General features: G+C 72.6%; 57 protein-coding genes and 1 riboswitch (2 of these 58 cut by a window edge). Of the genes, 40 read left to right on the forward strand and 17 right to left on the reverse strand.

The window, feature by feature from the left end; translation table 11 throughout:
* Positions 1–184 carry the final stretch of a response regulator transcription factor gene (locus AB0A74_RS13890; protein ID WP_358249259.1) on the forward strand. It extends 467 nt beyond the left edge of the window, so the window shows 184 of its 651 coding nt (coding positions 468–651); the start codon falls outside the window, past its left edge; the stop codon is at positions 182–184.
* A 2-nt stretch (positions 185–186) separates the two neighbouring features.
* Here the strand turns inward: AB0A74_RS13890 and AB0A74_RS13895 are convergent, their stop codons facing one another.
* Both AB0A74_RS13895 and AB0A74_RS13900 read right to left on the reverse strand, forming a co-directional pair.
* Complete coding sequence (locus AB0A74_RS13895; RefSeq protein ID WP_358249261.1) at positions 187–534, reverse strand: hypothetical protein; 348 nt, start codon at positions 532–534, stop codon at positions 187–189.
* 117 nt (positions 535–651) lie between these two features.
* A complete protein-coding gene (locus AB0A74_RS13900; protein ID WP_121226543.1) occupies positions 652–918 on the reverse strand; it encodes a GlsB/YeaQ/YmgE family stress response membrane protein in 267 nt (88 codons plus the stop codon).
* 158 nt (positions 919–1076) lie between these two features.
* Between AB0A74_RS13900 and dxr the strand changes: the two genes are divergently transcribed.
* From dxr to map, 8 genes are read left to right on the forward strand one after another with little or no spacing between them, the layout of a single operon-like run.
* Positions 1077–2297: a 1-deoxy-D-xylulose-5-phosphate reductoisomerase gene (gene dxr / locus AB0A74_RS13905; protein ID WP_358249263.1), complete on the forward strand. Its 1221-nt coding sequence runs from the start codon at positions 1077–1079 to the stop codon at positions 2295–2297.
* A gap of 2 nt (positions 2298–2299) precedes the next feature.
* Positions 2300–3493, forward strand: a complete 1194-nt coding sequence (locus AB0A74_RS13910; RefSeq protein ID WP_358249265.1) for a site-2 protease family protein — start codon at positions 2300–2302, stop codon at positions 3491–3493.
* Between the two features lie 46 nt (positions 3494–3539).
* Positions 3540–4673 (forward strand): flavodoxin-dependent (E)-4-hydroxy-3-methylbut-2-enyl-diphosphate synthase, encoded by a 1134-nt coding sequence (gene ispG / locus AB0A74_RS13915; protein WP_358249373.1) that lies wholly within the window; start codon positions 3540–3542, stop codon positions 4671–4673.
* Between the two features lie 49 nt (positions 4674–4722).
* A complete protein-coding gene (locus AB0A74_RS13920) occupies positions 4723–5577 on the forward strand; it encodes a GNAT family N-acetyltransferase (RefSeq protein ID WP_358249267.1) in 855 nt (284 codons plus the stop codon).
* Between the two features lie 33 nt (positions 5578–5610).
* Complete coding sequence (locus AB0A74_RS13925; RefSeq protein WP_358249269.1) at positions 5611–7404, forward strand: penicillin-binding transpeptidase domain-containing protein; 1794 nt, start codon at positions 5611–5613, stop codon at positions 7402–7404.
* A 27-nt stretch (positions 7405–7431) separates the two neighbouring features.
* The gene (locus AB0A74_RS13930) at positions 7432–7704 is read left to right on the forward strand and encodes a type II toxin-antitoxin system prevent-host-death family antitoxin (RefSeq protein WP_358249271.1); all 273 of its coding nucleotides are present in this window, start codon (positions 7432–7434) and stop codon (positions 7702–7704) included.
* On the forward strand, positions 7701–8093 hold the full coding sequence (locus tag AB0A74_RS13935; protein WP_358249272.1) for a type II toxin-antitoxin system VapC family toxin: 393 nt from the start codon (positions 7701–7703) through the stop codon (positions 8091–8093). Before AB0A74_RS13930 ends, AB0A74_RS13935 begins: the two co-directional genes overlap by 4 nt.
* Positions 8094–8150: 57 nt before the next feature.
* The gene (map, locus tag AB0A74_RS13940) at positions 8151–9008 is read left to right on the forward strand and encodes a type I methionyl aminopeptidase (protein ID WP_358249274.1); all 858 of its coding nucleotides are present in this window, start codon (positions 8151–8153) and stop codon (positions 9006–9008) included.
* On the opposite strand, the gene AB0A74_RS13945 is transcribed toward map, so the two are convergent.
* Positions 8995–9702 carry a hypothetical protein gene (locus AB0A74_RS13945; RefSeq protein WP_358249276.1) on the reverse strand — a complete coding sequence of 236 codons (708 nt, stop codon included), beginning with the start codon at positions 9700–9702 and terminating at the stop codon, positions 8995–8997. The genes map and AB0A74_RS13945 overlap by 14 nt on opposite strands.
* A gap of 7 nt (positions 9703–9709) precedes the next feature.
* Here AB0A74_RS13945 and AB0A74_RS13950 point away from each other — a divergent pair, with 7 nt between their 5' ends.
* Positions 9710–11275, forward strand: a complete 1566-nt coding sequence (locus tag AB0A74_RS13950) for a cobyric acid synthase (RefSeq protein ID WP_358249277.1) — start codon at positions 9710–9712, stop codon at positions 11273–11275.
* Positions 11276–11634: 359 nt separating this feature from the next.
* Here AB0A74_RS13950 and AB0A74_RS13955 read toward each other — a convergent pair whose 3' ends face one another.
* Positions 11635–12561 carry a pentapeptide repeat-containing protein gene (locus tag AB0A74_RS13955; RefSeq protein WP_358249279.1) on the reverse strand — a complete coding sequence of 309 codons (927 nt, stop codon included), beginning with the start codon at positions 12559–12561 and terminating at the stop codon, positions 11635–11637.
* Between the two features lie 15 nt (positions 12562–12576).
* Positions 12577–13485 carry an EamA family transporter gene (locus AB0A74_RS13960; RefSeq protein ID WP_358249281.1) on the reverse strand — a complete coding sequence of 303 codons (909 nt, stop codon included), beginning with the start codon at positions 13483–13485 and terminating at the stop codon, positions 12577–12579.
* A 73-nt stretch (positions 13486–13558) separates the two neighbouring features.
* Here AB0A74_RS13960 and AB0A74_RS13965 point away from each other — a divergent pair, with 73 nt between their 5' ends.
* A complete protein-coding gene (locus AB0A74_RS13965) occupies positions 13559–14467 on the forward strand; it encodes a LysR family transcriptional regulator (protein ID WP_358249283.1) in 909 nt (302 codons plus the stop codon).
* Between the two features lie 132 nt (positions 14468–14599).
* Here the strand turns inward: AB0A74_RS13965 and AB0A74_RS13970 are convergent, their stop codons facing one another.
* Positions 14600–15271, reverse strand: a complete 672-nt coding sequence (locus AB0A74_RS13970) for a FadR/GntR family transcriptional regulator (RefSeq protein ID WP_358249284.1) — start codon at positions 15269–15271, stop codon at positions 14600–14602.
* A gap of 203 nt (positions 15272–15474) precedes the next feature.
* On the opposite strand from AB0A74_RS13970, the gene AB0A74_RS13975 reads away from it, so the two are divergent.
* On the forward strand, positions 15475–16614 hold the full coding sequence (locus AB0A74_RS13975) for an MFS transporter (RefSeq protein ID WP_358249286.1): 1140 nt from the start codon (positions 15475–15477) through the stop codon (positions 16612–16614).
* 30 nt (positions 16615–16644) lie between these two features.
* On the opposite strand, the gene AB0A74_RS13980 is transcribed toward AB0A74_RS13975, so the two are convergent.
* Entirely contained in the window at positions 16645–18021 is a 1377-nt protein-coding gene (locus tag AB0A74_RS13980; protein ID WP_358249288.1) for a mycothione reductase, read from the reverse strand.
* A gap of 42 nt (positions 18022–18063) precedes the next feature.
* A complete protein-coding gene (locus tag AB0A74_RS13985; protein ID WP_358249290.1) occupies positions 18064–18591 on the reverse strand; it encodes a YbhB/YbcL family Raf kinase inhibitor-like protein in 528 nt (175 codons plus the stop codon).
* 174 nt (positions 18592–18765) lie between these two features.
* Between AB0A74_RS13985 and AB0A74_RS13990 the strand changes: the two genes are divergently transcribed.
* The 3 genes from AB0A74_RS13990 (at position 18766) to AB0A74_RS14000 (ending at position 21898) form a co-directional block, all read left to right on the forward strand.
* Positions 18766–19587, forward strand: coding sequence for a polysaccharide deacetylase family protein (locus AB0A74_RS13990; protein WP_358249292.1), 822 nt, complete (start codon positions 18766–18768; stop codon positions 19585–19587).
* Between the two features lie 82 nt (positions 19588–19669).
* Positions 19670–20149 carry a hypothetical protein gene (locus AB0A74_RS13995; RefSeq protein ID WP_358249294.1) on the forward strand — a complete coding sequence of 160 codons (480 nt, stop codon included), beginning with the start codon at positions 19670–19672 and terminating at the stop codon, positions 20147–20149.
* A 117-nt stretch (positions 20150–20266) separates the two neighbouring features.
* Positions 20267–21898 carry a substrate-binding domain-containing protein gene (locus AB0A74_RS14000; protein ID WP_358249296.1) on the forward strand — a complete coding sequence of 544 codons (1632 nt, stop codon included), beginning with the start codon at positions 20267–20269 and terminating at the stop codon, positions 21896–21898.
* A gap of 7 nt (positions 21899–21905) precedes the next feature.
* Here the strand turns inward: AB0A74_RS14000 and lon are convergent, their stop codons facing one another.
* A complete protein-coding gene (gene lon / locus AB0A74_RS14005; RefSeq protein WP_358249298.1) occupies positions 21906–24257 on the reverse strand; it encodes an endopeptidase La in 2352 nt (783 codons plus the stop codon).
* 211 nt (positions 24258–24468) lie between these two features.
* Between lon and AB0A74_RS14010 the strand changes: the two genes are divergently transcribed.
* The 3 genes from AB0A74_RS14010 to AB0A74_RS14020 all read left to right on the forward strand — a co-directional run bounded on the left by AB0A74_RS14010 (position 24469) and on the right by AB0A74_RS14020 (position 27087).
* Positions 24469–25080, forward strand: a complete 612-nt coding sequence (locus AB0A74_RS14010; protein ID WP_358249375.1) for a TetR family transcriptional regulator — start codon at positions 24469–24471, stop codon at positions 25078–25080.
* A 97-nt stretch (positions 25081–25177) separates the two neighbouring features.
* Positions 25178–26206, forward strand: coding sequence for a hypothetical protein (locus AB0A74_RS14015; RefSeq protein WP_358249299.1), 1029 nt, complete (start codon positions 25178–25180; stop codon positions 26204–26206).
* 74 nt (positions 26207–26280) lie between these two features.
* Complete coding sequence (locus AB0A74_RS14020) at positions 26281–27087, forward strand: SAM-dependent methyltransferase (protein ID WP_358249301.1); 807 nt, start codon at positions 26281–26283, stop codon at positions 27085–27087.
* On the opposite strand, the gene AB0A74_RS14025 is transcribed toward AB0A74_RS14020, so the two are convergent.
* Positions 27071–29005: a patatin gene (locus AB0A74_RS14025; RefSeq protein WP_358249303.1), complete on the reverse strand. Its 1935-nt coding sequence runs from the start codon at positions 29003–29005 to the stop codon at positions 27071–27073. The two genes, AB0A74_RS14020 and AB0A74_RS14025, sit on opposite strands and share 17 nt — an antisense overlap.
* A gap of 349 nt (positions 29006–29354) precedes the next feature.
* On the opposite strand from AB0A74_RS14025, the gene AB0A74_RS14030 reads away from it, so the two are divergent.
* On the forward strand, positions 29355–30098 hold the full coding sequence (locus AB0A74_RS14030; RefSeq protein ID WP_358249305.1) for a hypothetical protein: 744 nt from the start codon (positions 29355–29357) through the stop codon (positions 30096–30098).
* A gap of 9 nt (positions 30099–30107) precedes the next feature.
* On the opposite strand, the gene AB0A74_RS14035 is transcribed toward AB0A74_RS14030, so the two are convergent.
* On the reverse strand, positions 30108–30770 hold the full coding sequence (locus tag AB0A74_RS14035) for a CatB-related O-acetyltransferase (RefSeq protein WP_358249307.1): 663 nt from the start codon (positions 30768–30770) through the stop codon (positions 30108–30110).
* An 87-nt stretch (positions 30771–30857) separates the two neighbouring features.
* On the opposite strand from AB0A74_RS14035, the gene AB0A74_RS14040 reads away from it, so the two are divergent.
* On the forward strand, positions 30858–31439 hold the full coding sequence (locus tag AB0A74_RS14040) for a TetR/AcrR family transcriptional regulator (protein ID WP_358249309.1): 582 nt from the start codon (positions 30858–30860) through the stop codon (positions 31437–31439).
* Here AB0A74_RS14040 and AB0A74_RS14045 read toward each other — a convergent pair.
* Positions 31436–32359, reverse strand: a complete 924-nt coding sequence (locus AB0A74_RS14045) for an MBL fold metallo-hydrolase (RefSeq protein WP_358249311.1) — start codon at positions 32357–32359, stop codon at positions 31436–31438. The two genes, AB0A74_RS14040 and AB0A74_RS14045, sit on opposite strands and share 4 nt — an antisense overlap.
* Before the next feature lie 92 nt (positions 32360–32451).
* Here AB0A74_RS14045 and AB0A74_RS14050 point away from each other — a divergent pair, with 92 nt between their 5' ends.
* On the forward strand, positions 32452–33393 hold the full coding sequence (locus tag AB0A74_RS14050) for a LysR substrate-binding domain-containing protein (protein ID WP_358249312.1): 942 nt from the start codon (positions 32452–32454) through the stop codon (positions 33391–33393).
* Positions 33390–34229 carry a serine hydrolase gene (locus tag AB0A74_RS14055; RefSeq protein ID WP_358249314.1) on the forward strand — a complete coding sequence of 280 codons (840 nt, stop codon included), beginning with the start codon at positions 33390–33392 and terminating at the stop codon, positions 34227–34229. The genes AB0A74_RS14050 and AB0A74_RS14055 overlap by 4 nt, the downstream gene beginning before the upstream one ends.
* A gap of 7 nt (positions 34230–34236) precedes the next feature.
* Here the strand turns inward: AB0A74_RS14055 and AB0A74_RS14060 are convergent, their stop codons facing one another.
* Positions 34237–35169, reverse strand: coding sequence for an alpha/beta hydrolase (locus tag AB0A74_RS14060; protein ID WP_358249315.1), 933 nt, complete (start codon positions 35167–35169; stop codon positions 34237–34239).
* Between the two features lie 69 nt (positions 35170–35238).
* Here AB0A74_RS14060 and AB0A74_RS14065 point away from each other — a divergent pair, with 69 nt between their 5' ends.
* The 3 genes from AB0A74_RS14065 (at position 35239) to AB0A74_RS14075 (ending at position 37919) form a co-directional block, all read left to right on the forward strand.
* Positions 35239–36279 carry a M48 family metallopeptidase gene (locus tag AB0A74_RS14065; protein ID WP_358249317.1) on the forward strand — a complete coding sequence of 347 codons (1041 nt, stop codon included), beginning with the start codon at positions 35239–35241 and terminating at the stop codon, positions 36277–36279.
* Between the two features lie 98 nt (positions 36280–36377).
* On the forward strand, positions 36378–37139 hold the full coding sequence (locus tag AB0A74_RS14070; protein ID WP_358249319.1) for a serine protease: 762 nt from the start codon (positions 36378–36380) through the stop codon (positions 37137–37139).
* A 42-nt stretch (positions 37140–37181) separates the two neighbouring features.
* Positions 37182–37919 (forward strand): serine protease, encoded by a 738-nt coding sequence (locus tag AB0A74_RS14075; RefSeq protein WP_358249321.1) that lies wholly within the window; start codon positions 37182–37184, stop codon positions 37917–37919.
* On the opposite strand, the gene AB0A74_RS14080 is transcribed toward AB0A74_RS14075, so the two are convergent.
* Complete coding sequence (locus AB0A74_RS14080) at positions 37920–38531, reverse strand: LysE family translocator (protein WP_358249323.1); 612 nt, start codon at positions 38529–38531, stop codon at positions 37920–37922.
* Positions 38532–38697: 166 nt separating this feature from the next.
* Between AB0A74_RS14080 and AB0A74_RS14085 the strand changes: the two genes are divergently transcribed.
* Complete coding sequence (locus AB0A74_RS14085; RefSeq protein WP_358249325.1) at positions 38698–39417, forward strand: serine protease; 720 nt, start codon at positions 38698–38700, stop codon at positions 39415–39417.
* Positions 39418–39437: 20 nt separating this feature from the next.
* Positions 39438–39890 carry a GNAT family N-acetyltransferase gene (locus AB0A74_RS14090; protein ID WP_343934597.1) on the forward strand — a complete coding sequence of 151 codons (453 nt, stop codon included), beginning with the start codon at positions 39438–39440 and terminating at the stop codon, positions 39888–39890.
* Here the strand turns inward: AB0A74_RS14090 and AB0A74_RS14095 are convergent.
* Positions 39844–41034, reverse strand: a complete 1191-nt coding sequence (locus tag AB0A74_RS14095; RefSeq protein WP_358249327.1) for an 8-amino-7-oxononanoate synthase — start codon at positions 41032–41034, stop codon at positions 39844–39846. The two genes, AB0A74_RS14090 and AB0A74_RS14095, sit on opposite strands and share 47 nt — an antisense overlap.
* Before the next feature lie 36 nt (positions 41035–41070).
* Here AB0A74_RS14095 and AB0A74_RS14100 point away from each other — a divergent pair, with 36 nt between their 5' ends.
* Complete coding sequence (locus tag AB0A74_RS14100; RefSeq protein WP_358249329.1) at positions 41071–42432, forward strand: cytochrome P450; 1362 nt, start codon at positions 41071–41073, stop codon at positions 42430–42432.
* Here AB0A74_RS14100 and AB0A74_RS14105 read toward each other — a convergent pair.
* The gene (locus AB0A74_RS14105) at positions 42352–43257 is read right to left on the reverse strand and encodes a zinc-binding dehydrogenase (protein ID WP_358249331.1); all 906 of its coding nucleotides are present in this window, start codon (positions 43255–43257) and stop codon (positions 42352–42354) included. The genes AB0A74_RS14100 and AB0A74_RS14105 overlap by 81 nt on opposite strands.
* Positions 43258–43353: 96 nt before the next feature.
* Between AB0A74_RS14105 and AB0A74_RS14110 the strand changes: the two genes are divergently transcribed.
* From AB0A74_RS14110 to cobA, 11 genes are all read left to right on the forward strand, one after another.
* The gene (locus tag AB0A74_RS14110) at positions 43354–43956 is read left to right on the forward strand and encodes a TetR/AcrR family transcriptional regulator (protein ID WP_358249333.1); all 603 of its coding nucleotides are present in this window, start codon (positions 43354–43356) and stop codon (positions 43954–43956) included.
* Positions 43926–44057: riboswitch (cobalamin riboswitch) on the forward strand. (Overlaps the previous gene by 31 nt.)
* Before the next feature lie 38 nt (positions 44058–44095).
* Positions 44096–46222, forward strand: a complete 2127-nt coding sequence (locus tag AB0A74_RS14115) for a magnesium chelatase subunit D family protein (protein ID WP_358249335.1) — start codon at positions 44096–44098, stop codon at positions 46220–46222.
* Between the two features lie 11 nt (positions 46223–46233).
* The gene (gene cobO, locus AB0A74_RS14120; RefSeq protein ID WP_358249337.1) at positions 46234–46848 is read left to right on the forward strand and encodes a cob(I)yrinic acid a,c-diamide adenosyltransferase; all 615 of its coding nucleotides are present in this window, start codon (positions 46234–46236) and stop codon (positions 46846–46848) included.
* Entirely contained in the window at positions 46845–48218 is a 1374-nt protein-coding gene (locus AB0A74_RS14125; RefSeq protein WP_358249339.1) for a cobyrinate a,c-diamide synthase, read from the forward strand. The genes cobO and AB0A74_RS14125 overlap by 4 nt, the downstream gene beginning before the upstream one ends.
* A gap of 65 nt (positions 48219–48283) precedes the next feature.
* Positions 48284–49321 carry a cobalt-precorrin-4/precorrin-4 C(11)-methyltransferase gene (locus tag AB0A74_RS14130; protein ID WP_358249341.1) on the forward strand — a complete coding sequence of 346 codons (1038 nt, stop codon included), beginning with the start codon at positions 48284–48286 and terminating at the stop codon, positions 49319–49321.
* A gap of 1 nt (position 49322) precedes the next feature.
* On the forward strand, positions 49323–50165 hold the full coding sequence (locus tag AB0A74_RS14135) for a hypothetical protein (RefSeq protein WP_358249343.1): 843 nt from the start codon (positions 49323–49325) through the stop codon (positions 50163–50165).
* Positions 50162–51424, forward strand: a complete 1263-nt coding sequence (locus AB0A74_RS14140; protein ID WP_358249345.1) for a cobalamin biosynthesis protein — start codon at positions 50162–50164, stop codon at positions 51422–51424. Before AB0A74_RS14135 ends, AB0A74_RS14140 begins: the two co-directional genes overlap by 4 nt.
* Before the next feature lie 243 nt (positions 51425–51667).
* Positions 51668–52450, forward strand: coding sequence for a serine protease (locus AB0A74_RS14145; protein ID WP_358249347.1), 783 nt, complete (start codon positions 51668–51670; stop codon positions 52448–52450).
* A 68-nt stretch (positions 52451–52518) separates the two neighbouring features.
* Positions 52519–52791: a hypothetical protein gene (locus AB0A74_RS14150; protein WP_358249348.1), complete on the forward strand. Its 273-nt coding sequence runs from the start codon at positions 52519–52521 to the stop codon at positions 52789–52791.
* A 10-nt stretch (positions 52792–52801) separates the two neighbouring features.
* On the forward strand, positions 52802–53518 hold the full coding sequence (locus AB0A74_RS14155) for a PIG-L deacetylase family protein (RefSeq protein WP_358249350.1): 717 nt from the start codon (positions 52802–52804) through the stop codon (positions 53516–53518).
* A gap of 115 nt (positions 53519–53633) precedes the next feature.
* On the forward strand, positions 53634–54854 hold the full coding sequence (cobA, locus tag AB0A74_RS14160) for a uroporphyrinogen-III C-methyltransferase (protein WP_358249351.1): 1221 nt from the start codon (positions 53634–53636) through the stop codon (positions 54852–54854).
* Here the strand turns inward: cobA and AB0A74_RS14165 are convergent.
* Positions 54796–55749 (reverse strand): hypothetical protein, encoded by a 954-nt coding sequence (locus tag AB0A74_RS14165; RefSeq protein WP_358249353.1) that lies wholly within the window; start codon positions 55747–55749, stop codon positions 54796–54798. The genes cobA and AB0A74_RS14165 overlap by 59 nt on opposite strands.
* A 96-nt stretch (positions 55750–55845) precedes the next feature.
* On the opposite strand from AB0A74_RS14165, the gene AB0A74_RS14170 reads away from it, so the two are divergent.
* Positions 55846–55937 carry the 5' portion of a DUF5937 family protein gene (locus AB0A74_RS14170; protein WP_358249355.1) on the forward strand. The gene runs 781 nt beyond the window's last position, so 92 of the gene's 873 nt are visible here — the first part of the coding sequence; it begins with the start codon at positions 55846–55848; its stop codon lies off the right edge, out of view.

Consider the following 55937-nt stretch of genomic DNA (forward strand, 5'->3'; position numbering starts at 1 on the left):
CGAGCGTGAGGTGGAGGTGCTGGCGCTGTTGGGGCTGGGGATGTCGAACGCGGACGTCGGGCAGCGGCTGCACATGAGCGAGGCGACGGTGAAGACGTACGTGAGCCGGTTGCTGGCGAAGCTGGGGCTGACGAACCGGGTGCAGGCGGCGTTGCTGGCCCGGGACGCGGGCCTGGCGGGCTGAGTTCAGCCCTTCCCGTCCAGCAGCGCCCGCAGTCGCCTCACCTCGGCGACCAGGCGCGGGACGGCGTCTCGGGCCATGGCGATGAAGAGGGCGTTCTCGTCCCAGCGCTCGTCGGCGACGTCCACGTAGCGCGGGTGCTGGACCAGCGTGGCGGCGATGATCTCACCGTGGTCGAACGCGGGGAACCGCTCGTTGCGGCCGGTGTCGGGGACGGTGCTCACCGCGGTGAGGCACATCGCGTAGTCGTCGTCCAGCGCACGGGTGTACCAGGGGCCGGGGGTGGTCGCCTCGTCCAACTCCTCAAGGGTGTCCAGCAGTTCGTCGAGGTCGTCCACTTCGTCATCGCTCACGGGGCAGGTCTACCACCGGCGCATGAAGCAGCCCCCTGCCGACCGGGGGGATGGTCGACAGGGGGCTGTGGGTCGCGGCGCGCGAGGGGGTGCGCGCTCCGCGAAGTGTGGTGCGGGTTATGCGCGTGCGCGGTTGCCCGTCACCAGGCGGTAGATGCCCAGCACGACCAGCGAGCCGAGGATGGCCAGCAGCCACGTGCTCAGGTCGAAGAAGGTGTTGATGTCGGTGCCGAACAGGGCCTGGCCGATGAACCCGCCGATGATGGCCCCGACGATGCCGAGCAGCATCGTGATGATGATGCCACCCGGGTCGCGACCAGGCATGATCGCCTTGGCGATGGCGCCTGCGATCAACCCGAGTACGATCCAACCCAAGATGCCCACGGGGGCTCTCCCTTCCTGCCGGCCTCGACGGGCGGAATCCGTCGTGGCGCTTGATCAGGGGTTGCCCACGTTCGAGTGAGCCCACTCCTCCGTTATCATCTCGTGACCTGAGTACCGCTGTGCGGTCCATCAGCTCGGCTCCGGAACAATGGGCGGTGATGAGCACTCCACGCACGGTCCTGGTCCTCGGGTCCACCGGCTCGGTCGGCACCCAGGCCCTCGACGTCATCGCCGCCAACCGCGACCGCTTCTCCGTCGTCGGGCTCGCCGCCGGCGGCTCCGACCCGGCCGCGCTGGCGGCCCAGGCCGTCGAGCACGGCGTCGAGGCCGTCGCCGTCGCCAAGACCACCGCCGTCGAGGACGTCACGCTCGCCCTCTACGCCGAGGCGCAGAAGCGGGGGTACGCGAAGGGCGGGTTCACGCTGCCGCGCGTCCTCGCCGGGCCGACCGCCATGGTCGACCTCATCGACTCGACCCCCGCGGACGTCGTCCTCAACGGCATCACCGGGTCCATCGGCTTGGAGCCGACTCTCCGGGCGCTCGACTCCGGCTCGACGCTCGCGCTGGCCAACAAGGAGTCGTTGATCGCCGGCGGGCCCCTGGTGCTCAAGGCCGCCAAGCCCGGTCAGATCGTGCCCGTGGACTCCGAGCACTCCGCCCTCGCCCAGTGCCTGCGCGGCGGCACGGACGCCGAGGTCGCCAAGCTCGTGCTGACCGCGTCCGGCGGCCCGTTCCGCGGTCGCAAGCGGTCCGAGCTGGAGGGCATCACCGCAGCTCAGGCGCTCGCCCACCCCACCTGGTCGATGGGGCCGGTGATCACCGTCAACTCCGCCACCCTGGTCAACAAGGGGCTGGAGCTGATCGAGGCGCAGCTGCTGTTCGGCGTCCCCTACGACCGCATCGACGTGGTCGTGCACCCCCAGTCGATCATCCACTCGATGGTCACCTTCACCGACGGCTCGACCCTCGCGCAGGCGTCCCCGCCGGACATGCGGCTGCCCATCGCGCTCGCCCTGGGCTGGCCCGAGCGCGTCCCCGGCGCCGCCGCCGCGTGTACCTTCGAATCACCGACCGCCTGGACGTTCGAGCCGCTGGACGACGAGGTCTTCCCGGCGGTCCGGCTGGCCAGGCAGGCGGGTTCCGGCGGGGGCTGCCTGCCGGCGGTCTACAACGCCGCCAACGAGGAAGCGGTCGCGACCTTCCTGGCCGGCGGCACGTCGTTCACGTCCATCGTGGACACGGTGGAACGGGTGCTGACGGAGGCGGACGGCTGGGCGCACGAGCCCGCCGACGTCGCCGAGGTGCTCGCCGCCGAGGATTGGGCCCGCACGCGGGCGCGGGAACTCGTGGCCACTTCGGTGGGGTCTGGAAGGGACTGAGAGTGGTCTTCTTTTTGGGCATCTTGCTGTTCGCCCTGCTGATCGGCATCTCGATCGCCCTGCACGAGCTGGGCCACTTGGCCACCGCGAAGATGTTCGGGATGAAGGTGACCCGGTACTTCATCGGGTTCGGGCCGAAGATCTGGTCCTTCCGCCGCGGTGAGACCGAGTACGGCCTGAAGGTCATCCCGGCCGGCGGGTTCTGCGAGATCACCGGCATGACCGCGCTGGAGGAGGTCCGGCCGGAGGACCAGCACCGCGCCTTCTACAAGCAGAAGACCTGGAAGCGGGTCGTGGTGCTCAGCGCGGGCTCCATCACCCACTTCATCCTCGGCTTCTTCATCCTCTACCTGATGGCCGCGATCATCGGCATCCCCAACCTGCGCAACACGCCGCTGGTGGCCGAGGTCGCGCCGTGCGTCACCAGCGTCACGGTCACCGAGTGCAAGCCCGGCGACACCTCGCCCGCGGGCAAGGCCGGGTTCCAGGCGGGCGACGAGATCGTCGCCGTGGCCGGCACCCCCACGCCGACCTGGACCGACGTGCTCAAGGTCACCCGCGACCGGTTCGGCGCCACCGATTTCAAGGTCAAGCGCGGCGAGCGGGAACTGGTGCTCAGCGTGGACGTGACCCGGGTCGACCGGGAGTACGTGCGCAAGGACGGCTCGACCTACAAGAAGGAAGTCGGCGCGATCGGCATCCTCCACCAGACCGAGTTCAACTACAACGCGCTCACGGCCTTCGGCGGGGCCGCCAAGTACACCGGCGACATGTTCGTCAACACCTGGCACGGCCTGCTCAAGTTCCCGGAGAAGATCCCGGCGGTGGTCAAGGCCATCGGCGGCGGCGAGCGCGACCTGGACACCCCGGTCAGCGTCGTCGGCGCGTCCCGGCTGGGCGGCGAGGCGGTCGAGCAGGGCCTGTGGCCGTTCTTCTGGCTGATGCTGGCCGGCCTGAACTTCTTCGTCGGCGTGTTCAACCTCCTGCCGCTGCTGCCGCTTGACGGTGGTCACATCGCCGTCAACCTGTACGAACGGGTGCGAAACTGGATCCGGAAGCTGCGCGGTCTGCCCGCGGGCGCGCCGGTCAACTACCTGCGGCTGCTGCCGCTGACCTACTTCGTGATCTTCGTGGGCGGTGCGGTGACGTTGCTGACCGTGACCGCGGACATCGTCAACCCCATCCGGCTCCAGTGATCGTTGTGAGAGGTGTTTGTCCATGAGTGACGGCGTGCTGCTCGGGATGCCGGCGTTGCCGCCCCCGGTGCTGTCCGAGCGCCGCAAGACCCGCCAGTTGATGGTCGGGTCCGTCGGTGTGGGCAGTGAGTTCCCGGTGTCGGTGCAGTCGATGACCACGACGGTCACGGCGGACGTGAACGCGACGTTGCAGCAGATCGCGGAGCTGACCGCGGCCGGCTGCGACATCGTGCGGGTGGCGTGCCCGTCGCAGGACGACGCGGACGCGTTGTCGGCGATCGCGCGCAAGTCGCAGATCCCGGTGATCGCGGACATCCACTTCCAGCCCAAGTACGTGTTCGCGGCGATCGAGGCCGGGTGCGCGGCGGTGCGGGTGAACCCGGGCAACATCAAGAAGTTCGACGACAAGGTCCGCGAGATCGCCCAGGCCGCCAAGGACCACAACACCCCGATCCGGATCGGCGTGAACGCCGGGTCGCTGGACCCGCGGCTGATGGCCAAGTACGGCAAGGCCACCCCGGAGGCGCTGGCCGAGTCGGCGCTGTGGGAGGCCTCGCTGTTCGCCGAGCACGACTTCCACGACCTGAAGATCAGCGTCAAGCACAACGACCCGGTGATCATGATCCGGGCCTACGAGATCCTCGCCGAGCAGTGCGACTACCCGCTCCACCTGGGTGTCACGGAGGCGGGTCCGGCGTTCCAGGGCACGATCAAGTCCGCCGTCGCGTTCGGCGCGCTGCTGCGCCAGGGCATCGGCGACACCATCCGGGTGTCGCTGTCCGCGCCGCCGGTGGAGGAGGTCAAGGTCGGCCACCAGATCCTCCAGTCGCTCAACCTGCGGCCCCGCAAGCTGGAGATCGTCTCCTGCCCCTCCTGCGGTCGGGCCCAGGTGGACGTCTACACGCTGGCCGAGCAGGTCACCGCCGGTCTGGAGGGCATGGAGGTGCCGCTGCGCGTGGCCGTCATGGGCTGCGTGGTCAACGGGCCGGGCGAGGCGCGTGAGGCCGACCTGGGCGTCGCCTCGGGCAACGGCAAGGGCCAGATCTTCGTCAAGGGCAAGGTCATCAAGACCGTCCCCGAGCACCAGATCGTGGAGACCCTGATCGAGGAGGCCATGCGCATCGCCGAGGAGATGGGCGAGACCGCGGGTGACGGCGAACCGGTCGTGACGGTCGGCTGAGCGGGTGGCGGACGCGCGTGGAATGCGGTCCATCTGGCAGGCTTGAAGCGTGCTGAGGCTTGCCGGCGCGCGCGTCCTGGACGAGCGGGACCTCAACGAGGTCCTCGCGGTGCTGTCGGGCGACCCGGTGGCCGCCTGCATGGTGGCCGCCCGGGTCGAGGTCGCCGGGCTGGACCCGTGGCGACTGGGCGGCGAGGTGTGGGCCTACGACCACCGGTCGCTGCGCGGCGCCCGGCTGGACGCCCTGTGCTTCGCCGGGCCCAACCTCATCCCGCTGTGCGGCAACGCGTCCGCCATCCGCAGCTTCGCCGACCGCGCGCGGCGGCGGGGCCGCATGTGCTCGTCCCTGGTCGGGCCCGCCGAGCAGGTGCTGGCGCTGTGGGAGGAGTTGGCCCCGGACTGGGGCCCGGCCCGCGAGGTGCGCGGCGACCAGCCGCTGATGGCGCTGGGCCGCACGCCGTCGGTCACCCCGGACCCGCTGGTGCGGCCGGTGCGCCCGGACGAGCTGGACCGGTACCTGCCGGCGGCGGTGGCCATGTTCATCGAGGAGGTCGGCGTCGATCCGTGCGCCGACGACGGCGGCGCGTCCTACCGGGCGCGGGTGGCCGAGCTGATCTCCAGCGGTCGCGCGTTCGCCCGGTTCGAGGGCCGGGACGTGGTGTTCAAGGCCGAGATCGGGGCCATGTCGAACAAGGTCGGCCAGATCCAGGGCGTGTGGGTGCGGCCGGACCGGCGCGGGCAGGGCATCGGCACCGCCGGGACCGCCGCGGTCGCCGAACGCCTGGTGCGCGGCCTGGGCCGGACCGCCTCGCTGTACGTGAACAGCTACAACGACGTCGCCCGCGCGGCCTACCGCCGCATCGGGTTCACCCAGGTCGGCCAGTACGCGACGGTGCTGTTCTAGGGCGGTTCCCGCCACCGGGCATACTCACCTCCCGTGACCCTCCGGACTGCCCTGGCCGTGGTGGCTCTCCTGGTGCTCAGCGGATGCGGCCTGTTCTCCTCCAAACCCGGTCCCGACCAGGTCGCCGGGGACTTCCTGGCCAAGCTGGCCTCCGGTGACGTCGACGGCGCCGTCGCGATGACCGACGACCCCGGCGGGGCGAAGGAGCTGCTGGAGAAGGTCCGCGGCGCGCTCAAGCCGACCGCCGTGCGGGCCTCTGCCGAACAGGTGCGCTCGGCGGGCGAGTCGTCGTCGGCCGACGCCACCGCGAAGCTGGAGTGGGAGCTGGAGCACGGCCGGGTGTGGTCGTACCAGACGAAGTTCGACCTGCGCCGCGAAGAGGACGCGTGGAAGGTGCACTGGGCGCCGACCGTGCTGCACCCGAAGCTGAGCGCGCAGCAGTCGATCGGGGCGTCCGAGGTGAAGCCCGCGCTGGCCCCCGTCCTGGACCGCGAGGGCACGCCCCTGCTGTCACCCGAACAGGTGATCTCGATCCTGTTGGACCCGGCGCAGGCCGGTGACGTGGGCGCGGTGGCCGGCGCGCTGGGCGCGGCGCTGGCCCGGATCGACCCGAAGATCACGGCGGCGTCGATCACCGAGGGCGTGGGCAAGGTGCCCGCCGGGCAGGTGTACCAGGTGGCGGCGTTGCGCGACGCCGACTACCAGAGCGTGAAGCCGGAGATCTACGAGCTGCCCGGGGTGCGGTTCACCAGCCAGACGAGCCTGCTCGCGCCGGCGCGGGACTTCGGGTCGCAGGTGCTGCCCGCGGTGCGCAAGGCCGTGGAGGAGGAGATCGCCGGGCGGGCCGGGTTGCGGATCTTCACCGTCAACGCGGCCGGCGCCGAGGTCGAGGACCTGCACGAGGTGGCGCCCGAGCCCGCCGAGGCGGTGTCCACCGGCATGAGCCGGGCCGTGCAGACCGCGGCCGAGGACGCGCTGGAGCCGATCGCCGAGCCCGCGATGCTGGTGGCGCTGTCCGCGTCGACCGGCGACATCCTCGCCGTGGCCCAGAACAAGCCCGCCGACGACCAGGGCGCCATCGCGCTGACCGGCCGGTTCCCGCCCGGGTCCACGTTCAAGATGATCACCGCGGCGGCGGCCGTGGAGGCGGGTGTGTCCGCGGACTCGCCGCAGCCGTGCCCGGGCAAGATGACCATCGACGGGCGGCGGATCGTGCCCAACGACAAGGAGTTCGACAAGGGGACGATCCCGCTGCACTCGGCGTTCGCGTTCTCGTGCAACACGACGTTCGCCAAGATCGCCTCGGAACTGCCGGCGGACGCGCTGACCAAGCAGGCGGAGAAGTTCGGCCTGGGCGTCGACTTCGAGATCCCGGCCATCACCACCATCACCGGCTCGGTCCCGCCCGCGACGGACGTCGTGGAACGCGCGGAGGACGGCTTCGGCCAGGGCAAGCTGCTGGCGAGCCCGTTCGGCATGGCGCTGGCGGCGGCCACGGCGGCCCACGGCTCGATGCCCACGCCGGCGCTGCTGAAGGGCCGCGAGACGAAGGCGAACCTGAAGCCGACCGCGCCGTCGCCCACGGTCCTGGAGCCGCTGCGGGCGATGATGCGCGAGGTGGTCGAGTCGGGCACGGCCCCGCAGCTGCGGCCGTACGGGGACGTGCGGGGCAAGACGGGGACGGCTCAGTTCGGTGACGGGACCAACTCGCACGGCTGGTTCGTGGGGTACCGGGGCGACGTGGCGTTCGCGACGTTGCTGCTGGGCACCAACACCTCCGCTCCGGCCGTCGACGCCTCGGCCCGGTTCCTGCGCGCGCTGGGCTGAACGGAGCACCGTGCTACCGTGTAGCACATGGAGTCGATAGGCGTCCGCGAACTGCGTCAGAACGCCAGCGTCTACCTGCGGCGCGTGGCAGCGGGGGAGTCGATCACGGTCACGGACCACGGTGTGCCGGTCGCGGTGCTCAACCCGCCGCCGCGGGACGCGACGCTCCGGGACCGCCTTCGTCTCAGCGGTGAACTCCTGCGTGCTGACGCCGGCCGTGACGTGCTCCTGGAGGACCCCGTCGAGTCCGACCTCGACGTCTCGGCCGAACTGCAGGCGAACCGGGAGGACCGGCTTTGATCTACCTCGACTCCTCCGCGCTCGTCAAGCTCGTGCGGAAGGAAGCCGAAAGTGCCGAACTCCGCGACTGGCTCCGGGTCCACACCGAGCCGGTCACCAGCAGCGCGATCGCCCGCACCGAGGTCGTTCTGGCCGTGCGGCGGGATGCCGAGCGGCTCGGGGAGCGGGCGCGCCGAGTGCTCTCCGGCGTCGAATTCGTCCCGATGACCTTCAACCTGCTCGACCGGGCCGGGGACCTCGCGGTCGAGCTGCGCAGCCTGGACGCCATCCACCTCGCCTCGGCGTTGCTGCTGCGCGGCGATCTGGACGCGTTCGTCGCCTACGACAAGCGGTTGCTGGCGGCGGCGGACGAGTTGGGGTTGCCGGTCGCCTCGCCAGGGGGCTCCTGACCGCATTGCGGGTATACGGCGCACAGAGCGTCACGGGCACGCCGTACTGTGGAGGGCATGTCCGTGCGTGCCCCTCTTGAGCCCGGTGTGCTCTCCCCGCGTCGTCCGGTGCCCGCTGAGATCGAGCGGCCCGAGTACGTGGATCGCAAGGAGCCCAAGCGCAACACCGACCCGTGGGTGCAGCCGCCCGAGGTGATCGAGGCGATGCGCGTCGCCGGGCGGTTGGCCGCGCAGGCGTTGCAGGAGGCCGGGAAGGTCATCGTGCCCGGTGTCACCACCGACGAGATCGACGCCGTCGTGCACGAGTTCCTCTGCGACAACGGCGCCTACCCCTCGACGCTGGGCTACCGCGGCTTCCCCAAGTCGTGCTGCACCTCGTTGAACGAGGTCATCTGCCACGGCATCCCCGACTCGACCGTCGTCCAGGACGGCGACATCGTCAACGTCGACGTCACCGCCTACATCGGCGGCGTGCACGGCGACACCAACGCCACCTTCCTCGCGGGCGAGGTCAGCGACGAGGTCAAGCTGCTGGTCGAGCGCACCCACGAGGCCACCATGCGGGCGATCAAGGCGGTCAAGCCCGGTCGTCAGCTCAACGTGGTCGGCCGGGTCATCGAGTCCTACGCCAACCGGTTCGGCTACGGCGTGGTGCGCGACTTCACCGGGCACGGCATCGGCCGCACGTTCCACAGCGGCCTGGTCGTGCTGCACTACGACGCCCCGCACGTGCCCACGGTCATCGAGACGGGCATGACGTTCACCATCGAGCCCATGATCACGCTCGGCGGCATCGACCACGACATGTGGGCCGACGGCTGGACGGTCACCACCCGCGACAAGAGCTGGACCGCCCAGTTCGAGCACACGATCGTGGTCACCGAGGACGGGGCCGAGATCCTCACCGTCTGCTGAGGTCGGCCACCAGGCCGGCCACGGCGGCGGCGACCGGTTCGGGCGTGGCCGCGGCGGCCAGGTGGTGCGCGTCCAGCGACCGCACCGGCCAGCCCAGCGCGCGGGCCCCGGCGGCGGCGTCCGCGTAGGCCTCGCTGAGCTGGAGGTAGCCGCACGGCCCGGTCCAGGACACCGTCGGGCGGGGCTCCTTGAGGAACGCCAGCGGCACCTCGGGGGCCTCGCCGACGATCTCCTCCAGCAACCGCACGTCCGGCACCATCGCCGAGAGCACCTCGGGTGCGAACCACGTGTCCCACCGGGGCATCAGGCCGTCGCGGGAGATCGCCTTGAGGTGGGCCATGCGCTCGGCCGGGGCGTCGTCGCGCCAGCTTCGGCCGGGCGTGGGCAGTTCGGCGTCCAGGAACACCAGGCCCGCCACCGGGGTCTCCAGGGCGTCGGCGAAGGCCGGCAGGAGGGGACCGGCGCCGCTGTGCCCGACCAGCACCAGCTCGCCCTCCACCAGCGAGTCCTCCACGGCGTCGGCGAAGACCCCGATGATCCGCTGGTGCACGGGGGCCGCGTTCACGGTGACCCGCAGGTCGAGCAGGAGCGTCGGGTGGCCGTGCGCGGCCAGCGCGTCGGCCAGGGGGCGCAGGCTCGCCGGACCGAGGTAGGGGCTGTGCACCAGGACGGTGGTGGCGGGCACGTCGACCATGACGTGGATGATGTCAGCCGGGACCGACAACGGAGGGACTTCGAGGACTGTGGGCGGTGCGCTGCTGGTCGCGGGCACGACCTCGGACGCGGGCAAGAGCGTCCTGGCGGCCGGGTTGTGCCGCTGGCTGACCCGGCTGGGGGTGCGGACCGCGCCGTTCAAGGCCCAGAACATGTCCAACAACTCCGTGGTCACGGTCGAGGGCGGCGAGATCGGCCGGGCCCAGGCGCTCCAGGCGGCGGCGTGCGGGCTGGAGCCCAGCGTGCGGTTCAACCCCGTGCTGCTCAAGCCCGGCGGTGACCGCTCCTCGCAGGTGGTGGTGCTGGGCAAGGCGGTCGGCGAGGTGTCGGCCCTGTCCTACCGCGAGCGCAAGGCCGGGCTGATGCGGACCGTCCTGTCCACCCTGGATGGTCTGCGCCGGGACTTCGACGCCGTGGTCTGCGAGGGCGCGGGTTCCCCGACCGAGATCAACCTGCGGGCGAACGACATCGCCAACATGGGCCTGGCGCGCGCGGCGGACCTGCCCGTCATCGTCGTCGGCGACATCGACCGCGGCGGGATCTTCGCGCACCTGTTCGGCACCCTCGCCCTGCTCGACCCCGCCGACCAGGCCCTGGTCAGCGGGTTCGTGGTGAACAAGTTCCGCGGCGACCCCGCCCTGCTCGACCCCGGCCTGCGCCAGCTCGACGCCCTCACCGGGCGGCCCGTGCTGGGCGTGCTGCCGTGGCGCGAGGAGCTGTGGCTCGACGCCGAGGACTCCCTGTCCTACACCGCCGACGGCGTGATCGGCCGCCCCGCGCCCCCGCACGGCGACCAGTGGCTGCGGGTGGCCGTGGTGCGGTTGCCGCGCATCTCCAACGCCACCGACGTGGAGGCGCTGGCGTGCGAGCCGGGCGTGTCGGTGCGGTTCGTCACCGAGCCGTCCCGGCTGGCCGACGCGGACCTCGTCGTCGTGCCGGGCTCCAAGGCCACGGTCAGCGACCTGCACTGGCTGCGGACCACCGGGCTGGCCGACGCGATCGCCCGCCACGACGGCCCGGTCCTGGGCGTCTGCGGCGGCTTCCAGATGCTCGGCCGCGCCATCGAGGACGCCGTCGAGTCGCGCGCGGGCGCCGTCGAGGGCCTGGGCCTGCTCGACGTGGACATCCGGTTCGAGCCGGAGAAGACCCTGCACCGCCCGCACGGCGCAGCGCTGGGCGAACCGGTCACCGGGTACGAGATCCACCACGGCCGCGTGGTCCGCTCGACCGGACCGGGCCTGATCACCCTGCCCGACGGCACGCCGGAGGGCGTCCTGGCCGGCCGGGTCGCCGGCACGCACTGGCACGGCCTGCTGGAGAACGACGGCTTCCGCCGCGCGTTCCTGCGGTGGGCGGCGGGCCACGCGGGCCGCGACGGGTTCACCCCCGCCCCGGACACGGACTTCGCCGGCCGCCGTGCGGCGCAGCTGGACCTGCTGGGCGACCTGGTCGCCGACCACCTCGACACGGACGCGGTGCTCGCGTTGCTCGAACACGGTGCTCCGGCCGGACTTCGAGTCGTCCCACCCGCGGGCGCCCCGCCGATCGCCTGAGCGGTGTCGGGGTCGTGCGCGACCACCAAGTCGCGCCGGGTGCCACCAACGGCGTGCTCTCGGGCGGGTTGTCACCGGGGTGCGGCGGAGCGGGGCCTGATCGGCCACCAAGCCGGGGCTTCCACTCGCCGGGTCACCGGTGGTCCGCGCGGGCCGGGCCGCGGTGCGGAACCACTGCGAAGTCGAGAAGGGGCCTTACTTCTCCGGCACCGAGGTGCGGTTCAGGCCCGAGGAGGTCCCGCGTGCTTGACGCGCGTCGCATCGCATGGCAGGCGTCCCCCTTTCCAGCGCGAGTGGCTGTATAGGGAAAGTACCGGTGACGCCCTCCGGAATACGTGGCCCGATCGGGGGAAGAGCCGCTACTTCTCGTGACGGAGAACGGCCCAACCGCTGTCCGAGGGCGCTTCCGTCCACCCTTCCGGCCACTTCCGCCGCGCGTCGCCGAGTTTCGTGCGCGCTCCGTCAAGGGCGGCCGCGGTGTGGACGCCGAAGTCGGTCTCGCCCTCGAACCGCGCGCCGCGGAACACGGCCTCGGCGAACGTGACCCGGCGGAAGTCCGCGAGCCCGCGGAACCGGGCCTCGCGGAAGTCGGCCGGGCCGGTGAACCGCGTGCCCCGGAACGTCGCCGGGCCCACGAACGTCGTCCCCGTGAACGACGCCGACCGCACCCGCGCGTGGGTGAGCGTGAGCTTCACGAGGGTGGCGTGGGACAGGTCGAGGTCCACGTCCGACCAGAACGCCTCCGGGCGGTCCGGCCGCAGGTGGCCGACGAGCAGGTCGGTGGCGGTCTGCCGGACCTCCTGCTCCTGGAACTTGCCGGTGTCGCGCGGGCCGATGCGGTCGCGGGTGTCCGGCGGGAGGCTGAACGGCATCCGCAGGTAGGCGCACACCAGGTTGACGATGGTCTGCCGGTGCGCGGGGTTGCCCTGGGCGAGCCGTTCGAGGGCGTAGAGGCCGGCCAGCCGCACCGGGGCCTTGTCGCTGCCCAACTGGTCCGCGGCCTTGCCGTACAGCTCGGTGACGCGGCGCTCGGTGGCGTCGTGGTCCTTCTGCGCGAGGTCCAGCTCGGTGGACCGCTGGCGGCGGGCGGTCAGCAGCAGCGCCGCCGCGCCGCCCGCGCCGAGCACGATGCTGGACGCCGTCCGGATCACGTCCAGCCGCACGCCGTCGCGCGCGTCACCGGACCCCAGCGTCACCAGCAGGACCACCACGGCCGCCGCCGCCAGGACGACCAGCCCGACGCCCCAGGCGGTGATCGTCCTGGCCGACAGCACCCGGTGCTCCACGCACCCAGGTAATCGTCACCCGCTGCGAGCGTCAACCACCTCTCTGTGCACGATCGGGGGTGTCGCCGGTTTCGACCACCGGACGGTCGTGGCCGCCATGCCCGCGATCACCAGGGCGGCGGCCCCGATCCGCACCGGCGACACGGCCTCGTCCAGCAGCAACCAGCCGGAGAACATGCCCGCCACCGGGACCAGCAGCGCGAACGGCACCACGGTCGAGGCGTCGTACTCGCGCAGCAGGAACCCCCAGACGCCGAACCCGAACAGCGTCGAGACCCAGGCGATGAACAGCAACGCGCTCACGCCGGTCCAGCGCAGGTCGCTCAGCGCGGCCCACCCGGCGGCCGGGCCCTCGAACACCAGCGACAGCCCGAGCAGCGGCAGGACCGCGACGGCGCTGACCCAGACGATGAAGCTCAACGCGTCCGGCGGCTTGGCGTAGCGGGTGGCGACGTTGGACAGCCCCCACGCGACCGCGCCCAGCACGACCAGCAGCAACGCGGCGATCGGGCTGCCGACGCCGTAGTCCAGCGCGATGAGCATGATCCCGACGGCGGCCACGGCCATGCCGGCCAGTTGCACCGGGCGTGGGCGCTCGCGGAGCAGGACGGCGGCGAAGACCACCGTGAAGATGACCTGGCTCTGCAGGACCAGCGACGACAGCCCGGCCGGCATGCCCGCGCCCATGCCGAGGAAGAGCAGCCCGAACTTGGCCACGCCGAGCAGGAACCCGACCGCGAGCACCCACTTCCACGCCACCCGCGGCCGGCCGACGAACCACAGCGCGGGCACGGCGGCGGCCAGGAAGCGCAGCGCGGAGAACAGCAGCGGCGGGAACTCGGCGAGACCGACCTTGATGACGACGAAGTTGACGCCCCAGATGCTCGTGACGAGGACCGCCAGGGCGACGTGGCGAGGTTTCACCCCGCCGAGTCTTCGCGGACGCACTGTTTAGCACCAGCGAATACTGCTTAGGTTTTGGGTTTAGTATCGCTACATGCTCGATCTCGGGAGGTTGCGGGCGCTGCACGCCGTCGCCACGCACGGGTCGGTGGGCGCGGCGGCCACCGCGCTGGGGTACACGCCGTCGGCGGTGTCCCAGCAGATCGCCAAGCTGGAGCGCGAGACCCGCACGACGCTGTTGGAACGGCGCGGGCGCGGCGTGGCGTTGACCGACGCCGGGTTCCTGTTGGCGACCACGGCCGGGCAGGTGCTGAAGCTGGTCGAGGAAGCCGAGGTCACGCTGGAGGAGCAGCGCGGGGCGGCGGTCGGGGAGCTGCGCATCGGCGCGTTCGCCACGGCTGCGCGCGGTTTGCTGCCGGCGACGCTCGTGGCGCTCGCGCGGGACCACCCGGCGCTGGACGTGCGGCTGGTGGAGATGGACCCGCCGGAGGGCCTGGAGGCGGTGGCGCGGGGCGAGCTGGACATGGCGGTCACGCACGACTGGGTCAACACGCCGTTGGCCGTGCCGGACGCGGTGTCGCGGGTCCGGTTGGGCGAAGACGTCGCGGACGTGCTGTTGCCGGTGTCGCACCGGTTGGCGGCGCGCGAGGTCGTGGTGCCGGAGGACCTGGCGGGGGAGCGGTGGATCTGCCAGCCGGAGGGCACCATCTGCCACGACTGGCTGGTCAACACCTTCCGCGGTGCGGGCCTGGAACCCGACCTCGCCTACCGGATCGCCGAGTACGAGACCCAGTTGGCGTTGCTGTCCAAGGGGATCGGGGTCGCGTTGCTGCCCCGGCTCGGGCGCGGCGAACTGCCCGCCGCGGTCCGGGCGGTGCCGTTCACGCCGACGCCCACGCGCCGGGTGTTCGCGGTGTGGCGGACGCAGGCCACCCGGCGGCCCGCCGTGGCGGCCACCCTGGCGGCGCTGCACGGCTGTTGGGGTGAACGTTCGACCGCCTGAGTAACGATCGCGCAACCCGGGCCAGCGGCGCGGCGCGCGCCGACGACCCTGGTTGCGGGCACCCGGAAGCCACCACCCAGGGGACCTCCCAAGGATTCATCCGCCGCCGTGGGAGGTCCCCGCCCGGCTCGTTCAGTCCTTGTGGCGTTCCAACAGCTCCTCCAGGAACCCGCCCGCCTCCGCGGCGGCCCGCGCCGGGTCGCGGTCGCGGACCGCGTCCAGGAGGCCTGCGTGGGACACGTGGTCGTCCTCGTGGTCGGTCTCGACCGTCGCCGTGATGCTCGCCCGGACCGCCTCCGTCAAGCCCTGGTAGAGCTGGTACAGCAGGTTGTTGTGCGAGCACTGCACGAGCATCAGGTGGAACGCGGCGTCGCGCTCGACCAGGCGGTCCCAGTCCTTGGCGGCCAGGGCGGCGTCGCGTTCCGCGAGGAGCGCGGCCAGGCGGGTCAGCTCCTCGTCGGTGCGTTCGGTCGCGGCCAGCCGAGCCCCCTCGACTTCCAGCGTCCGTCGCACCTGGAGCACTTCGCGCAGCTCGCTGCCGCACAGCCGGCGCACCGCGCCGGACAGTTCGCTGGTGGCGCGCACGAACGTGCCGTCGCCCTGTCTGACCTCCAGCAGCCCCGCGTGGGACAGCGCACGCACCGCCTCCCGCACGGTGTTGCGGCCCACGCCGAGGGCGTTGACCAATTCGGGTTCCGGCGGGATCCGCCGGCCCACCGGCCATTCACCGCCGGCGATCGCGCCCCGCATCTGGTCGATCACCTGGTCGACGAGTCCGGCCCGTCGGGTAGTGGCCAACGGCACAGCGTCGTCCTTTCATCCGAACATCCCATGTCTGCGATAGTAGTCCGGTGACGATCCAGCAGACCCAGCCAGACCGGACACCGTCGAAGGTTCACATTGCCACTGATGCCGGTGCCAATGCGACGATCGCGGTCCATCCTTCTGGTACGGCCGCCGGGTCCGCGGCAACGAATCGCCAAGTTGCCCTGGTCGGCAGCACCCTGTTGGCGATCGGCGTAGCGCTGGCCGCCGCCAACCTGCGGCCGGCCGTCACGAGCCTCGCCTCCGTGCTCGGCGACGTGCGCGGCTCGCTCGGCGTCTCGACGGCCTGGACGTCCCTGCTCACCGCCGTGCCGACGCTGTGCTTCGGCTTCGCGGCCTTCCTGGCCCCCTGGTTGGGGCGTCGGCTGGGGATGGCGCGGGCGGTCGGCTTGTCGCTCCTGGTGCTGACCGCCGGTCTGGTGCTGCGGGTGGTCGACGGTCCGGCGGTGGTGCTGGGCGGCACGTTCATCGCGTGCGCCGGGATCGCCGTGTGCAACGTCCTGATCCCCGTGGTCGTCAAGGACTCCTTCCCCGGGCGGGTCGGCCTGATCACCGGTGTCTACACGGCGGCCCTCGCGGCCGGCGCCGCGCTGGGCGCGGCTTTCACGCCCGGTCTGGAGTCGTGGCTGGGCTCGTGGCGGCTCGCGGTGGGGGCGTGGGCGTTCCTGTCGCTGGCGGCGTTGGTGGTGTGGCTGGCGGGTGCTCGGCACGGCACGCCGGTGCGCACGTCCTCGTCACGTGGCGCCGCTCGAAAGCGTTCGTTGGTGCGCAGCCCGTTGGCTTGGGTGATCACGGTGTTCTTCGGCTTGCAGTCGCTGCTGGCCTACACGGTCATGGGGTGGCTGCCGCAGATCCTCGGTGACGCGGGCGTGGACCGGACGACCGCCGGGCTGCTGCTGGCCATCACGATGGTGCTGGGCGTTCCGGTGAGCCTGATCGTCCCGCCGCTGGCGGCCCGGCGTCCCAGCCAGTCCGGTCTGGTGCTGGGTCTGGGGCTGCTGTCGATGGCCGGTGTCGCCGGGTTGGCGCTGGCTCCGGCGGCGGCTCCGGGCCTGTGGGTCGTGCTGGTGGGCCTGGGCATGGGCATGTTCCCGCTGGCCCTGGTGATGATCTCGCTCCGCACGTCCTCGACGGCGGACACCGCCCGGCTGTCGGCGATGGCGCAGTCGATCGGCTACCTGATCTCGGCGACCGGACCCTTCGCGTTCGGCGTGCTGCGGGGCGCGACGGGCACGTGGACCGTGTCGATGCTCCTGCTGGTCGGCCTCCTGGCGCTGCTGACGACCCTGGGCTGGATCGCCGGCCGCCCGCGCACGGTGTGACGCGGGCGGCCCGCGGGTCGGTCCAGCGGGTCAGTCCAGGGGCAGGTTGAGCAGGGCGTTCTCGATCACCTCGGGCATCGCCGGGTGGATCCAGTACTGGCCCCTCGCCATGGTGCGCGCGTCCAGGCCGAAGCTCATCGCCTGGATGATCGGCTGGATCACCGACGACGCCTGCGGGCCGATGACGTGCGCCCCCAGGATCCGCCCCGTCGCCGGGTCGGCCAGGACCTTCGCGAAGCCCGTCGTGTCCTCCATCGCCCAGCCGTAGGCGATGGACGCGTACGCCTGCGACGCCGCCACGTACCGGACGCCCCGCGCGCCCGCCTGCTCCTCCGTCAAGCCGACCGACGCCACCTGCGGGGACGAGAAGACCGCCGCCGGGACGAAGCGGTGGTCCGCGGCGATCGGGGACTCCGGGTGGAGCAGGTTGTGCTGCACGACCCGCGCCTCGTGGTTGGCCACGTGCTTGAGCTGGTACTCCGAGCTGATGTCGCCCATCGCCCAGATGCCCTCGACGGAGGTCCGCTGGAACTCGTCCACCACGATCCGGCCGTCCGGGTGCACCTCGACGCCCGTCGCGGCCAGGTCCAGCAGGTCGGAGTTCGGCTTGCGGCCCACCGCCACCAGCAGCTCGTCCGACTCGACGACCTCGGCGCCGGCCGGGCCCTCCAGGTGCAGGCGGACCGTGCCGTCGGCGGCGCGTTCCGCCCGCACGGCCTTGCGGCTCAGGCGCACGTCCCACTTCTCCGCCGCCAGCGCCGTGAAGCGCTCGGCGACCTCGCGGTCCTCGTGGCGCAGGAGGAGGTCCGAGCGGGCGATCACGGTGACCTCGACGCCGAACGACGAGAACACGTGCGCGAACTCCGCCGCCACGAAACCCGAGCCCAGGATGGTCAGCCGCCGGGGCAGCTCCTCCAGGCGCATGACGGTGTCGCTGGTGTGGTAGCCGACCGACGCCAGGTCCGCGACCTCCGGCACCACCGGGCGCGAGCCGGCCGCGATCACGAAGCGGTCCGCCGTGATCACCTCGCCGGTGCCGGTGTCCAGGGTCTTCGGGCCGACGAACCGGGCCGTCCCCGTGTACACGGTGACGTTGGCGTTCTCCTCCGCCCGCCACCGCCTGCCGCCCTCGGAGATGGGGTCGATGCGGCCGAAGATCCGGTCCCGCACGTCGGCCCAGCGCACGCCCTCCAGCGCCAGGTCCACGCCCAGCCGGCCACCGGCCCGGGGTGTGGCGGCGACGTCGGCGGTGTGCACGAACATCTTCGTGGGGATGCACCCGACGTTCAGGCACGTGCCGCCGAACACGCCCTTCTCGACGATCGCGATGTCCCAGTCCGCGAATCGCTCGTCCGCGATGGAGTTGCCGGAGCCGGTGCCGATGATGACCAGGTCGAAGTGCCTCACGTCGTGCTCCAACCCACGACGTGAGGCGCTCATTCCCCCACCTCAGGCCGCGTAGGTCGCGACCAGCACGGCGCGCGCCAGCGTGTGGAAGGCCAGGTTGAAGCTGACCACCGCCGGCGACGAGTCCGGCGTGACGTCCAACGCGTCCACGTCCACCGCGTGCACCACGAAGTAGTACCGGTGCGCCCGGTCGCCGGGCGGCGGCGCGGCGCCGCCGAACGAGCGGGTGCCGTAGTCGTTGCGCACGTGGAACGCGTCGCCGGGCAGGCCGTCGTCGGACTTGCCCGCGCCGGTCTCCAGCGAGGTCGCCGACACCGGCAGGTTCACCGCCACCCAGTGCCAGAAGCCCGACGGCGTCGGCGCGTCCGGGTCGAAGCACGTGACCACGAAGCTCTTGGTCTCGGCGGGGAAGCCCGACCAGCTCAGCTGGGGCGAGGTGTCGCCCTCCGCGTGCACGTGCGCGTCGGGCAGCGTCGCGCCGTCGCGCACGTCGGTCGAGGTGACGTCGAACGACGCCACGGCCGGGAGCAGGGAGTAGGGGTCGGGAGCGACGGGGCGCTCAAGGCTCATCTGTGGTCCTCCACCCAAGCGGTTCTCGCTCGACCTTATCGGTCGGGTGAACATTGGTTGCGAATCCATCACCGCGCAACCCGAGCGGCGCTCGGACCGTCTCCAATACCAGGGGCCGCCGCGCCGGCGGCGGATCTTTCAGGGGCGGATCTTTACTTGGGGGGACTCCCGACAATGCGAAGAATCGGCGTGGCGGTCGCCGCTGCCCTGGCCGTCGTCACCGTCGCCTGCGCGCCCGAGCCCGCGGCCCAGCGCACCTCCTCGGCGGCGACCACCACCACGACCACCACCGTCACCACGACCACCCCGCCCACGGCGGTGCCCGGTCCCGGCGGCACGACGGTGCCGGTGTTCCAGCACCCCTACGAGTACGGCACCCCGCAGGCCAAGGTCCCCGCGAGCCAGGACGGCCTGTTGCCGGTGGTCCGGCGCATCCAGACCGACAAGCCGTACGTGTTCATCACCATCGACGACGGCGCGGTCCGGCACCCGGCGGCGCTGGAGCTGATGAAGAAGTCGGGCACGCGGCCGTCGCTGTTCCTCAACACCAAGCACGTGGTGGAGCAGCCCGCGTTCTTCAAGGCGTTCCAGGACGACGCCAAGGCCGCCGTCCACTCGCACACCGCGAACCACCCGAACCTGATGGGCAAGGGCTACGAGTTCCAGAAGCAGGAGATCTGCGGCAACGCCGACTACCTCCAGCAGCAGACCGGGGTCCGGCCGACGCTGTTCCGCCCGCCGTTCGGCAACCACGACGCCACCACCCGCAAGGCGGCCACCGACTGCGGCTTCAAGGCGCTGGTCATGTGGACCGCGGCGGTCAACGACGGGGTCGTGCAGTTCCAGGCCGGCACCAAGCTCGTCCCGGGCGACATCGTCCTCATGCACTTCCGGCACACGTTCGTCGAGGACTTCCTGGCGTTCCTGGAGCACTGCAAGGCCCACGGCCTGACCCCGGTGCCCCTGGAGGACTTCCTGTCCACGACACAACCCTGACGGCGCAACCGTGTGACCCGTGACACGTCTTAGGGGGTGACTCCCGGCAGCCAGCCGGGCCCCGCCCCAGGAGGGCAGCCACATGACCAGCCGCCTCAGAAAACTCGTCGTCCTCGCCCTGGCCCTGCTCGCCGTCGGCGTCGCGGTGCCCGCCGCGGCGACCGCCGGCCCCACCACCCCGGAGCTGACCGGCATCCGGGTGGGGCGGCACGACACGTTCGACCGGGTCGTGCTCGACCTGGACGGGCCGCGCCCGGAGTTCTTCATCCGGTGCGTGGACCAGCTCCGCTACGACGGCAGCGGCGCGCCGGTGTCGTTGCCGGGCAGCACCTTCCTGGAGGTGCGGTCCTTCCCCGCCGCCGCGCACGACGACAGCGGCGACCCCACCTACACCGGTCCCCGGCAGTTCACCACGCCGTCCCTGGTCAACGTCCAGGCCGTGGCGATCACCGGCGACTTCGAGGCCAACCTGACCGTCGGGCTGGGGATGCGCCGCGAGTCGTGGCACCGCGTGTTCCTGCTGAGCGGCCCGACCCGCGTGGTCATCGACGTCGGTCACTGACGTCCTGCGAGGGCAAGGGGGTCCCGTCCGTCCGGGACCCCCTTGCCGACAGGTGAAGTCCGGGTGAACGTCCCGCCATCGGCCGGGCCGGGGTGAGCCGGCGACGCAGAATTCGGTGTGCAGATCCTGCGGTCCGCGCTGGACTTCCTCGGCGGCCCCGGCCCGGTGGCGCTGGCCATCGGCCTGCTCTTCGCGACGCCGCTCATCGACCGGTTGTTCGTGCGCCGCAAGCGACTGGGCTTCCGCGTGCTCTACAACTCCAAGATCGGCCTGGGTCCCGACCAGCTGCACGACGGCACCGACTCCCAGGCGCCCCAACTGCGCGAGCTGGTGCACCAGTTGGAGCGGATGAGCATCGTGGTGGTCCGCGTCCGCAACAGCGGCAACTACGACATCGACCCGGACGACTTCGACAAGCCGTTGACCTTCACCTTCGGCGACCGGGTCGTGTGGAACGCGCGGGTGTCCGAGGCCGGGTCGGAACAGCTGCGCGAGGAGGTGCGCCGCAGCCTCCAGTTCTTCGGCCGCGACGAGCTGCGCGTCCCCCTGCCGACCGTGCGCGACCGGGTGGCCCAAAGCCTGACCCGCCTGTTCCGCAACGGCGGCGACCGACCGCGCGCGGTCGTGGAACCGGTGTGGCACGGCGTCCGCCTGGAGTCGTTGACGTTGCGCCGCAAGCAGAAGTTCAAGCTGCTGGTGGTCCTGCGCGAGCCCGACACCAACCCCGCAGGCGAGATCGGCAAGGAGGTCAAGATCACCGGCAGCCTCGGCGGGGCCGGGGTCCTGCACGACGAGAAGCAGGAGCGCGTGCTCACCCTGCCCCGCCTGACCGGTGGCCTGGCCGCGGTCCTGGCGGGGGTGCTCGTGGTGACCCTGGCGTGGGCGCCGCCGTCGTCCGACGCGTCGGTGGCCTGCGGGAGCGGGTCGTTGCGCGTCGAGGGGTCGAGCGTGTTCATGCCGACCATGGCGAAGATCGCCGAGCAGTACCGGAGGGCGTGCCCGGACGCGGACGTGGTGACCGACCCGAACGGCAGCATCGCCGGCGTCCGCTCGGTGGCGGCGGGGACCGCGGCGATCGCCCTGTCGGACGGCAAGCAGGACGTGCCGGACGTGGTGGCCCAACAGGCGGCGATCGTGGTGTACCACGTGGTCGTGCACAGCTCGGTGGGCCTGGACACGATCAGCCTGGACCAGTTGAAGGGCATCTACTCCGGCGCGTACACCGACTGGAGCCAGCTGCGCGGCGGGGACCCGTTGCCCATCCGGATAGTCGGGCGCGGCGGCGAGTCCGGCACGCGCGAGCTGTTCGAACAACGCGTCCTGGGCACCGGTGAGGGCGCGCTGACCTCGGACGACTGCCGGACCAGGGACCGGGCCCCGCAAGCGCCGGTGATCAGGTGCGAACGCGACAAGAACGCCGACGTGGTGCGGGAGATCGGGGCCGTCGAGGGCGCTATCGGGTACGCCGACGCGCCTTCGGTGGCGGAGGCCCGCAAGACCGACCGGATGACCGCGCTGTCGTTGGACGGCAAGGTGTTCGACGCCTCGGTGGGCGTGGAGGCGGGCTACCCGTTCTGGACGGTGGAGTACCTCTACACCAAGGGGACGCCGGACGGGGGCGCGTTGCCGGGCCGGTTCCTCCGGTACGTGCTGGAACACGACGAAGCCCGCGTCCGGATGAAGGACGCGGGCTACCTGCCGTGCCGAACCCCCGAAGGGACCCCGCTCGAACTCTGCAACCTCCGCTAGGACCGGGTCAGGCGGCGACCGCCGCGGCCGCTTCCCGTTCCAGCGCCAGGTCCAGCACCTCCCGGACGTCGGCCACCAGGTGCACGGTCAGCGCTTCCCGCACCGACTCCGGCACGTCGTCCAGGTCCGGCTCGTTGCGCTGGGGCAGCAGCACCGTCGTGATCCCGGCCCGGTGCGCGGCGAGCAGCTTCTGCTTCACCCCGCCGATCGGCAGCACCCGACCCGTCAACGACACCTCGCCGGTCATCGCCACGTCCGAGCGCACCGGCCGGCCCGACAGCAGCGACGCCAGGGCCGTGGTCATCGTCACGCCCGCCGACGGCCCGTCCTTGGGCACCGCGCCCGCCGGGACGTGGATGTGCACGCCGCGTTCGGCCAGCGCCGCCGCCCGCTTGTCGTGGGACTTCAAGTACGACAGGGCGATCTGCGCGGACTCCTTCATGACCTCGCCGAGCTGGCCGGTCAGCGTGACGCCGGCCGAGCCGGTGCCCTCCGACGCCAGCGACGCCTCCACGAACAGGACGTCCCCGCCCGCGCCGGTCACCGCCAGGCCGGTCGCGACGCCCGGCACCGCCGTGCGCTCCGCGGACTCCGGCGTGAACTTCGGCGAACCCAGGTAGCCCTTGAGGTCCGGGACGTCCACCGCGACCGGCAGGGACGCCTCGTCCAGGGCCACGCGGGCGGTGACCTTGCGCAGCACCCGGGCCAGCGAGCGCTCCAACTGGCGGACGCCCGCCTCGCGGGTGTACTCGCCGGCCAGCTTGCGCAGCGCGTCCTCGGAGACCGTCACGTCCTCGGGCGTCAGCCCGGCCCGCTCGACCTGCCGCGGGAGCAGGTGGTCACGGGCGATGGTGACCTTCTCGTCCTCGGTGTACCCGTCGAGCTGCACCAGTTCCATGCGGTCCAGCAACGGGCCGGGGATGGACTCCAGGACGTTGGCCGTGGCCAGGAACACCACGTCCGACAGGTCCAGCTCGACCTCCAGGTAGTGGTCCCGGAAGGTGTGGTTCTGGGCCGGGTCCAGGACCTCCAGCAGCGCCGCGGTCGGGTCGCCGCGGTAGTCCGCGCCGACCTTGTCGATCTCGTCGAGCAGGACGACCGGGTTCATCGAGCCCGCCTCGGAGATGGCCCGCACGATCCGGCCGGGCAGCGCGCCGACGTACGTGCGGCGGTGGCCGCGGATCTCGGCCTCGTCGCGCACGCCGCCCAGCGCCACGCGGACGAACTTGCGGCCCATCGCCTTGGCCACCGACTCGCCCAGCGACGTCTTGCCGACACCGGGCGGGCCGACCAGCGCGAGCACCGCGCCGCTGCGCCGACCGCCGACGACGCCCAGGCCGCGGTCGGCCCGGCGCCGCCGCACCGCCAGGTACTCGGTGATGCGCTCCTTCACGTCGTCCAGGCCCGCGTGGTCGGCGTCGAGCACCGCGCGTGCGCCGGCGATGTCGTAGGTCTCCTCGGTGCGCTCGTTCCACGGCAGGTCGAGGACGGTGTCCAGCCAGGTGCGGATCCACCCGGTCTCGGGGGACTGGTCGGACGTGCGCTCCAACTTGTCCACTTCGGACAGGGCGGCCTTCCGAACGTGCTCGGGCAGGTCCGCGCCCTCGACGCGGGCCCGGTAGTCCTGCTCCTCGGTGGCGGGCTTGCCGTCCAGCTCGGCCAACTCCTTGCGGATGGCGGCGAGCTGTTGGCGCAGGAGGAACTCGCGCTGCTGGCGTTCCACGCCCTCCTTGACGTCCTTGCGGATCGTCTCGGCCACGTCCAGCTCGGTCAGGTGCTCGCGGCCCCATTCGAGCAGCTTCTCCAGCCGCTGCGCGACGTCGCTGGTCTCCAGGAGCCAGATCTTCTGCTCGTCGGTCAGGTAGGAGGCGTAGCCCGCGAGGTCGGCCAGCGCGGACGGCTCGTCCACCTGCTGCACCGAGTCCACGACCTGCCACGCGCCGCGCTGCTGGAGGATGGTGGTGACCAGCGCGCGGTACTCGCGGGCCAGTTCGCGGGTGCGGTCGTCCGCGGGCGGCTCGTCGGCCACCGTCGCCTCGACCCACAGCGCCGCGCCCGGCCCGGTGGTGCCGGTCCCGATCCGCACCCGCTCGGTGCCGCGCACGACGGCCGCGCGCTCGCCGCCGGACAGCCGCCCGACCTGCTCCACGACGGCCAGCGTGCCGACCTTGGCGTACTTGCCGTCCAACCGGGGCACCAGCAACACCCGGGTCTCGCCGTCCGCCGCGGAGGCGGCTTCGACGGCGGCGCGCGCCTCGGCCGCGGCGTCCGAGCCGGTGAGCCGGATCGGGACGACCATGCCGGGGAGCACGACCACGTCGTCCAGCGGCAGCACCGGAAGCGCCAACGTCTCACCCATGTCGATCCTCCAAAGTTGAGTCTGTACGGCTCAACCAACGTGAGCGGAGGATTGTTTCCCCAGGGCGTTCGCTCTCAGCGATGCGGGCGGAGGCCTCGGAAGGCCGCCTTCCCGTCAACGGATCGCGCGCGGAATCCGTGCCAGGCCATAGCAAAAACTTCGGCTGTAGTACTTTGTCTGGAGTGGTTCACGGGTGAGTGGAGTGGTGGCTGTGGTGCGGCGCAATCCGGAGCGGAGGGCGGCGTTGCTCGACGCCGCGATCGAGGTGTTGGCCGGGGAAGGCGCGCGTGGCCTGACGTTCCGCGCCGTCGACCAGCAGGCCGAGGTGCCCGCGGGCACCGCCTCGAACTACTTCGCCAACCGCGACGACCTGCTCAAGCAGGCCGGCGAGCGCGTGTACGAGCGGTTGGTGGACGAGGACGTCATCGCGGGCGGGTTGACCGGGGCCCGGGACCGCGAGCGGGTCACCGAGCTGATGCACGAACTCGTGGACCGCGTGGCCGCGTTCCCGACCGGGTTCCTCGCCCTGCTCGAACTGCGCCTGGAGGCCACCCGCCGCCCGGAGTTGCGCGAGGTCCTGACCCGCCGCATCCGCCAGGACGTGGAGTTCAACGTCGAGTACCACGAGAAGTCCGGCCTCCCCGGCGACGGCACCACGGTCGTCCTGCTCTGGCTGGCGCTGAACTGGCTGATCATGGACCGCCTGACCCTGCCCGACCTGCTCACCGAAGACCAACGCCGAGACCTGGTCACGGCCCTGGTGGACCGCCTCCTGCTCGGCCAACCGGATGAACCGACCACCCCGTTCCGGGCTGGCCCGTAATCCTTCCGGGTGAACGACTCGTATCGACCCCCGCCGTGCCGGCTCCTCCTCGCGAACGCGGCCCACGGGCCGCGCGAACCCGATCAGAGGAGTCGAAGTGCGAATCCCGTTCATCCGCACCACCCTGGCCGCCGCGGCCGTCCTCGCCGCGGTGGTCACCCCGGCCCAGGGCACCACCGGGAAGACCGAGCAGACCCTGCCCCACGACAGCGCCTACTACGAGCGCGCCCTGGCGGAAGAAGCCGCGAACGCGCCCGTGCTCGAAGAGCGCCCGGAGGTCACCGCGGCCAACGAGGCCGTCCGGGCGCGCGTCCACGAGCAGCTGGCCGCGGGTTCCCGCCACAGCTTCACGACCTTCACCGACCCGACGATCGGCAAGGCCGTGCTGCTCACGGACGCGCCGCGCGACGTGGTCGCGACGCTCGTCGGCGAGCACGCCGACCACGTGACCGTCATCGCGGACCCCGTGCTCAACACCGCCGCCAGCCGCAAGTACGACTCCGCGCCCTTCTACGGCGGCGCGGGCATCCAGTACTACAACGACCCGCCCTGCACCACCGGGTACGCGGTGAAGAACGCGATGGCCAAGAAGTTCCTGGTGACCGCGGGCCACTGCTACGACAACGGGCAGAGCGTCTGGGTCGAGAACAGCCCCAACAACACCCAGAACACCCCCGAGCACCTGGGCAGCGTGAGCCTCGACGGCTACCCGGCCCACGACATGGCCCTCATCGGTGGCAAGACCTACTCCGGCAACATCTACGTCGGCGGGACCAACAGCACCACCTCGGCCCCGGTGGCGACGGCCTCCAACCCGATCAAGTACGTCTACACCTACTGCCACAGCGGCCGGAGCACCGGCGAGCAGTGCGGCCACGGCGTGGTCAGCCTGGACGCCGAGGTGTGCAACTACGGCGAGACGTGCCGGAAGCCGGTCGCGGCCTTCAAGGGCGGCGTCCTCAACACCGGCGGCGACTCGGGAGCCCCGTTCTACACGAAGTTCCAGGACTCCAGCGTCGCCATCCGCGGTCACGTGATCGCCGCGAACAGCACGTACGGTTTCGCCGAGACGTGGGGCCGGGTGCAGGCCAAGTACAACGTCTCCATCGTCACGCCCGGCGCGTAGCCCGTTCAGGGGTTGTGCCCGGTTTGCCCCTCCGCGACGATCACGCGGTTCGCGCAACGTCGAGGGGAAGTGGCATGGAGCAGGCAAGCTGGGTGCCGGCGTCGGTGGACCTGGGGCGCCCGAGCGCGGCCCGCATGTACGACTACTACCTGGGCGGGTCGCACAACTTCGCCGTGGACCGCGAGGCCGCCCAGTCGGTCGAGCGGATCTACCCGGGCATGTCCGGCGCCGCCCGCGCCAACCGGTCGTTCCTGCGCCGCGCCGTGCGCTACCTGGTGGAGCAGGGCGTGGACCAGTTCCTCGACCTCGGCTCGGGCATCCCGACCGTCGGCAACGTGCACGAGATCGCCCAGCAGGCCAACCCGTCGGCGCGCGTGCTGTACGTGGACGTCGAACCCGTCGCCGTCGCGCACAGCACCGCGCTGTTGGCCGACAACCCGGGCGCGACGGCGGTCCAGTCCGACCTGCGCGAGGTGGACACCGTCCTGGAAGCCGCCCGGGACGTGCTCGACTTCGACCGGCCGATCGCGTTGCTGATGGTGGCGGTGCTGCACTTCGTGCCGGACTCGGACGAGCCGGGCAAGGCCGTGGCGCGCTACCGCGACGCGCTGCCGGCGGGCAGTTGGCTCGCCCTGTCGCACGGCAGCCTGGAGGGCGTCCCGCGGGACGGCATCCAGGACACCGAGCGGATCAAGGCGATCTACCGCCGCACCGACAGCCCGCTGGCGTTGCGGTCGCACGAGGAGATCGCGGCGTTCTTCACCGGGTTCGACGTGGTCGAGCCGGGCGTGGTGGCGCTGCCGGAGTGGCGGCCGGACTCCGACGACGCCTACATCAGCGCGTACGTCGGCGTGGGCCGCAAGCCTATTCCGGGGGCGTGAGGCGCAGGTCCGGGTCCACCGGCGGCTCGCCGTCGAACGGGCCCGGCCGCAGTCCCGCCAGGCCGTCCAGGGTGAGGATGACGTCGGGCCCGTGCGGGTCGGCGCCGGCGGGCGGCGTGTCGAACCACTCGTGCAGGTCCTCGGGGATCGGGTAGTCCTCGGCGAGGTCCTTGTAGAGGTCGGCGCGCTGCCGGGCCTGGTCGGCGAGTTGCTGGTACTCGCGCATCGCCAGCCGCATCCGGATCCAGCGGTAGCGGTCGGTCTTCTCGGCGTCGTCGGCGGTGAACCGGTCGCGCAGCAGCGCGCCCGCGAGCCGGCCGCGTTCGGCGAGGGCCAGGATGGTGTCGGGCGGCATGAACAGGTTCGTGCCGCCCTCGCCGTCGGCCAGCCGGATGTGCGCGATGCGGCCTCGGTAGCCGGGCAGCGCGGACTGCATGGTGTCGCGCCAGTCCAGCATGGTGTCCAGGATCGCGGTGGCGAACCGGAGCGGCCGGTCGAGGTCGCGGTGGGGCGTGCCGGCGGTGGAGGAGTCCTGTTCGGGCAGCCACACCGGGTCCTTGGAGCCGCGGAACCCGCCGAGCGTCAGGCCGAACGTGGGCCAGCGCGGCAGCAGGCTGTCGAAGAAGTGGATCGGGAAGTTGCTCGTGATGCCGCCGTCGGAGAACCAGTGCACGCGCGGCTCGGGTTCCGCGCGGCACAGCGGGACGGCGGCGATCAGGCCGGGCATCGGCATGCTCATCCGGACGGCCAGCGCCACCGGCAGGTCGTGCGGCAGGGTGCGCAGGGGTGTGCCGTCCAACGGGCAGGCGTGCGGGGTCTCGGCGCCGTTGAGCGCGTCGGTGATCCGTTGGGGGACAACGTTGTTGAGGCACCGCGTGCAGTAGAGCCACTCGGGTTGCGGCTCGCTGAACGGCAGGCGGTAGGGGCGGCTTTCGGACAGGTCGGTCGTCATCAGGACGAGGTTCGTGGTGAGGTCGGAGAACTTCAGGTTCTCCGTGCCGGCGAGGTCGTCCAGGCGGTCGGCGAACCAGTCGCTCATCGGCGGCACGCCCGTGGAGCGCGGGACGCCGCAGCGCCGGTCCCAGAAGTTCGCGGTGAACGCGCCGGTGCCCGGGACCAGTCCGAAGTGGATCGTCTGCGCCTTGCCGGTGAGGAACCGCTGGGCGCCGAGGAGGTAGGTCGTCGCCACCGCGCTGACGAAGGCGAACCCGAGCACCAGCCACCAGGCCGTGGCGGTGGCGGCGGAGGCGAGGCTGGGGGTGGTCCAGCGGGTGGCGAGGTAGATCGGGATGAGCGGCAGGACGAGCAGGACGGCCGTGCCCAGGCGGCGCAGCCACGTGAGGGCGGTGTTCTTGCGGGTCCTGCGTTTCGGGCGGACGCGGAGGAGCACGCCTGGCACGACGACGAGCACGGTGACGACGAGGGCGATGAGCACCCAGGACGGCGTGGTGCCCCAGTCCACGGCGAGGAACCAGGCCGTCGGGCCGACCAGCCACAGCGCGAGCACGAGCGCGAGCGCGATCTTGGCCCGGAACCCGATCGCGCCGAGGAGGGCGAGGACCAGGCACGTGGTGGCGCTGCGGCCGGTGGTGTCGCGGGACTGCATGGAGGCGGCGACGATCCGGTAGAGCTTGCGGGTGTGCTCGCTGGGCTGGAAGAGCTGGGCGAGCCGCCAGTCCGGGTGGGCGAACCACCGGATGACGTCCGCCAACTTCCCGAACCCGCCCGCGTCGCGCCCCTTCTCGGCGGCGGCGGTGAAGGCGGCGGCGATGGCCCCGGCGGAAGCGCCCCCCAACGACCGGAACCGGTAATGCCGAGCCAGTTCCACCACGGCCCACGGGTAGACGACCCCACTGGCCGCCCCACCCCGCATGGTGACGTCGCAGTACCGGTTGAACTCCTCGCGGTCATCGCCCATGGCGACCTCCTCGGTACGGCTCAATGATCGCGCCACCGAGCCGGGGCGTCGCTAGACCAATAGGCTGGCCGACCGACGACCGGCGCGCCTCGGTGCGCGCGTTCAACCGATCGGGTGGTTGGCGGACGGGCCCATAACGCCGAGCGCGTGCGCCGCGAAGGAGGTGACAACCGGCCACCGAACGGCGGTGCCGAGGAACACGGGTGTCGCCATGACTCAACCACCACCGGGGTACTCGTACCCGCCGCCCGGAGACGGGCCGCAGTACGCACCGCACGGCCCGCAGCACTCGCAGCAAGGGCCGCAGTCGCCGCCGTGGGGACCGCCACCTCCGCCGCCCCAGGGTTTCATGCCGCCCCAGGGCTTCATGCCGCCCCAGCCCGTGCCGCCGCGGAAGAAGTCGCCCAAGTGGCCGTGGGTGGTGGGCGGGATCGTCGTCCTCATGGTCGCCGCGGCTGCCGTCACGCCGCCGTCGAGCACCAAGACCGCGCAACCGGCGGCCTCGTCGGCGCCGGCGTCCCAAGAGCCGGTGGTGGCGGCGGAACCCACGACGACGACCACCACCACCACCACCACGACACCGCCCCCGTCCGTCTACACCGGATCCGGGGACGACGTGATCACGCTGGACCGCCCGGCCGGCGTCAAGATCGTCAAGTTCGAGTGCCCGGCCTGCACCGGCAACACCGTCCTCAAGTCCAACGGCTTCGAATCCCTGCTGGTCAACGAGATCGGCGCGTACACCGGCGTGCGGTGGATGGACGTCCGGGACGGCAGCCGCTCGACCACCTTGACGGTCACCGCGACCGGCGCGTGGACCATCACGGTGGGCGGCTTCGACATGGCCGGCACGTCGGACGGCCCGATGTCCGGAGCCGGCGACTCCGTGCACATCTTCACCGGCAACTCCACCAAGGCGCGGATCACCAACAACGGCGAGGGCAACTTCGTCGTCCACGTCATCTCGGTGAAGTCCTCGCGGATCGCGTTGGCGGTCAACCACATCGGCGGTTACGAGGGCACGGTGCCGTTCGACGGGCCCGCGCTCGTGGAGATCACCTCCACCGGTGACTGGACGATCACGCCGTCCTGACCGCGCGCCTCACAAGTCCTTCAGCAGGCCGTGGTCGTCGGCGATCTTCTCGATCTCCGACGGCGTCCCGGACATGATCGTGCGCACGTGCTGGGTCACCAACGCGATCGGCCAGTCCCACCAAGCGGCGCGCAGCAAGCGGTTCACGTCGTCGGGCGCATAGCGTTGTTTCACCGCCTTCGCCGGGTTGCCGCCGACCACCGTGTACGGCGGCACATCGGTCGTCACCACCGCGCCGGACGCGATGATCGCCCCGTCGCCGATCCGCACACCCGGCATGACCAGGGACCCGTAGCCGAACCACACGTCGTTGCCCACCACGGTGTCCCCGCGTGACTCCATGCCCGTGACCAGGTCCAGCGTCTCGGTCTGCCAGGCCCCGCCGAACATCGTGAACGGGAACGTCGACACGCCCGACGTCAGGTGGTTGCCGCCGGCCATGATGAAGCGCGTCCCCGTCGCCAGGGCGCAGAACTTCCCGATGACCAGCTTCTCCGTCCCGTACGCGTACAGCACGTTCCGCGTCTGGAACTCCGCCGCGTGCTCCGGGTCGTCGTAGTACGTGTACTCGCCCACCTCGATGGTCGGCGCGTCCACCAACGGCTTCAGCAGCACGACGCGCGGGTGGTCGGGCAGCGGGTGGACGGTGGTCGGGTCGGGGATGAACGTCAAGGCGGCTCCTTAAAGCAACTCAGGTTGCGTTAAGCATGCCGTCAACCCGTCACAAAAGCAACCTGAGTTGCGTTTAGGATCGACGCCGTGACCACGAGACCCGGTGGGCGTTCCGCCCGCGTCCGCGACGCCGTCCTCGCCGCGACCTACGCCGAGCTGGTCGAGCGCGGCTACCTCGGGCTCACCGTGGAGAACGTCGCCACCCGCGCCGGCGTGCACAAGACCACCGTCTACCGGCGTTGGGCCACCATCGACGTCCTCATCGCCGACGCCCTCGACCACGCCCGCGACACCGATTGGCCGATCCCCGACACCGGCACCCTCGAAGGCGACCTGATCGCCATCGCCGACGAAGTGGTGGACGCCTTCACCGACCCGGCTCTGCGCGCGATGCCCGAGGCGATCGTCACCGCCGCCCTGCACTCCGAACGCGCCCGCGCGGCCAAGCGCGACTTCTACGCCGCCCGCCAAGCCCAGGCCGCCGAGGTCGTGCGCCGCGCCCAGCGCCGCGGTGAGCTGCCCGAGGAGGTCGACGCCGTCGAGCTCGTCCGGCTCACCTGCGCCCCGCTGTACTACCGGATCTTCGTCACCGGCGAACCGCTCGACCACGACACCGCTCGCCGGTCGGCCCGCGCAGCACTGGCCGCCGCACGGGCCGGGGTGCTCTAGAACTCGTACCAGCGCAGGATCTCCGGGTCGAGGACGCGCGTCGCCAACCCGATCCGCCGGGCCGTGTCCGCCAGCTCGGCGGCCGCCGCCGGGTTGCCGCGCGGCGGGAGCTTCGGGTCGTCGAGCTGGGTCACCATGTCGTCGTGGTGGCTGGGCACGACCACCCGCGGCCGGGTCGCGCGCAACGCCCTCGCCGTGTAGTCGAAGACGTTCGCGTGCCCGCTCATCCCCAGCACCAGCACGTCCGGCCGCAACCCGGCGACCTCGCGCTCGATGAAGTTCGCCGTGCCGGACAGGAACAGCACCGAGAACCCGCCGACGTCCACCAGGTAGGCCAGCGTCCCGCCCTCGACCAGGTCCGCGATCGTCTCGGGACGCCGCGGCACGGCGGTCAGGGTGCCGGGCGCGAACGTGCCGTAGTTGCCGAACACCGAGTGCAGGCCGCGGAACGCCTGCACGGTGAACCCGTGGAAGTCCAGGTGCTCCCCACCGGACGCGAGCGTGATGTTCGCCGCCGGAACCCCTTGTGCCAACAGGAGGTTGCGGTGGGTCTCGGTCCCGATCACGCGGGAACCGTGCTTCTCCACCAGGTACGGCGCCTCCAGCATGTGGTCGTAGTGCCCGTGCGACACCAGCACCAGCTCGGGCTTCTCGGCCAGGTGCCGGTCGACCAGGTCCTTCCGCACGGTCAGCGGGTAGTCCTCGATGAACCCGCCGTCCGCGCCGAACACCGGCAACCGGGTCAGGTACGGGTCGATCACCACGCGCCGCCCGGCGAAGGTCAGCTCCCACCCGGCGACGCCCAGCCACCGCAGCCACACCCCGCTGCGCCCCTCGGCGAAGGCCGGCACCGCCGATCCCGCGACCGCCGCACCCGCCAACGCCGCCGCGGACCCGACCAACACCTGTCGTCTGTTCAAGCACATGAGCCCAGGACACCAGCGCGCGCGAGCACGTGTCCAAGTCCAATATCGCGCGGACAGCGATATCCGAACCACTATCATCGCTGCTCGTGGACCTCCTGCGGCACCTCCGGTACTTCCTCGTGGTCGCCGAGGAGCTGCACTTCGGGCGCGCCGCCGCGCGGTTGCACATGTCCCAGCCGCCGCTGTCGCAGAGCATCCAGCGCCTGGAGCGCGAACTCGGGGTCCGCCTGTTCGACCGGGACGCCCGCCGCGTCGCCCTCACCGACGCCGGTCGGCACCTGCTGCCCGAGGCGCGGGACGTGCTGGCCGGCGAGGACCGGTTGCGCGCGTCGGCCGAGCGGTTCCGGCGCGGCGAGGCCGGGACGTTGCGCGCGGGCGTGCCGCCGGACCTGGGCGGCCGGGCGGTCGCCGCGTTGCTGCCCGCCTTCCGGGTGCGCAGCCCGGTGGAGTTGAAGCTGCGCGAGATCGGCACCGCCGAGCAGTTGCGCGCCCTGGCCGACCGGACGCTGGACGTCGGCGTGCTGCGGCTGCCGTTCGACGTGTCGTGGCTGAGCCTGGGGGAGGTGCTGACCAGCCCGCTGGGCGTGCTGCTGCGCGCCGACCACCCGCTGGCCGCCGCGCCCGACGTGCGGCTGGCCGACCTGAACGGCCTGGGCCTGGTGCTGTTCCCGCGCGCCACCGCGCCCGCGTTGCACGACGAAGTGCTCACCACGTGCGCGCGGCACGGGTACACGCCGACCGAGGTGCACCAGGCGGGCAACGCCGAGTTCGCGCTGGGCCTGGTGCTCGCGGGCGGCGCGGTCGCGTTGCACGACGGCGTCTCGCCGCCCGCGGACCTCGCCTGGCGACCCCTGCGCGGCACCCCGCTGCTGTGGCGGACCGCGCCCGCCTGGCCGCGCGGCCGGCACACCCCGGCGGTCACCGCGTTCGCCGACGCCGTCGCGGAAGTGTTGGCCGGACAGGGGATGCGGCCCGCCGAGGGCACCCTCCCGCGCTACCCGCGCCCGGCCGCGGAGTACCTGTCGTGAGCGCCGCCCGCGTCCGCGCCGCGTTCGCCGACGCCGGGGTCACCGGCCGGCTGCACGCCGTCGACCTGGCCGACCCGACCCGCGAGGTGGCGGTCGGCGCGGACGAACCCGTGGTGCTGGCCAGCGTCTTCAAGCTGCCGCTGGTGGTGGCCCTGCTGCGCGGCGGGACGGACCTCACCCGGCGGGTCACCCTCGACCCGGGCGGGCGCAGCACCGGGCCGACCGGCATCGGCGGCATGCTCGACCCGGTCACCATGTCGTTGCGGGACCTGGCTTTCCTCGCGATGACGGTCTCCGACAACGCCGCCGCCGACGCGCTCGTGGACGTCGTCGGCCTGGCCGAGGTGAACCGGGTGCTGCGCGAGCTGGGCCTGGCGAAGACGACGGTCGTCCACAGCGCCCGCGACTGCACGCGGTCGATGGCCGAGGACGCCGCGCCCGCCGAACTCCCCGCCGCCCTGACCGACCCGCTGGTCCTGTCCCGCCTGCGCGCCCTGGACCCGGCCCGAACCAACCGCGGCACGGCCCGCGAGATGACCACGTTGCTGGCGCACGTCTTCGGCGACGACCGCTACGAGCCGATCCGCCGCGCCATGGGGCTCCAGGTGTGGCCGCACCGGCTCGCGTCGGGCTTCCCGTTCGACGACGTCCGGGTGGCGGGCAAGACCGGCACCCTGCCGACCGTGCGCAACGAGGTCGGCGTGGTCTCCTACCCCGACGGCGGCCGGTACGCGGTGGCGGTGTTCACGCGCAGCGCGAGCACGGCGTTCACCGTGCCCGCGGCGGACGCGGTCATCGGCACGGCGGCCCGCCTCGCCGTGGAACACCTGCGCTGACCGACGATCAGATCGAGTCCAGGAACTCGTCGATCTCCGCCAGCGCCCGGTCGCGCACGGGTCCGGCGGACAGGAACAGGTCGTGCAACCCGTTCTCCACCTGCACGACCGTCACCCGCGACCCGATCTTCGGCGCCCACCGCCGCATGTGCTCGACGTCCAGCACGGTGTCCGCGCTCATCGCCTCCGGCGTCCACGTCTTGGCGTGCAGGTGGCTGCGGGCGGACCGGAGGAGCAGCACCGGCACCGACACGTCCAAGCCGCGGTGGACCGTGGCGTGCCCGCGGCGGACCGCCCGCAACCAACCCGCCAGCACGGGGAACGCCTCGATCGGCTTCCACGTCGTGTCGAAGTCCCACTCGCCGTGGTGGTCGGAGTGGATGCTCTGGCCGTACACCGGGCCGAGGCCCTTCTTCAGCACCAGCTTCGGCGCGATCCGGCCCACGGCGCGGATCACCGCCGTGCCGACGGTCCGCGTGATCCACGGCTCCGCCAGGTCCAGCCACGGGCTGTTGAGCACCAACGCGTCGAACAGCCCGCCCGACCGCCGCTCGTGCGCCCACAGCGTGGTGATCAGCCCGCCCGTCGAATGGCCCATCACGACCAGGTGGTGGTGCCCGTCCTCCTCGCGGATCACGCGCACCGCCGCGTCGATCTCCTCGAAGTGCTCGGCCAGGTCGGTCACGAAGTTCGCCGTCTGGCCCGCCTTCAGCGACCGGCCGTACGCGCGCAGGTCCAGCGCGTAGAAGTCGAAGCCGCGCGCGGTGAAGTGCTCCGCCACGTGCGTCTGGAAGAAGTAGTCGGCGAAGCCGTGGACGTAGAGCACCGCGCCCCGGGTCGCCGGCCGGGCGCGGCGGCGGACCAGGGTCGCGCTGAGGTCCCCGCCGCCCAGCGGCAGCGTCCGGGTCTCGTAGTCGGCGCCGAGCACGTCTGCGTTCACCGCGCCAGTGTGCATCGGGAATCCCCGTTCCGGGAGATGACGCTGCCCACCCGTGGCACTGTGGAGGCCATGAGCGAGGAGATCGAGCGGTCGAGTTCGCGCGTGCGGTTCCCGGGCATCAGCCCGCGGGCCTACGAGCACCCGGCCGACCGGGGGGCGTTGGCGGTCTTGCGCGCGGTGCCGGGCATCGGGCCGGTGCTGCAGGCGGTGGCGGGGGCGTTCACCGAGCGCGGTGAGCGGTTGTTGTACGTGGCGTCGGCGATCCGGGTCGGGCCGCGCCAGTACCCCATGATCGACGGGCTGCGGAAGGAGGCCGCGGCGGCGTTGGACCTCGACCCGGTGCCCGAGGTGTTCATCGAGCGCAACCCCGACCCGCAGGCGGTGACGCTGGGCATCGACCGGCCGTTCATCGTGCTGACCACGGGCCTGGTGGAACTGCTGGACACCGAGGGCCTGCGGTTCGCGATCGGCCACGAGATGGGGCACGTGCTGTCCGGCCACGCCCTGTACCGCACGATCCTGTTCCGGCTGATGCAGCTGCAGAACAGCCTGGGCTGGATGCCCGCCGGCTACTGGGCGGTCCGCGCGGTGATCGCGGCGCTCACCGAGTGGTACCGCAAGACCGAGCTGAGCTGCGACCGCGCCGGCCTGCTGGTCGGCCAGGACCCGGCCGCCGCGCTGCGGGTGCACGTGGCGATGGCGGGCGGCATGGACGTCTCGCAGGTGGACACGGCCGAGTTCCTCAAGCAGGCCAAGGAGTACGAACAGGTCGAGGACGTGCGCGACAGCGTGCTCAAGCTGGCCAACACGTGGCGGCGGACCCACCCGATGGCCGTCGTGCGCGCCGCGGAGCTCCAGCGGTGGGCGGCCGGCGAGGAGTACCGGGAGATCCTCACCGGCACCTACCCGCGCCGTGAGGACGACCGCCCGACGTCGTCGTTCACCGAGGACATCAAGAACGCGGCCCGGTCCTACAAGGAGTCCGCGGCCCGGTCCGAGGACCCGCTGGTCAAGGTGCTCAACGAGGTCGGCGACGTGCTGGTCGGCGCGGCGGACAAGGTGCGTTCGCGGTTCGGCGGCGGCAACGGCGGCAAGGACGACGCGGAGTAACCCGAAAGCGTGACAGCACCGCCACTCCGCTGATTGGCGTAGCGCACGCGGCCGTTCTGGCTAGCCTCGGACGGGTGTTGCCGATCAGAGGAGGCCTTGTGCGGCTGGGTGCGCTCGTGGCGGTGTTGGCGGTGCTGTTCGGGGGTTCGGCGGCGGCGGACCCGAGAGTCGTCGGCGGTGACCGGGTGAAGATCGCCGACCACCCGTGGGTCGTGTTCATCGCGGACGCGAGCGGCAACCAGTTCTGCGGCGGGACGCTCGTCGCGCCGACCAAGGTGGTCACCGCGGCCCACTGCGTCGCCGGCCGCTCCCCGCGCTCCACCCGGGTCGTCGTCGGCCGCGAGGACAAGCAGAGCGACGCGGGCCGGGTCGTCCGGCTCGCCACGATCTGGACGCACCCGGACTACATCAGCGCCGACCGCGGCGACGACGTGGCCGTGCTGACCCTGCGCGAGCAGGTGACCGCGCGGCCGGCGCGACTGGCCGACAGCGCCGCCCCGTACGCGGCCGGGACGAAGGCGTTCGGGCTGGGCTGGGGCCGGACCTCCGAGCAGTCCCCGGCCTCGCGCTACCTGCTCGGCGTGACCCTGCCCGTGGTGTCCGACGAGGACTGCGGGAGCGCGTACTTCCAGTACGACGCCGAGTCGATGGTGTGCGCCGGTTACGAGGAAGGCGGCAGGGACACCTGCCAGGGCGACTCCGGCGGCCCGCTCGTGGTCGGGGAGGTCCTGATCGGCATCACGTCGTGGGGCGAGGGCTGCGCCCGGCCGGGCAAGTACGGCATCTACTCGCGCGTGGTGACCTACCACGACCTGCTGTCCGACCAGATCGCCCTGACCGGGGGAAACACCTCCGAGTGACGTGAGTGGCGGTGGCCGGGGCGACTCATTTCAGTGCTGGGCATGAGGACTTTCATGGCCGTGCTGCTGGCACTGGTGACGTTCGCCCCGTCCGCCGTCGCGACCGAGGACCCGAGGATCGTCGGCGGCACCGTCGTGGAGGACGTCGATGACTACCCGTTCGTCGTGGCCCTCACGACCGCCGGCGGCCGGCAGTTCTGCGGCGGCGCGCTGATCGGGCCCCACCAGGTCATGACGGCGGCGCATTGCGTGGTCGACACCAGCCCCGAAGACATCAAGGTCGTGATCGGCCGCCTGGACATGACCACGAGCGAGGGCGTGGTCTCCCGGGTGATGCACATCAGGCAGCACGAGGACTACCAGCAGGCGGAAGAGGGCGACGACATCGCCTGGATCACCACCGAACGGCCGCTCACGGACCGGTACCGGCCGGTCGAGCTGCCCGAGGCGGCGGACGTCCTCTACCGGCCCGGCACGCTGGGCACCGTGCTCGGGTGGGGTCGCACCACCGAGGGTGGCCAGTCCAGTGACGACCTGCGCGAGGTGGACGTGCCGATCTTGTCCAACATGGACTGCAAGAAGGCGTACAAGCAGTACGACAAGCTCACGATGTTCTGCGCCGGCTTCCCGGGGGGCGGCAAGGACTCGTGCCAGGGCGACTCGGGCGGTCCGTTGGTCGTGAACGGCAAGCTCGCCGGCCTCGTCTCGTGGGGCGAGGGTTGCGCGAGGCCGGGCAAGCCGGGCATGTACACGCGGGTCAAGTTCTACGTGACCGACTGATCAGACGACCAGGCCGACCGACATCGCGAAGAAGACCGCCGCGCACACCGCGTCCAGCGCCGTGGTCACGCCGGGGCGGCCCAACCGGGTCGCCATCCGGCTCGCCGCCAGCACGATGAGCAGCTCCCACAGCGCCGCCAGGCCCAGGAAGACCACCGCCAGCAGCGCGAGCTGCGCCGTCGGGCTGCCCGTCCCGATGAACTGGGGCAGGAAGGCCAGCGAGAACAGCAGCATCTTCGGGTTGGTGATGTTGGTCAGGAACCCCTGGCGGAACGGGCGGACCGACGCGACCTCGCCGTCGTCCTCGACGCCCACCCGGCGGATGAGGCTGCGCGCGATGGTCACCGCCAGGTAGAGCAGGTAGGCCGCGCCGATCCAGCGCAGCGCGGTGAGCACCGGCGGGTACTGCGCGATCACCACGCCGAGGCCGGAGATCACCAGCAGCACCTGCACGGCGGCGGCGGTGTGGATGCCGGCCAGCGCCCACAGGCCGGCCTTCGTCCCGGCGCGCAGGGACGTCCGGAGCAGGAGGAAGGCGTCCACGCCCGGCGTCAGCACGACCACCGCGCACGCGATCAGGAACGCCGGTAGCTGGGTGAAGTCCAGGTGCATGTTTCCCCTCCCTCAACGGCCGGACAGATGCGCGTGATCTGCCTCACGCGCCGTGGAATCTTCGGCTCTACGGGATCCTAACAACAAATTTTCCGGATTTGATACCCGGCGAGCCGGGCCGCTACTGTCAGTGCGCATTCGGCCACCTGTCGTAGAGGGGTGCTCCATGCGGATCACTGCGCTGGTCTTCGCCGTGCTCGTCCTCGTCGCCACGCCGGCCGCCGCTGTCGTGGGCGGGCGGGAGGCCGCCGACCAGCCGTGGGTGGTCGCGCTGTACGACCGGTACGGGCAGTTCTTCTGCGGGGGCGCGTTGATCGCGCCGGACAAGGTGCTCACCGCCGCGCACTGCACGGTCGAGCGGTCGGCCCTGGGCACCCGGGAGCGGCTGGTGGGCGACCTGCGGGTGGTCGCGGGCCGGCGCGACCTGGACGGCTCCGAGGGGCGGGAGGTGCGGGTGGCCTCGGTGTGGCGGCACCCGGACTTCGAGACCGCGGCCCAGGGCGACGACATCGCCACGCTCACCCTGGTCCAGCGGCTGCCGTACCGGCCGGTCCCGCTGGGCGAGGCCGGGCCGGGCGACGTGGCCACCGTGTACGGGTGGGGCCGCACCGCCGAGTTGGCCCCGCCCAGCGCCACGCTGCGCGAGGTGGACCTGCCGGTGCTGAGCGACCAGACGTGCGCGAGGGCGTTGGAGGGCTTCCGGGCCGACACGATGCTGTGCGCCGGCTACCCCGAGGGCGGCAAGGACGCCTGCGAGGGCGACTCCGGCGGGCCGATGACCGTGCGCGGCGCGCTGGTCGGGATCGTCTCCTACGGCAAGGGGTGCGCGCGGGCCGGGCTGCCCGGCGCCTACACCAGGGTGAGCCGGTACCTCGACCGGATCTGAGACTGTGGTACCAATCCGGGGTGCGTTCGCAACCGTTCCCGGCCACCCTGCGCCGCAAGTGGTCCGCCGACCTGACCGCGGCGGAGGTCTACCACCTGCTCAAGCTGCGCAACGACGTGTTCGTGGTCGAGCAGAACTGCGTGTACGCCGACCTCGACGGTCGTGACCTCGAACCCGCCACCCGGCACTTCTGGCTGGAGGTCGACGGCGTGCCGCAGGCCTACCTGAGGCTGCTGGAGGAGCCGGGCGGCACCTACCGCATCGGCCGGGTCTGCACGGCCCGCGCCGCGCGCGGCCTCGGGTTCAGCCGGCGGCTGGTGGAGGCGGCGCTGGTCGAGGTCGGGACCACCGAGTGCGTGCTGGACGCCCAGACCTACGTCGCCGACTTCTACGCCTCGTTCGGGTTCCGGCCCGAGGGCGCGGAGTTCATCGAGGACGGGATACCGCACCTGCGGATGCGCCGGTCTCGCTGATCACCCGCACCGCGCGCTCGACGTCGGCCTCGGTGAGGTCGGCGCGGGCGGTCAGCCGGATGCGCGAGACCTGGTCGGGCACCGACGGCGGCCGGAAGCAGCCGACCAGGACGCCCTGCGCCCGGCACCCCTCGGCCCACGCGACGGCCGCCTCCGGCGACGGCGCCTGCACCGACACCACGGCGGCGGTCGGCGAGCTGACCCGGAACCCCTTGTCCTTCAAGCGGAACGCCAGGTCCTGCGCCACGTCCAGGGCGCGCGCGGGCCGGTCCGGCTCCTCGCGCAGCACCTTCAGCGCGGCCAGGGCGGCGGCGGCGCTGCTGGGCGCCAGACCGGTGTCGAAGATGAACGTGCGCGCGGTGTCCACCAGGTGCTTGATCACCCGGCTGGGCCCGAGCACCGCGCCGCCCATGGCGCCGAGCGACTTGGACAGCGTCACCGTCGTCACCACATCGGGTGCTTTCGCCAGGCCGGCCGCGTGCACCGCGCCCCGCCCGCCGTCGCCGACCACCCCCAGGCCGTGCGCGTCGTCCACGACCAGTGCCGACCCGTGCTCCCGGCAGGTCGCGGCCAGCTCGGCCAGCGGGGCCAGGTCGCCGTCGACGGAGAAGACCGAGTCGGTCACCACCAGCGCGCGCCGCTTGCCGCGGGTGGCCAGGGCGTGCGCGACCTTCGGCACGTCGCAGTGGCCCGCGACGACGACGTCCGCCTTGGACAGCCGGGTCCCGTCGATCAGCGAGGCGTGGATGTGCTGGTCGGCGACGATGGCCGTGCCGGGGCCGGACAGGGCGGTGAGCACGCCCAGGTTGGCCGCGTAGCCGGAGGAGAACACCAGCGCGGACTGGGTGCCGCAGAAGTTGGCCAGCTCGTACTCCAGCTCGGTGTGCAGCTCGGTGGAGCCGGTGACCAGGCGGGAGCCGGTGGAGCCCGCGCCCCAGCGCAGCGAGGCCGCCGCGGCGGCGCCCGCGACCCGCTTGTCCCGGGCCAGGCCCAGGTAGTCGTTGGACGCGAGGTCGAGGTCGGTCGAGTCGGCCGGGCGCGGGCGCACCCGACGGGCCAGGCCCGCCTTCGCGCGCGCCTCGGCACGCGTGTCGATCCAGTCGAACACCGACTCCGGCGCGGACACCCCTGTGCTCACACTCACGCCGGCAGTGTCGCATCCGACGGTTACCGTCCCCGCGTGGACCTCTTCCAGCTCGGGCGGGACGACCTGCGGTCGCTGCGCGTGGACGCGCCGGTCCACCGCGACGAGCGGACCGGGTTGTGGCTGGTCAGCCGGTACGCCGACGTCAAGGCGGTGCTGGCGGACCCGGGGACCTTCCACCCGGACAACGCGCTGACGGCCGTGACGCCGATCCCGTCGCCGGTGCTGCGGACCCTCGCCCGATCGGGCTTCTCCCTGCCGCCGACCCTGGCCAACAACGGCACCGACACGCACACGGGCCTGCGGAGGCTGGTCGCCGCTTTCCTCACACCTTCGCGGGTCGCCGCCATGCGTCCCCGGATCGCCGAACTGGCGCGCGAACGTTTGCGGTGCTTGATTGCCGCTGCTCCGCAGACGGCGGCTCGGTCGCCGGAAAGTCGGCAGGCCGCGCCTGGTTTCGCGTCGATCGAAAAGCGTGATCGCCACGAAACCAGGCGCGGCCTACCGACGCGACCTCGCGGATTGAGCGGAACCGTTGATCTGCACCCCGCGTTGGCGCGGGACCTGCCGGCGATCGTGCTGCTGGAGGTCATGGGCATCCGGGACGTGGATGTCGACAAGCTCAAGGCGTGGAGCACGGCGTCGCTGGAGCTGTTCTGGGGTGACGTGACCGTCGAGCGCCAGCACGAGCTGGCCGGCCCCGCCGCCGAGTTCCACCAGTGGCTCACCGCGCGGATCAAGGCCGCCGACCCCGCCGGCGACGACCTGTTCGCCGCGCTGCGCCGCGCGGGGGTGCCGGTGCGCGACGCCGCCGGGCTCTGCTACTTCCTGCTGATCGCGGGCCAGGAGACCACGACCCAGCTGCTGTGCGCGGTGTTCGACGCGGTGCTGCGGCACGGCGACCTCTGGGACCGGCTGGGCGAGCCCGGCATGGCTGAGCGGTGCGTCGAGGAGGTGCTGCGCCGCGACCCGCCGGTCAACACGTGGCGGCGGGTGGCGGCGCGGGACGTGACGCTCTCCGGCGTGGCCGTGCCGAAGGGCGCGCAGCTGCTGCTGATGCTCGCGGGCACCGGGTCCGACCCGGAGGTGTTCGACGAGCCGGAGCGGCTGTGCCCGGCCCGGCCGAACGCGCGCAAGCACCTCGCGTTCGGGTTCGGCCGGCACTTCTGCCTGGGCGCGGGCCTGGCCCGGCTGGAGGCGGAGGTGGTGCTGCGGGAGACCTTCGCGCGGTTCCCCCGCCTGCGCCTGGCCTCGGCGGAGCCGCCGCCGATGCTCGGGCTGCTGTCGTTCCGGGCGCCGCTGAGCGTGCGCGTCGAGCTAGGGGACGAGGATCAGCTTGCCGGTGGTGGCGCGGGACTCCAGGGCCTCGTGGGCGCGGGCGGCCTCGGCCAGCGGTAGCGCCTCGCCCAGGGTCGTCCGCAAGCCCAGCCCGAACACCTTGCGCACGTTGTCCGGCGTGAGCGGGTTGCCCAGGCCGATCAGCGCGACGCCCTTGGCGAAGACGTCCGACGCGGTCACGTCCAGCGGCTCGCCACTGGCGAAGCCGAACACCACCAGCCGGCCGGCGCCGGGGCGGAGCAGGTCGAACGACTGCCGGGCGGTCGGGCCGCCGACGGAGGAGAACACCACGTCCACCTCGCCGACCCGCTCGGCCCAACCCGCGGCGCTGTAGTCGACGGTCTCGTGCGCGCCCAGCTCGCGGGCGTGCGCCAGCTTCTCCGCGCTGCTCGCGGCGGCGACCACGGTGGCCCCGGCGCGGGCGGCGAGCTGCACCAGGAGACCGCCGACGCCGCCGCCGGCCGCCTCGACCAGCACCCGGTCGCCCGGCGCGACGCGGGCCCGTTCGACGGCCTGGACCGCCGTCGAGCCCTGGAGCAGCAGGGCGAGGGCCTCGTGGTCGGAGACGTGGTCGGGCACCTCGACGCCGTCGCGCACGGCGGCCAGCTCGGCGTAGCCGTCACCGGCCGGGACGCCGATGATCCGGCGGCCGTCCGCGGTGACGCCGACGACCTCGCTGCCGAGCTGACCGGTGGGGTCGAGGGCCGCCGGGTACCAGGGGAAGAGCTTGCGGCCCTTGCCCGAGCGGATCACCGTCTCGCCGTAGTTCACGCCGATCGCCGTGACGCGGACGAGTTCCTCGCCGGGGCCGGGCACCGGGTCGGGCACCTCCACGACCCGCAGGACGTCCGCCGGGCCGAACTCGTTGAACCGCACCGCTCGCATCTGCCGTCCCCTCGATGAAGCGGACCGGCGGTCCGCTTTGCTGTTCGCTACGATACGGACTGCCGGTCCGGTTCTGTCAAGTCGTGGGAGGTGCCCGTGGCCGAACGCCGCGACGCCGCGCGCAACCGGGCCGCGATCCTCGCCGCCGCGTCGCGGCTGATCGGGGAACGCGGGCTCGACGAGGTGAACATGGAGGACGTGGCGGTCGCGGCGGGCGTCGGCAAGGGGACGGTGTTCCGCCGGTTCGGCGACCGCGAGGGGTTGATCCAGGCCGTCGTGGCGGAGAGCGCCGAAGCGTGGAAGGCCGAGTCCGAAGTGCTCGTGACGGCCACCGACCGGCCGCCGGACGAGAGGGTGATCACGTTCGTGGCCACCCTGTTCGACCACGTGGTGGCGAACCTGCCGGTGGTCCGGGCGTTGGAGCGGGTGTCGGCGCGGGGCAGCGGGTGCGACGCCAACCTCGACCTCACGCACGCCCGGTTGTCGGCGTTGATCGCGCAGGTCAGGCCGTACGAGGACGCGGATTTCCTGGCGCACGCGCTGCTGGCCAACCTGCGCGGGGAACACCTCCACCACCTGGTCCACCGGGTCGGTCTGCCGGTGGGGCAGGTGCGGCTGGGTGTGATCGCGCTCGCGCGGGCCGTGCTGACCGGGGACTTGGTCGGCGCCGGCCGGGATGCGACGATGCCTCCGCTGTAGGGGTGCGCGAGGAAGCCGGTGCGAATCCGGCACGGTCCCGCCACTGTGACCGGGGGAGTTCCGCCGGGAGTCAGGAACTCGGCCCCCGGAACCACTCGACCGGACACGGGCGTGGACACCCGAGGAAGGACACCGCCGCATGGGCGCGCGTTTCCCCTTTTCCGCCGTCGTCGGACATGACGACCTCCGCTTGGCCCTGCTGTTGAACGCCGTGCACCCCGGGATCGGCGGTGTGCTGGTGCGGGGTGAGAAGGGGACCGCGAAGTCGACCGTGGTCCGGGCGCTGGCGGCGCTGCTGCCGGAGTTGGACGTGGTGCCGGGCTGCCGCTTCGCGTGCGACCCGGCGGTGGAGACCGAGTGCCCCGACGGCCCGCACGGGCGGCCTCCGGCCCCCGTCTCGATCGTCTCACGCGCCACCGACAATTCGGGCGTCCCGGGCGTCCCGGGCGTCTCGGGCGTCCCGGGCGTCTCGGGCGTCCCGGGCGTCTCGGGCGGCGCGGTCGGCGCGGGCGGCGCGGTCGGTGGTGTCGGTGGTGTCGAGCGGCGGCCGGCGCGGTTGGTCGAACTCCCGGTCGGGGCCACCGAGGACCGGTTGATCGGGTCCCTCGACCTCGAACGCGCGTTGACCGAGGGCGTCCGCGCGTACCAGCCGGGGCTGCTCGCCGCCGCGCACCGGGGCGTTCTCTACGTGGACGAGGTCAACCTCCTGCACGACCACCTGGTGGACCTGCTGCTCGACGCCGCCGCGATGGGCCGCGCCCACGTCGAGCGCGAAGGGGTCTCCGTCTCGCACGCGGCCTCCTTCCTCCTGGTCGGCACGATGAACCCCGAGGAGGGCGAACTCCGCCCGCAGCTGCTGGACCGCTTCGGCCTCACCGTCACCGTCAAGGCCGCCCGGGACGTCGCGACCCGCACCGAGGTCATCCGCCGCCGCCTCGCGTACGAGGCCGACCCGGTCGGGTTCGCCGCGCGGTGGGCCGAGCAGGACGCCGAGCTGGCCGCCCGGATCGTCACCGCCCGCGACCGCCTGTCCACCGTCGTGCTGCCCGACGCCGAGCTGCGCCGGATCGCCGCCGTGTGCGCGGCCTTCGAGGTGGACGGCATGCGGGCCGACCTGGTCGTCGCGCGCACCGCCGTCGCCCACGCCGCCTGGCGGGGTGCGGACGAGGTCGCCGAGGCCGACGTCGAGGCCGCCGTCCGGCTCGCGCTGCCGCACCGCAAGCGCCGCGACCCGTTCGACGAGCCCGGCCTCGAAGAAGAGCAGCTCGAAGACGCGATGAAGCAGGGTGCCGAGCACGCCGCCGAACCGGAACCCGACCCCGATCCCGACCCCGACGGTCCGGACGGCGGTGGTCTGCCCGGCGACACGCCCGACCTGGCCGACGACGCGAGCGGCCCGTCGCCCGAGCAGCCCGCCGCCGACGGCCGCGGTGCCGGTGCCGAGCGCACGCACGCGCCGGCGCCGTCGTTCCGCACGCGGTTGCTCCAGGTCCCGGGCGTGGGTGAAGGCGCGCCGGGCAAGAGGTCGCGGGCACGGGCTCGCACCGGGCGGGTCGTCCGTTCGTCCACTGTGGACGGCAGCGGGCTGCACCTGGTCGGCACGCTGGGCGCGGCGGCGCCGCACCAGGCCGCGCGCGGGCGCAGCGGTCCCGGGCTGGTGCTGCGCGGCGCCGACCTGCGGCGGGCGGTCCGCGAGGGCAAGGAGGGCAACCTGGTGCTGTTCGTGGTCGACGCGTCCGGCTCGATGGCCGCCCGGCAGCGGATGTCGGCGGTCAGCGGCGCGGTGATCTCGCTGCTGCGCGACGCCTACCAGCGGCGGGACAAGGTCGGTGTGATCACCTTCCGCGGGAACGGCGCCGAGACCGCGCTCCCGCCGACGAACTCCGTGGACGCCGCCGCCGCCCGCCTGCGGCAGCTCCGCACGGGCGGCCGGACGCCCCTCGCGGACGGGCTCCTGAGGGCGCGCAAGGTGCTCCAGACCGAACGGGTCCGCGACCCGCGCCGCCGCCCGCTGCTGGTCCTGCTCACCGACGGCCGCGCCACCGCCACGGGCACCGGCGGCGACCCGATGCGCGACGCCCTGCGCGCCGCCGGCCTGCTGGCCGCCGACGAGGTGGCGGCCGTGGTCGTGGACTGCGAGTCCGGCCACGTCCGGCTGGGCTTGGCCGCCCGCGTCGCCCAGGCGCTGGACGCGGTGTGCCTGCGCCTCGAAGAACTGTCCGCCGACCAGGTCGCCGGCGTCGTGCGCGCCGCACGCGCCGCGTAAAGGAGCCCGCAGTGCCCCAGGGACAGCCGTCCGTCGTGCCCACCGACGGGCTCACCACCAGGCAGCGGCGCAACCGACCGCTGGTCGTCCTCCACACGGGGGAGATGAAGGGCAAGTCCACCGCCGCCTTCGGCCTCGCGCTGCGCGGGTGGAACCAGGGCTGGTCGATCGGCGTCTTCCAGTTCGTGAAGTCGGCCAAGTGGAAGGTCGGCGAGGAGAACGCCTTCCGCGCCCTGGGCCGGTTGCACGAGCAGACCGGCGAGGGCGGGCCCGTCGAGTGGCACAAGATGGGCGAGGGCTGGTCCTGGTCGCGCAAGCAGGGCACCGAGGAGGACCACGCCGCCGCCGCGCGCGAGGGCTGGCGGGAGATCGCCCGGAGGCTCTCGACCGAGCAGCACGGCCTCTACGTGCTCGACGAGTTCACCTACCCGCTGCACTGGGGCTGGATCGACGTGGACGAGGTGGTCACGGCGCTGCGCGAGCGGCCCGGCCACCAGCACGTGGTCATCACCGGCCGGTACGCGCCGCAGGCCCTGGTCGACGCCGCCGACCTGGTGGTGGAGATGACCAAGGTCAAGCACCCGATGGACGCGGGGCAGAAGGGCCAGAAGGGGATCGAGTGGTGAACCGCCTGGTGGTCGCCGCGCCCGGGTCGGGCAGCGGCAAGACCACCGTGGCCACCGGCCTGATGGCGGCGCTGCGCCGCGCGGGGGACCGGGTGGCCCCCTTCAAGGTCGGGCCGGACTACATCGACCCCGGCTACCACGGCCTGGCCACCGGCCGACCGGGCCGCAACCTCGACCCGGTGATGGTCGGCGAGCACCGCGTGGCGTCGCTGTTCGCCCACGGGTCGCGCGGCTGCGACATCGCCGTGGTCGAGGGCGTGATGGGCCTGTTCGACGGGCGGGTGGACACCGAGGGCGTCGGCTCCACCGCCCACGTGGCCAAGCTGCTGTCCGCGCCGGTGCTGTTCGTGGTGGACGCGCGCGGCCAGAGCCGCAGCCTGGCCGCCCTGCTGCACGGGTTCCGGGGGTACGACCCGACCGTGCGGCTGGGCGGGGTGGTGCTCAACCAGGTCGGGTCCGCCCGGCACGAGCACGTGCTGCGCGGCGCGTGCGCCGAGGTCGGGCTGGAGGTGCTGGGCGTGCTGCCCCGGGACGACCGGTTCGCGCTGCCGTCCCGCCACCTGGGCCTGGTCACCGCCGCCGAGCACGGGTCGGCCGCGGTCGAGGCCGTGGACGCCGTGGCCGAGGCGGTCGCGGCCCACGTGGACCTGGCCGCGGTGCGGCGGCTGGCGGCCGGGGTGCCCGCGCTGGCGGTGCCCGCGTGGGACCCGGCGGAGGAGGTCGCGGCCGTGTCCGGCGCGCCCGTCGTGGCGGTCGCGGGCGGGGCGGCGTTCACGTTCGGGTACGCCGAGCACGTCGAGCTGCTGCGGGCGGCCGGCGCGGACGTGGTGACCGTGGACCCGTTGCGGGACGAAGACCTGCCGGAGGGGACGTCGGGGCTGGTGCTGCCCGGCGGGTTCCCGGAGCAGCACGCCGCCGAGCTGTCGGCCAACGCCGGCCTGCGGGCGGCCGTGGTGGCGTTGGCCCGGTCCGGCGCGCCCGTGCACGCGGAGTGCGGCGGGCTGCTGTACCTGGCGAAGTCGCTGGACGGCGTGCCGATGTGCGGGGTCCTGGACGCGGACGGCTCGATGACGCCCCGGCTCACCCTGGGCTACCGGGACGCCGTCGCGCCCCACGACTCCGTGCTGGCGCGCGCGGGCACGCGGATCACCGGGCACGAGTTCCACCGGACGACGTTGAGCGTGCCGGCGGGCGCGAAACCGGCCTGGCAGTGGCGAGGTCACGACCTCAAGCCGGTGGCCGAGGGTTACGTGTTCGGCGGCGTCCACGCGTCCTACTTGCACACCCACCCGGCATCAGCACCTGACGCGATCACCCGCTTTGTGCGGGCTTGCGAAACGAAGCAGGTCCGGGTCGAGGCCACTCGATAGTGGATCGCCCGGGCGCGGTACGGTCGTTGCCCACCAAGCCGAACACGTCGTGGGGAGCAGTTGTGATGACTGGTCGGGTCTCCTTCGTGGGCGCCGGTCCCGGTGCCGCCGATCTCATCACCCTCCGGGGCGCGAAGCGCATAGCCGAGGCCGACGTCGTGATCTGGGCGCCCAGCGTCGTGGAGGCCGAGTGCGTGCGCGAGCACGCCCGCCCCGACGCCGAGCTGGTCGACTTCTCCCGCGTGTCCGAGGCCGAGGTCGTGGACGTGTACCGGCGCGCGTCGGCCGCGCAGCTCAAGGTGGTCCGCCTGCACGCGGGCGACCCGGCGCTGTGGGGCGGCCTGCGCGAGCAGCACGAGACGTGCCAGCGGCTCGGGCTGACCACCGAGGTCGTGCCCGGCGTGTCGGCCGTGTCGGCGGCGGGCGCGGCGGTGGCGCGCGAGCTGACCTCGTCCGACGTGGCGCAGTCGCTGGTGCTGGCCGGGCCGGAGGGCGCCGAGCACCTCAAGGACTTCGCCGCCCACGGCACGACCCTGGCGATCTCCGCGTCCGGCGCGCGCACGGCGCGGATCGTGGAGCAGTTGCGCGAGGGCGGTTACGCCGACGACACGCCCGTGGTGGTGGCGTACAAGGTCTCCCTGCCCGACGAGACGCTCGCCCAGACCACGTTGGGCGAGCTGGAGGCGTGCGTCAAGGAGCACAAGCTCTACCGCACCACGCTGTTCCTGGTGGGTGACGTGCTGAAGGCGTCGGCGCGGCGGTCCTCCGACGAGCCGGTGCGGCGGTCGCGCGCGGCCAAGTGGGGCAAGCGCCGCGAGTCGCCGTCCGCCACGGCGTGGTCGATGGTGCACGACTGGCAGGAGACCGCGCGCGCCAACCGCCCCGCCGCGAAGGCGAAGCCGGTCGAGCCGGTGCTCGCGCTGGTGTCGGAAACCGTTGAGGCGCAAGAGGAATCCGCGGCCGTCGAGGAAGCGCCGAAGCCCAAGGCGACCGTGGCCGCGGCGGCGAAGAAGAAGCCCGCGACCGTCCAGGCGAGCACGACGCCGCGCCCGCGCAAGCCGGCCGCGCCGCGCACCACCAAGAAGACAAAACGCGCCAACTGACATGGATGTAGTCGCACTGCACGGTTTTCTCACCGCGACCGGCCGGTCGTGGGACTCGGTGACCGTCGTGGACGCCGCCGCCGTGGGCGTCCGGCACGCGCTCAACGTGTGCCGCGCCCGCGCCGCCGTCGTCGTGGCGGGCGCGGACCCGGCCGAGCTGGCCGCCGGGTTGGCCGGGTGGCGGCGGACGCTGACCGTGTCCGACGGCGGTGAACTGTCCACCGTGGACCCGGCGGATGCGGTCGTGCGCCGGTGGAACGCGCCGGACTTCCTGTTGTGCGTGGCGGAAAGCGCTCTTCCGGTGGCCGGGGGCGGCTGGGCGCTGCCGGACGACGACTTCGCCCACCGGGACGGCATGGTCGCCACCGCCGAGGTGCGCGCGCTGGCCCTGTCCCGGCTGGCCCCGCGGCCCGGCGTGCTGGTGTGGGACGTCGGCGCGGGTCCCGGTGCGGTCGCGGTCGAGTGCGCCCGGCTGGGAGCGGCCGTGATCGCGGTCGAGCAGGACCCCGTGCAGTGCGTGCGGATCATCGCCAACGCCTCCGCGCACGGCGTGGACGTGCGGGTCGTGGAGTCGCCGCTGGCCGAGGCCGCCGACCTGCCCCGGCCGGACGCCGTGTTCGTCGGCGGCGGTGGCGCGGACGTGGTGCGGCGGTGCGCCCGGGTCGGGGCCGGCCGGGTCGTCGTGGCGACCGCCGACCTGGACCGGGTGCTGCCCGCGCGGGACGCGTTGGCGCAGGCCGGGTACGAGGTCGAGGGCAGCCAGTTGTCGGCGGCGCGGCTGACCGGCGGGACGCTGCTCGCGGCGAACCCGGTGACCGTGCTGTGGGGGACGAGGAAGTCGTGATCGGGGTCTTCGCGGCGGGTGAGGTGGCGCGGCGGTCGGCCGTCGACCTGGCCAAGCGGCTCGGCCCGGACGCCGTCGTGCCGGACGGCCCGGTGCGCCCGGCGCTGCGCAGGTTGTGGCCGCGCTTGGGATCGGCCGTGTTCTTCCTGGGCACCGAGGCGACGGTCCGGCTGGTCGCGCCGCTGCTGCGGGACGAGCGCGCGGACCCCGGTGTGGTGTGCGTGGACGGCGGGTTCACGGTGTCGCTGCTGGGCGGCGCGGACGCGTTGGCGGTGCAGGTCGCGGACCTGCTGGACAACACGCCGGTCCTGACGCCGACGGACATCTCGCCGTTGGACGAGCTGGTCGAGCTGCTGGACGTGTCCGTCGAGGGCGACCTGGCGGCGTGCGGCGCGGCGCTGCGCGCGGGCGAGCGGGTCGTGCTGGCCAACCCGTTGGGCTTCCCGCTGCCGGCGCTGCCGGACAACGTCGTGGTGGGGGCGGACGTGCACGGCGCCGGGTGGACCGTGCTGCTGGACGACCGCATCCCGAAGGGCAGGCCGCGCGAGGACGTGGTCCGGTTGGTGCCGCGGTCGCTGGTCGTGGGCATCGGGTCGGGCAGCGGGGTGTCGGCGCAGGCGGTGTCGGCGGTGCTGGGCGAGCTGGAGGCGCGCGGCCTGGACCTGCGGGCGGTGCGCGCGTTCGCCACGGTGGACCGCAAGGCGGCGGAGCAGGGCATCACCGACGCCGTCGAGGACTGGGGCTTCTGGCACTCGGGTGTCGCTCCGCTGCTGGTGTACCCGGCGGAGGAGCTGGCGGTCGTGCCGGTGCCGAACCCGGCGGAGCTGGCGATCGGGATCCCGTCGGTGGCGGAGGCGGCGGCGCTGCGCGGTGCGATGGAGCTCTCGGGCGGCGGCCGGGTCGAGATCGCGGTGGAGAAGGTGAAGGGCGAGTCGGTGACCGTGGCGGCGGCCCGGGTGCTGCCGCGCGGCCGGTTGGCGCTGGTGGGACTGGGTCCGGGGGAGGCCGACGAGCGCACGCCCCGGGCGGAGGCGGAGCTGCGGCGGGCGTCCGTGGTGGTCGGGTCGGAGGAGTGCGTGGCCCTGGTGCGGCACCTGTTGCGGCCGGGGACGCGGGTGGTCGCGGACGGCGCGGTGGGATTGGCCGAGGCCGGCGCGGCGGTGGCTTACGTGGACCGGGACTTCGGGCCCGAGGTCACGGGACCGGTGCGGGCGGAGGTCGTGCGGGTCGCCGGTGTGAGCACCACCCGCACCCGCTGACACGCTGCACGCCTCACACCTGAACTCGCCGACGCGCCCCCGCCCCCAGCCGCGCCCGCCGCGAGCCCGCCCGACCTCGCTCACCCGGCCCGCGCCCACCCGGCCGAACCCCGAACCCACCCCGAACCCCGCACCGCCGGGTCGTCAAGTGTGAAGCCGGATCCGAGGCTTGTCGCCCCGGCCGTTTTCCGCCTAGCTGGGAGGACGCCGCCGACCGTTCCCTGCCGGAAGGACTAGAGCGCCATGGCGAAAACCCTGCATCGCCTGATCACCGCTCTCGCCGCAGCCATCGCCGCGGTCGGGTTGCTCACCGTCGCACCAGCGCAAGCGGACACCGTCGAGCCCTACATCGTCGGTGGCACGCGGGCGTCCATCAGCCAGTACCCCTGGACCGTCTACCTCGCCACCTCCAGCGGCGGGCAGTTCTGCGGCGGCACGCTCGTCTCCGCCAACAAGGTCGTCACCGCCGCCCACTGCACCAGCGGCCGGACGCCGTCGAGCACCCGCGTGGTCTGGGGGCGTGAGGACAAGCAGAGCACGGCCGGCATCGTCGCCGGTGTCACCCGGATCTGGATCCACCCGTCCTACCGCTCGGCCACCTCGGGCTACGACGTCTCCGTCCTGACCCTCGACCGCAACATCTCCTCCGCCTACCTGCCCCTGGCCACCCCGTCCGACACGGCCCTCTACGCGGCCGGCACGAACGCCACCATCCTCGGCTGGGGCACGACCTCCTCCGGCGGCTCGGCGTCGCGCTACCTGCTCAAGGCCACCGTCCCGGTCACGTCCGACGCGACCTGCCGCACCGCGTACTCCAACTACAGCAGCACCTCGATGGTGTGCGCGGGCTACCCGCAGGGTGGCGTGGACACCTGCCAGGGCGACTCCGGCGGCCCGCTGGTCGCCGGCGGCAAGCTGATCGGCGCCACCTCGTGGGGTCGGGGCTGCGCGCTCGCCGGCTACCCCGGCGTCTACGCCCGCATCTCCACCTACTACTCGGCGCTCACCCAGCAGATCAACTCGTGAACCGCGCCGTGCCCACGTCCGGGTGACCTGCCGGGCGTGGGCACGGCCCGCGTGGTCCGATCGGCGCCATGCGACGACTGCTCATCGCCGTGCTCCTGCTCCTCGGCGCCACCGCCACCTCCGCCCACGCCGACCCGGGCCTCCACGGTTGCGGCACGTCGGTCTCCGGGTCCACCGGCAACGGCTGGTGCTCCGGCACCGGCACCTTCCGCCTGGTCGTGGCCTGTGAGGACGGCAAGTTCGCCCGCAGCCGGTGGATGACCATCCAGACCGGTGACGGCACCCTCGCGATCTCGTGCACCAACGCCAAAGCCGTCGGCGCGGAGATCGAGGTCAAGTAGCCTCCGCGGCGTGGACGACTACCTGCCGCTGCCCGAGGACTGGGACCGCGCCCTCGCGGTCGTGGCCCACCCCGACGACCTCGAATACGGGGGCGCCGGCGCGGTCGCCCGCTGGACGCGGCAGGGCAGGTCCGTCGCGTACCTGCTGGTCACCCGGGGTGAGGCGGGCATCGACTCGATGCCGCCGGAGGAGGCCGGGCCGCTGCGCGTGCGCGAGCAGATCGCCGGTGCCGCCGTCGTCGGCGTGACCGAGGTCGAGTTCCTCGACCACCCGGACGGCACGATCGAGTACGGCCTGCCGCTGCGCCGCGACATCGCCGCCGCCATCCGCCGGCACCGCCCGGAGATCGTGCTCACCAACAACTTCCGCGACACCTTCCCCGGCGGCGTGCTCAACATGGCGGACCACAAGGTCGTCGGCCGGGCCGTCGTGGACGCCGTGCGCGACGCCGGCAACCGGTGGGTGTTCCGCGACCTCGGTCTCGAACCGTGGAACGGCGTCCGCCACGTCGCGCTGGCCGCCTCGCCCGAGTCCGGGCACGCCGTGGACCTCACCGACACCTTCGACCTCGGCGTCGCGTCCCTGCGCGAGCACGCCGCCTACCTGGCGGGACTCGGCGGCGGGCCCATGGCCGACCCCGAGGCGTTCCTGCGCCGGATGGCCGAGTCGGCGGCGCAGCGGTTCGGCGGCCGGCTCGCCGCGCCCTTCGAGCTGCTGGCGATGTAGCGCCCGGCCCCGCGACGAGCCGACTCCCGGTCGGCCCGAGCCGCGCGCCGGAGGTGCGCCATCTAACACGGCACCCGGGTTGGACATGACATGTCCGGTGTGGATGCTTCTACCCATGCACGGTGAACAGCACTACCTTGTGGGCCTCGACCTGGCGGGCAAGCGGGTCGTCGTCGTGGGCGGCGGCACGGTCGCCCAGCGGCGGCTGCCGCGCCTGGTCGCCGCGGGCGCCCGGGTCGAGGTCGTCTCGCCGGAGGTGACGCCCGCGGTCCAGGGAATCGTGGACGCCGGGGACGCGGTGTGGCACCGCCGCCGCTACGAGACCGGCGACCTCGACGCCGCCTGGTACGTGCTGGCCTGCACGTCCGACCCCGAGGTCAACGCCCGGGTCACCGCCGACGCCACCGCGCAGCGGGTCTTCTGCGTGCGCGCCGACGTGGCCGTGCAGGGCACCGCCGTCACGCCCGCGGTCGGCGAGCACGACGGGCTGCTGCTCGGCGTCCTCGCGGGCGGGCAGCACCGGCGGTCGGCGGCGGTGCGCGACGGGCTGCTCTCCGCCCTGCGCGACGGGTCCCTCAACGACCAGCACGAGCGGTTCGCCGGGGTGGCGCTGGTCGGCGGCGGCCCCGGCGACCCGGACCTGATCACCGTGCGCGGGCGGCGGCTGCTGGCCCGCGCGGACGTCGTCGTGGCCGACCGGCTGGCCCCGCAGGAGCTGCTGGACGAGCTGCCGCAGCACGTCGAGGTGGTGGACGCCGCGAAGATCCCGTACGGGCGGGCGGCGTCGCAGGAGTTCATCAACACCACGCTGGTGGACAACGCCAAGGCCGGGAAGTTCGTCGTCCGGCTCAAGGGCGGCGACCCGTACGTGTTCGGGCGCGGTTTCGAGGAGCTGATCGCGTGCGCCGAGGCCGGGGTCCCGGTGACCGTGGTGCCCGGCGTGACCAGCGCGTTCGGCGTGCCGGCGCTGGCCGACGTGCCGGTGACGCACCGGGGCGTGGCGCACGAGGTGGTCGTGGTGTCCGGGCACGTGGCCCCCGACGACGAGCGCTCGATGGTCGACTGGGACGCCCTGTCCCGGCTGCGCGGCACGGTCGTGATCCTGATGGGCGTGGAGCGGGCCGGCGCGTTCGCCGCGGCGTTGCGCGCCGGCCGGCCCGGTGACACCCCGGTGGCGGTCGTGCAGGAGGGCAGCACGCGGGCCCAGCGCGTCGTGCGGTCCACTTTGGACTCCCTGGCCGCCGACGTGGTCGAGCACGCGATCCGCCCGCCCGCGATCATCGTTGTGGGACCGGTTGCCGGACTGGCGTCGGAGTTGCCGTTCCGGACTTCCTGAACGCCCACGCGACGCCCAGGACGAGGGCGGCGAGCACGGCCAGCAGCGACGCGAGCGTGGTGGGTCCGGGGTGCACCAGGGGCTCACCGCGCAGCGCCTGCCAGGTCAGCACCACGAACACGCCGGTGTAGCCCAGCGCCGCGACCAGGACCAGGCGCAGGCGGGTGCGCTCGGCCAGGCCCAGCGCGGTCAGCCCGAGCCCGAGCAGGATCAGCACCTGCAGGCCGTGCATGCCGAAGAAGTGCGGGATGCGCAGGTCGCCGCCGGTGGTGCTCCACGTGGTCACCGGCATGCCGGGGCCGCCGTCCGGCACGCCCACCGCGTGCCCGCCGTGCATCTTGATCTCGTGCCCCGCCGCGTCGGTGACGACGGACCGCTTGTGCTTGGCCTGGAAGACCATCAGGTAGCCCGACGCCATGCCCAGGACCGCGATGTAGAGGCCGGTGCGGATGGCCCACGTGGTCGGGCGGTCGCCGAGCTTCTGCACGGACAGGAAGACCGCCAGGACCACGTTGGCCAGGAACATCAACGGGATCGACGTGCCGAACATGAACTGGACGACCTGGTTGTAGGGGTCGCCGTAGGACGAGTTGAAGTGGCTGAACGTGCCGCGCGCGGCCTGGATGCCCACCAGCGCCACGTCCGCGAACAGGATCCACGTGATCGTCGTGGCCAACCCGGACGTCCACCGCTTCCCCTTGTGCGGCAGGGAGAGCATCCAGGACAGGGTGGCCGAGTAGATCGCCAGGGACAGGCCGAACTTCAGGGGCTTGAGCCACACCGGTTCGCCGTTGAGCACGCGGTCGTCCACCACGAGCCCGACCAGCGGGACCAGGGACAGGACGGCCATCGCGACGGCGACCCACAGGGAGGGGCGGTGCCAGGACTTGGTCATGCCGTAGAGCGTGCTCGGTTGTACCGTGTCGATCACTGGTGTCGGCAGGCGAGTCCGGGGTAGGGCTGTCCCCCGCCGCGAGGGAGGGTTGGCCCGGTGGCCGTGCGGATCTCGTTGGCGGGCGTGGGCCTGGCCAGGGTGCGGTTCGCGTACTCGCCCGTGTTCGAGACCGTGATGGCGGTGGACGG

Source organism: Saccharothrix sp. NPDC042600, from assembly GCF_040647305.1.
Taxonomy (GTDB): Bacteria; Actinomycetota; Actinomycetes; order Mycobacteriales; family Pseudonocardiaceae; genus Actinosynnema; species Actinosynnema mutabilis.

Coding starts and splice junctions, on each gene's coding strand:
- AB0A74_RS14135 (WP_358249343.1), top strand. CDS start 49,323: ATGGATGTAGTCGCACTGCACGGTTTTCTCACCGCGACCGGCCGGTCG.
- AB0A74_RS14150 (WP_358249348.1), top strand. CDS start 52,519: ATGCGACGACTGCTCATCGCCGTGCTCCTGCTCCTCGGCGCCACCGCC.
- ispG (WP_358249373.1), top strand. CDS start 3,540: ATGCCGGCGTTGCCGCCCCCGGTGCTGTCCGAGCGCCGCAAGACCCGC.
- AB0A74_RS14145 (WP_358249347.1), top strand. CDS start 51,668: ATGGCGAAAACCCTGCATCGCCTGATCACCGCTCTCGCCGCAGCCATC.
- AB0A74_RS14130 (WP_358249341.1), top strand. CDS start 48,284: ATGACTGGTCGGGTCTCCTTCGTGGGCGCCGGTCCCGGTGCCGCCGAT.
- AB0A74_RS14030 (WP_358249305.1), top strand. CDS start 29,355: ATGCCGCCCCAGGGCTTCATGCCGCCCCAGCCCGTGCCGCCGCGGAAG.
- AB0A74_RS13945 (WP_358249276.1), bottom strand. CDS start 9,702: ATGGTCGACGTGCCCGCCACCACCGTCCTGGTGCACAGCCCCTACCTC.
- AB0A74_RS13950 (WP_358249277.1), top strand. CDS start 9,710: ATGATGTCAGCCGGGACCGACAACGGAGGGACTTCGAGGACTGTGGGC.
- AB0A74_RS14105 (WP_358249331.1), bottom strand. CDS start 43,257: ATGCGAGCGGTGCGGTTCAACGAGTTCGGCCCGGCGGACGTCCTGCGG.
- AB0A74_RS13995 (WP_358249294.1), top strand. CDS start 19,670: ATGACCAGCCGCCTCAGAAAACTCGTCGTCCTCGCCCTGGCCCTGCTC.
- dxr (WP_358249263.1), top strand. CDS start 1,077: ATGAGCACTCCACGCACGGTCCTGGTCCTCGGGTCCACCGGCTCGGTC.
- AB0A74_RS14085 (WP_358249325.1), top strand. CDS start 38,698: ATGCGGATCACTGCGCTGGTCTTCGCCGTGCTCGTCCTCGTCGCCACG.
- AB0A74_RS14075 (WP_358249321.1), top strand. CDS start 37,182: ATGAGGACTTTCATGGCCGTGCTGCTGGCACTGGTGACGTTCGCCCCG.
- AB0A74_RS14115 (WP_358249335.1), top strand. CDS start 44,096: ATGGGCGCGCGTTTCCCCTTTTCCGCCGTCGTCGGACATGACGACCTC.
- AB0A74_RS14020 (WP_358249301.1), top strand. CDS start 26,281: ATGGAGCAGGCAAGCTGGGTGCCGGCGTCGGTGGACCTGGGGCGCCCG.
- map (WP_358249274.1), top strand. CDS start 8,151: ATGTCCGTGCGTGCCCCTCTTGAGCCCGGTGTGCTCTCCCCGCGTCGT.
- AB0A74_RS14165 (WP_358249353.1), bottom strand. CDS start 55,749: ATGACCAAGTCCTGGCACCGCCCCTCCCTGTGGGTCGCCGTCGCGATG.
- AB0A74_RS13985 (WP_358249290.1), bottom strand. CDS start 18,591: ATGAGCCTTGAGCGCCCCGTCGCTCCCGACCCCTACTCCCTGCTCCCG.
- AB0A74_RS14025 (WP_358249303.1), bottom strand. CDS start 29,005: ATGGGCGATGACCGCGAGGAGTTCAACCGGTACTGCGACGTCACCATG.
- AB0A74_RS13930 (WP_358249271.1), top strand. CDS start 7,432: ATGGAGTCGATAGGCGTCCGCGAACTGCGTCAGAACGCCAGCGTCTAC.
- AB0A74_RS13965 (WP_358249283.1), top strand. CDS start 13,559: ATGCTCGATCTCGGGAGGTTGCGGGCGCTGCACGCCGTCGCCACGCAC.
- AB0A74_RS14065 (WP_358249317.1), top strand. CDS start 35,239: ATGAGCGAGGAGATCGAGCGGTCGAGTTCGCGCGTGCGGTTCCCGGGC.
- cobA (WP_358249351.1), top strand. CDS start 53,634: ATGCACGGTGAACAGCACTACCTTGTGGGCCTCGACCTGGCGGGCAAG.
- AB0A74_RS13990 (WP_358249292.1), top strand. CDS start 18,766: ATGCGAAGAATCGGCGTGGCGGTCGCCGCTGCCCTGGCCGTCGTCACC.
- lon (WP_358249298.1), bottom strand. CDS start 24,257: ATGGGTGAGACGTTGGCGCTTCCGGTGCTGCCGCTGGACGACGTGGTC.
- AB0A74_RS14080 (WP_358249323.1), bottom strand. CDS start 38,531: ATGCACCTGGACTTCACCCAGCTACCGGCGTTCCTGATCGCGTGCGCG.